Origin of the sequence: Klebsiella sp. K5-45, assembly GCF_030128605.1 — a bacterium.
Classification (GTDB): domain Bacteria; phylum Pseudomonadota; class Gammaproteobacteria; order Enterobacterales; family Enterobacteriaceae; genus Klebsiella; species Klebsiella quasipneumoniae.
This window is the reverse complement of record NZ_JAKUZW010000003.1, coordinates 229,660-287,330: the sequence shown is the minus strand read 5'-3', so window position 1 is coordinate 287,330 and position 57,671 is coordinate 229,660. Positions and strand designations below refer to the sequence as shown.

The following is a 57,671-nucleotide window of genomic DNA, read 5'->3' as shown; positions in this document are numbered from 1 at the left end:
AATCTGGTTTAAGTGCATGTAAAACAACAATTTTTATCTTTTTATGACACCCTGTTGTCATGTTTATATGTTAAGCGAAAAAGGTCAAAATATCATTTGTCTGATGTTTGTTGTTATTTCACTTTATCTTTAGGACTTATCTCGTACAAATCAGTAATCTTGTTGGTAGTTGGTCGGGTCAATTAATGGTTCTGTATCATGATCTGTACCTCCCAAATAAACTTAGGAGAAAAACAACCATGAGTTCTGCCAAGAAGATCGGGCTATTTGCCTGTACCGGTGTTGTCGCCGGTAATATGATGGGGAGCGGTATTGCATTATTACCTGCGAACCTGGCCAGCATCGGTGGTATTGCCATTTGGGGCTGGGTGATTTCAATTATTGGTGCGATGTCTCTGGCTTATGTTTATGCCCGACTGGCCACTAAAAACCCGCAGCAGGGTGGCCCAATTGCTTACGCAGGGGAAATATCTCCGGCATTCGGTTTCCAGACCGGTGTGCTTTATTATCATGCAAACTGGATTGGTAACCTGGCTATCGGGATTACCGCGGTTTCTTATCTGTCTACGTTCTTCCCCATTTTAAATAACCCGGTGCCAGCAGGGATTGCCTGTATTGCCATCGTGTGGATCTTTACTTTCGTTAATATGCTCGGCGGGACCTGGGTCAGCCGTCTGACCACCATTGGTCTGGTGCTGGTGCTTATTCCAGTGGTGATGACCGCGGTCGTCGGCTGGCACTGGTTTGATGTCGCTACCTATCAGGCGAACTGGAACACCTCCAGCTCCACCGATAGCCACGCGGTCATTAAAAGTATCCTGCTCTGCCTGTGGGCCTTCGTTGGCGTAGAATCCGCCGCCGTGAGTACCGGGATGGTGAAAAACCCGAAACGTACCGTACCGCTGGCTACCATGCTGGGTACTGCGATGGCCGGTATCGTCTATATCGCCGCGACTCAGGTTATCGCCGGTATGTATCCTGCTTCTCAGATGGCCGCGTCGGGTGCGCCGTTCGCGATTAGCGCCTCTACTATTCTCGGCGGCTGGGCTGCGCCGATGGTATCCGCTTTCACCGCCTTTGCCTGCCTGACTTCTCTGGGCTCGTGGATGATGCTGGTTGGCCAGGCCGGTGTCCGCGCCGCCAACGACGGCAACTTCCCGAAAGTGTATGGCGAAGTTGATAGCAACGGTATCCCGAAAAAAGGCCTGCTGCTGGCCGCAGTGAAAATGACCGCGCTGATGGTGCTGATTACCCTGATGAACTCCGCCGGTGGTAAAGCCTCTGACCTGTTCGGCGAACTGACCGGTATCGCGGTACTGCTGACCATGCTGCCTTACTTCTACTCCTGTGTTGACCTGATTCGTTTTGAAGGCATCAACATCCGTAACTTTGTCAGCCTGATTTGTTCGGTACTGGGTTGCGTGTTCTGCTTCATCGCGCTGATGGGCGCAAGCTCCTTCGAACTGGCCGGCACCTTTATCGTTAGCCTGATTATCCTGATGTTCTACGGTCGCAAAATGCACCAGCGCCAGAACAACACATCGGATAGCAACAGCCCCGCTAACGCGCACTAATCAGTAACCCTTTTTCCTGAGGCTCCTTCCATCACCTGTCATAGCGCGACGGGAGGGGCTTTCTACATCTGGAGATTTGACTATGAACGTTATTGCAATCATGAATCACATGGGGGTTTACTTCAAAGAAGAACCCATCCGTGAACTGCATCGTGCTCTCGAACGCCTGGACTTCCGCATTGTCTACCCGAACGACCGTGACGACTTATTAAAACTGATCGAAAACAACTCTCGTCTGTGCGGCGTGATCTTCGACTGGGATAAATACAATCTCGAGCTGTGCGAAGAAATCAGCAAAATGAACGAGTACATGCCGCTGTATGCGTTCGCTAACACCTACTCCACGCTGGACGTTAGCCTGAACGATCTGCGCATGCAGGTTCGCTTCTTCGAATATGCGCTGGGCGCTGCGGAAGATATCGCGAACAAAATCAAACAGAACACTGACGAATATATCGACACCATTCTGCCGCCGCTGACCAAAGCGCTGTTCAAATATGTGCGTGAAGGCAAATACACCTTCTGTACCCCGGGCCACATGGGCGGTACCGCCTTCCAGAAAAGCCCGGTAGGCAGCATCTTCTACGATTTCTTTGGCTCCAACACCATGAAATCCGATATCTCGATTTCGGTTTCTGAACTGGGTTCCCTGCTGGACCACAGCGGCCCGCACAAAGAAGCGGAAGAGTATATCGCTCGCGTATTCAATGCTGAACGCAGCTATATGGTGACCAACGGCACCTCTACCGCCAACAAAATCGTCGGTATGTACTCCGCGCCGGCCGGCAGCACCGTATTGATTGACCGTAACTGCCACAAATCGCTGACTCACCTGATGATGATGAGCGACATTACGCCGATCTACTTCCGTCCGACCCGTAACGCCTACGGCATCCTCGGCGGTATCCCGCAGAGCGAATTCCAGCACGCGACTATCGCCAAGCGTGTGAAAGAGACGCCGAACGCGACCTGGCCGGTACACGCGGTGATCACCAACTCGACTTACGATGGTCTGCTGTACAACACTGACTTCATCAAGAAAACCCTGGATGTGAAATCCATCCACTTTGACTCCGCGTGGGTGCCTTACACCAACTTCTCGCCGATCTATGAAGGCAAATGCGGGATGAGCGGCGGCCGCGTCGAAGGGAAAGTGATTTACGAAACCCAGTCCACGCACAAACTGCTGGCGGCGTTCTCTCAGGCGTCGATGATCCACGTGAAAGGCGACGTTAACGAAGAGACCTTTAACGAAGCCTACATGATGCACACCACCACCTCTCCGCACTACGGGATCGTGGCGTCCACCGAAACCGCGGCAGCGATGATGAAAGGCAACGCCGGTAAGCGCCTGATCGACGGCTCTATCGAACGTTCCATCAAGTTCCGTAAAGAGATCAAACGTCTGAAAGGCGAGTCTGACGGCTGGTTCTTCGACGTATGGCAGCCGGAACATATCGACGGCCCTGAATGCTGGCCGCTGCGCTCCGACAGTGCATGGCACGGTTTCAAAAACATCGATAACGAACACATGTACCTCGACCCGATCAAAGTCACGCTGCTGACTCCGGGGATGAAGAAAGACGGCACCATGGATGACTTCGGTATTCCGGCAAGCATCGTGGCGAAATATCTCGACGAACACGGCATCGTGGTGGAGAAAACCGGTCCGTACAACCTGCTGTTCCTGTTCAGCATCGGTATCGACAAAACCAAAGCGCTGAGCCTGCTGCGTGCGCTGACCGACTTCAAACGCGCGTTCGACCTGAACCTGCGGGTGAAAAACATGCTGCCGTCGCTGTACCGTGAAGATCCTGAATTCTATGAGAACATGCGTATTCAGGACCTGGCGCAGAACATTCACAAACTGATTGAGCACCACAACCTGCCGGATCTGATGTTCCGCGCCTTCGAAGTGCTGCCATCGATGGTGATGACCCCGTATGCCGCGTTCCAGAAAGAGCTGCACGGTCAGACGGAAGAAGTGTACCTCGAAGAGATGGTCGGCCGCGTCAACGCCAACATGATCCTGCCGTATCCTCCGGGAGTGCCGCTGGTGATGCCGGGTGAAATGATCACCGAAGAGAGCCGTCCGGTGCTGGAGTTCCTGCAGATGCTGTGCGAAATCGGCGCCCACTACCCGGGCTTCGAAACCGATATCCACGGCGCCTATCGTCAGGCGGATGGTCGTTACACCGTTAAAGTGCTGAAAGAAGAGAATAACAAGTAATAGACGCACACCAGGGAAGTGGCTTGCCACTTCCCTTTTTCACGCTGCAAGGAGAACACATGAAAACACCCTCACAGCCGCGCGCGATTTACTACATCGTTGCGATCCAGATCTGGGAGTACTTCAGCTTTTACGGCATGCGCGCCTTACTCATCCTCTACCTCACCCACCAGCTTGGCTTCGACGACAGCCACGCCATCAGCCTGTTCAGCGCTTACGCATCTCTGGTTTACGTTACCCCTATTCTCGGCGGCTGGCTTGCCGACCGTCTGCTCGGCAACCGCACGGCGGTGATTGCCGGGGCGCTGTTGATGACTCTCGGCCACGTGGTGCTGGGCGTTGAGTCGACCTCCGCATGGAGCCTGTACGTCGCGCTGGCGATCATTATCTGCGGCTATGGCCTGTTCAAATCCAATATCAGCTGCCTGCTTGGCGAACTCTACGCCCACGACGATCCGCGTCGCGACGGCGGCTTCTCGCTGCTGTACGCCGCCGGCAATGTCGGCTCCATCGCCGCGCCCATCGCCTGCGGGCTGGCGGCCCAGTGGTACGGCTGGCATATCGGCTTCGCCCTGGCGGGAATCGGTATGTTCATCGGACTGATGATTTTCTTAAGCGGCAGCCGCCATTTCCGGCATACCCGCGGCGTCGATAAACCGGCGCTGCGGGCGGTGAAATTCGTGCTGCCGACCTGGGGCTGGCTGCTGGTGATGCTGTGCCTGGCGCCGGTGTTCTTCACGCTGCTACTGCAAAACAACTGGTCCGGCTATCTGCTGGCGATCGTCTGCTTGTTTGCCGCCCAGATGGTGGCGCGGATCATGATCAAAGCGCCCGAGCATCGTCGCGCGCTATGGCAGATCGTCCTGCTGATGCTTGCCGGGACGCTGTTCTGGGTGCTGGCGCAGCAGGGCGGGAGCTCGATTAGCCTGTTTATCGACCACTTTGTTAACCGCCGCCTGCTGAACTGGGAGGTGCCGACGGCGCTGTTCCAGTCGGTTAATGCGGTGGCGGTGATGGCGGCCGGCGTGATCCTGGCGTGGCTGATCCGCCCGGAAGGGCGAACCCGCTCGGTGTTAAAAGTGTGGCTGAAATTCGCATTCGGCCTGCTGCTGATGGGCGGCGGATTTATGCTGCTGGCGCTGAATGCCCGCCACGGCGCGGCTGACGGTCAGGCCTCGATGGGCATGATGGTCGCCGGGCTGGCGATGATGGGCTTTGCCGAACTGTTTATCGACCCGGTGGCGATGGCGCAAATCACCCGCCTGAACATGCCCGGCGTCACCGGGGTGTTGACCGGGATCTACATGCTGGCCACCGGCGCGGTGGCCAACTGGCTGGCGGGCGTGGTCGCCCAGCAGACCACCGAATCGCAAATCAGCGATACGGCGATTGCCGCCTATCAGCATTTCTTCTCGCAGATGGGGGAATGGACCCTCGGCTGCGTGGCGGTGATGGTGATTATCGCCTTTGCCGCAGCCTGTAGCGTCGGCAAACGCCGCGCGGCGGCTGGCGAACTTCCCGGCGGCGGCGCCTGATGCGCGTCCCGGCGGGCTATCGGCCAGCGCGATTTATCGCCCCGGTAAGCGCAGCGCGACCGGGGGTATTCCATCAACAGCGGAGCGCAAAGCCGCTCCTTGCACAGCGTAGTGAACAGGAGGAGGATATTCTGGCAGGCGCGGAAGCCAACGATAAAAAATACCGTTAGTGAAGGCATAGCTGAGTGAGATCAGCTTGAAGTGAAGCCAGATTCGTTACTCTTGTTCTTCGGTGTAAAGCCGGAGACAGGCCGCGCGGAAGGGTGACCTGGTTCAATTTATCGAAGCTAGTTTGAAAGCAAGGTTATGAGGAACCCATATGTCTGAACAACAAGCACAAGGTGCCGATGAGGCCATTGACCTTAATAATGAACTGAAAACTCGTCGCGAAAAACTGGCTGCGCTGCGTGAGCAGGGCGTAGCTTTCCCCAACGATTTCCGTCGCGATCATACCTCTGACCAATTGCACGCTGAATTCGATGCGAAGGATAACGATGAACTCGCTTCCCTGAACGTTGAAGTTGCGGTGGCCGGCCGGATGATGACCCGCCGCGTGATGGGCAAAGCCTCCTTCGTCACCCTCCAGGACGTCGGCGGCCGTATCCAGCTGTACGTGGCCCGCGATGACCTGCCGGAAGGCGTCTACAACGAACAGTTTAAGAAATGGGATCTCGGCGACATCATTGCCGCCCGCGGCAAGCTGTTCAAAACGCAAACCGGCGAACTCTCCATCCACTGCACCGAGCTGCGCCTGCTGACCAAAGCCCTGCGCCCGCTGCCGGATAAATTCCACGGCCTGCAGGATCAGGAAGTCCGCTATCGCCAGCGCTATCTGGATCTGATCGCTAACGAAGAGTCGCGCCATACGTTCCGCATCCGCTCGCAGATCCTCGCGACCATGCGTCAGTTCATGGTGGCTCGCGGCTTTATGGAAGTGGAAACCCCGATGATGCAGGTGATCCCTGGCGGCGCGTCCGCCCGTCCGTTTATCACTCATCACAACGCGCTCGATCTCGATATGTACCTGCGCATCGCGCCGGAACTGTATCTGAAACGTCTGGTGGTCGGCGGTTTCGAACGCGTGTTTGAAATCAACCGTAACTTCCGCAACGAAGGGATCTCGGTACGTCATAACCCAGAGTTCACCATGATGGAACTGTACATGGCGTACGCGGACTACAAAGACCTGATCGAACTGACCGAGTCGCTGTTCCGCACCCTGGCGCAGACGGTGCTGGGCAAAACCGAAGTGCCGTATGGCGACCAGGTGTTTGACTTCGGCAAGCCGTTTGAAAAACTGACCATGCGCGAGGCGATCAAAAAACATCGTCCGGAAACCAACATGGCGGATCTGGATAACTTCGACGCGGCGAAAGCGCTGGCGGAATCTCTCGGCATTCAGGTAGAGAAAAGCTGGGGTCTGGGGCGCATCGTCACCGAAATCTTCGATGAAGTGGCGGAAGCGCACCTCATCCAGCCGACCTTCATTACCGAATACCCGGCGGAAGTCTCCCCGCTGGCGCGCCGCAACGACGTGAACCCGGAAATCACCGACCGCTTCGAGTTCTTCATCGGCGGCCGCGAAATCGGTAACGGTTTCAGCGAGCTGAACGATGCGGAAGATCAGGCGCAGCGTTTCCAGGATCAGGTCAACGCCAAAGCGGCGGGCGATGACGAAGCGATGTTCTATGACGAAGACTACGTCACCGCGCTGGAGTACGGCCTGCCGCCGACCGCCGGTCTGGGCATCGGTATCGACCGCATGGTGATGCTGTTTACCAACAGCCATACCATCCGCGACGTAATCCTCTTCCCGGCCATGCGTCCGCAGAAGTAATCTGTTGCACTCCCTCCCGGCCCGCGCCGGGAGGTCTCCCCGCATGAGTCACATCACATTGCTTGCCTGGCCGGATGAACCGGTCACCGCAGTCTATCGGCATGGTGTGCCCCCGCCGGGGAGCAGAGAGTTTACTCTATTTTTTGCAACGTGCCGCGCTGGCTGCCGTTTGTCCAGTTGCCGTTAAAGGCATCGTTGAGAGTAAAGGTTGAGTTTTTCACCCGGAAAGTCAGCTTACCCTGGCTCGCTTTCGCGTCCTCCACCAGATGACCATGAGTTTTCACCGTTTTAGCGGTGACGGTAATCTCATCAATTTTATCGCCATATTCAGTATAAACATACCAGGTGCCCAGCCAGGGGCCGAAGCCGCTGCTGGCCTGCTGCGCGGCGGCGGCATTCTCGGCTTTGGTTTTATGAATATCGCAGGTGGTCTCGTCGGTCATCTGCGTACAGCCGGAGCGTTCAAGCTGCTCCCGGTATTTCGCGCTAATGGCGTGGGCCGGCGCGGCGGCGACCAGCGCCAGGGTGAGGGTGGTGAAAAGCCAGGTCTTATTCATCTTATTGTTTCTCATTGCGATAGCGGCGCGCATTGTCATAAAGGTTGATACACATTGGTGTATTCTCCGGGGGCGTCAGAATAAATATAACCGCAGCCATTCCTGACAAATAATGAGCAGAAAGGCGAAGGGTTATTTATTTGTAAAAACATCATTACCCTGATTTTATTTATCACCGTATCTTCCCGCTGCTTGTCATATTATTGCAGAGAGAATGTTAAGTAATTGATGTTTTAAAAGCGATTATTTGTCACTTACGCAAATAACAGCAGGCCAGACCTGGGCGCAGGGCTAAAGCCCGCGCTGGTGCGGTATTGAGTTTTTTTCATATTGCTATCATCATATTTCGAATGAAAGGGATAACCTCTGAAACGGGTTATTAAGCCAGTAATTTTTATCTGCAAAATAAGCCTGCGGCAAGCATTATTTCCATTAATTTTCCAGGGCTACTGGCGACAACGGATATTCCGCCCGCGGCAATGATGGATTTCCATCATTTCTCCGTTTTCATCGCTGGTCGTCGCCTGCTTATAGTGACGGCACACCAGACGACTGGCTGAAAAGGAGATAAACATGGCGACAGAGCACCTGCAGTGGGGCATTAGCCCCCTGTGCTGGACCAACGATGTGCTGGAGGATTTAGGCGGCGATATCCCTCTCGACACCTGTCTGCGCGAGGCGCGGGAGGCGGGATTTCAGGGCATTGAGTTAGGGCGCAAGTTTCCCCGCCAGGCGGAGACGCTGGGGCCTCTGCTGGCGGCGGCTGACCTGCGGCTGGCGTCCGGCTGGTACAGCGGCTTACTGGCTGACCGCAGCGTGGAAGCGGAGCTGGAGGCGGTGCGGGGCCACGCGCAGCTCCTGCAGCAGCTCGGCGCCAGGGTCATGGTCTATGGCGAGTGCGGGCAACTGCCCGGTGAAACGCCGCTTGATGAGCCGATCTCGCTCTCACCGCCGTTAAGCCGCGTCAGTCTGACGGCGTATTGCCATAAGCTGAATACCTTTGCCGACCTGCTGCTGCGGGACTACGGTCTGCGGCTGGCCTATCACCATCACCTGATGATGCTGGTGGAGCACGACGATGAGCTGGAGCGGTTTCTGTCACAGACCCATGACAACGTCGGGCTGGCGTTTGATACCGGACACGCCTTCGTCGCCGGGGTCGATATCCCGCGCGTGCTGGAAAAATATGGTCACCGTATACGCCATCTGCATCTGAAAGACGTCCGTCCGCAGGTGCTGGGGCGCCTGTATCGCGAAAACCTGAGCTTTAACGAGGCGGTGCGCGCCGGGCTGTTTACCATCCCAGGCGACGGCTGCATCGACTATGCGCCGATCCTCGACTTTGCCCGCGACAGCGACTACCGCGGCTGGCTGATTATCGAAGCCGAGCAGGACCCGGCGATGGCGCCGCCGTTGGCCACCGCCCGCCGCGCCTTCGCCTGGCTGGCGCACCATTTCTCGTCCCCTTCATCATCAGAGGAGCACGCATCATGAGCGCGCGGTTAAATATTGGTCTCATCGGCTCCGGTTTTATGGGCCAGGCGCATGCCGACGCTTACCGTCGCGCGGCCATGTTCTATCCCGATCTGCCGAAGCGCCCCTATCTTTACGCGCTGGCGGATCAGGATCAGGCGCTGGCCGAACGTCATGCGGTGAAGCTGGGGGCGGAGAAGGCTTACGGTGACTGGCGCGAACTGGTGAACGATCCGCTGGTGGACGTGGTGGATATTACCTCGCCGAACCATCTGCACTACACGATGGCGATGGCGGCGATCGCGGCGGGTAAACATGTCTATTGCGAGAAGCCGCTGGCGGTTAACGAGCAGCAGGCGCAGGAGATGGCGCAGGCGGCCCGGCGCGCGGGGGTGAAGACCATGGTGGCCTTTAACAACATCAAAACCCCGGCGGCGCTGCTGGCAAAGCAGATTATCGCCCGGGGCGATATTGGCGAACCGGTGCGCTTTCGCGGCACCTTTGATCAGGGGTTTTATAACGACCCGAACCTGCCCTGGTCCTGGCGCTGCTCGAAAACCCTCGGCGGCAGCGGGGCGCTTGGCGACCTCGGCGCCCATACCCTGTCCGTCGCCCAGTTTTTGATGGGCGGGATCCGTGAAGTGACCGCCAGCGCGCAAACCTGTCTGCGCCAGCGTCCGGTACCGCAGACCGATGCCGGGTATGCCAGCCGGGTCGCGGCCGATGCCGAGTGGCGGGAAGTGGAAAATGACGATCAGGTTCAGTGTCTGGTCAATTTTGACAGCGGCGCCGCGGGGGTGATTGAAGCCTCGCGCATCGCCGCCGGGCGCATCTTCGGCGTCTTTTGGGAGGTCTCCGGCACCGAAGGCACGCTGTATATGGACGGGGAGCGCTTTAACGAACTGCAGGTCTATCGCTTCCGCGATGACAAACACGACCGCGGCTTTAAAACGCTGTATGCCGGGAGCCAGATCCCGGCCTATGCCGGCTTCTTCGGCTTCGATTTTGGCGGCGGTGGGTTGGGCTATTTTGACGTCAAGGTGATTGAAGTGCATGACCTGGTGCAGGGGATTTGCGGGGACGACGACTGTTATCCCAGCTTTGAATTTGGTTTACAGAATCAGCGCGTGCTGTCGGCGATTGAAGCCTCAATGGTCAGCCGTCGCTGGGTTAACGTGGTTAAGGATTAAGGAGCCGTTATGTTTCCCTCACAATTACCGACCCCGCGCCGCCCGGCGGCGCAGAGCATTCCCTCCCTGCGCTGGGGCATCATCGGTCCAGGCTGGATCGCCGAGCGCTTTGTGCACTCATTGAAAACCCAGAGCCGGCAGCAGGTGGTGGCCGTTGCCTCCCGCAGCCAGGCGAAGGCCGACCGGGTAGCCGCGGAATGGGGGATCCCCCAGGCTTACGGCCATGTGGCGGAGATGCTGGCGCGTCCGGATATTGATGCGGTGTATATTGCGACGCCGCACAACCATCACTTTCCCGACGGCATGCAGGCGCTGAAGGCGGGCAAACACGTGCTGATTGAGAAGCCCTTCGCGCTCAACCTTGGCGAAGGACGTGAACTGCAGGCCGAAGCCGCCCGCCAGGGAAAACTGGCGCTGGAGGCGATGTGGTGCGATTACGCGCCGAAGTATGATGTGATCCGCCAGCTGCTGGAGGATGGGGTACTCGGCGACCTGCATACCCTGCTGGCCGATCACGGCGAGTATTTTACTACTGACCACCGCATCTTTAATGCCGACCTTGCCGGCGGGCCGATGATGGATCTCGGCAGCTATCTGACCTCGTTTGCGCTAATGGTGGGCGGTATGCCGCAGGAGATAGTCGCCCGCGGCAGCGCGACGGCAGAGGGGCTTAACGGTCAGACGTCGATGCTGTTCAGCTGGCGGAACGGGATGCAGGGGCTGTTAAACACGACGTTGTTCAGCAACACGCCGGGTGGGGCGGTGGTGGCCGGACGCCAGGCGACCCTGACGATCGACGGTCAGTTTTACGCCCCCGGCGGGTTCACCCTCGCTGCCAGCCAGGGCGGGCAGGCGCTGCGCTGGGAAGAGCCGCGCAATCGCTACGACCAGCTGTTCTGGCAGGCGGAGCATTTTGCCTGGTGCGTCGGTCAGGGGCTGCGGGACTCGCCGCTGCGGCCGCTCAGTCGGGTGCTGCAGAATCTGCAGGTGATGGATGAGGTGCGGCGCCAGGTGGGCGCGGTGTTTAACGAAGAACGCTAAGGGGCCGGCCGGGCTTTGGTTTGCAGGCAGCGCGAGCGTGTCCGCCATTGCCCGGCAGCGGGACGCGCACGGTGCCGGCTGTCCTTGCCCGGCGGCGCTGCGCTTGCGCGGGCCTGGGATATCTATGCAACCATTTGATATTAAAGCAGATTAATGCCTGTGTTATGTAGGCCGGGCAAGGCGTTGCCGCCGCCCGGCATAAAGGCAGGTTCAGAGCCTGATAGCTGGTGCCACGCAACCCCTCATCGACAGTCGTCGACGGCGACAAACTGGCCGCGCTGCAGAGACTGAACGGCCGCTTCGGCAATCGCCTGCGCCTGCAGGCCGTCCACCAGGCCGGGCAGGTCGGCCACGGTTTCGCCATTCAGAGCGCGGATAAAGGCGTCAAGATGCTGGTAATAAGATCCTTGCACCCGGCTGAACCAGTCCGGCCACAGGCCTGGCTCAATGCGCTGATTGCCGCGCCACAGGGTAGGGCCCACCGGCGACTGGCTGCCGGACTCCAGCGCGCCCTCTGCGCCCAGCAGGGTGATCCGTTCATCATACCCGTGGCCGGTGCGGCGGGTGTTGTCCAGCTGCGCCAGCGCGCCGCCGCGCATCTGCATCATCAGGATGGAGGTGTCAACATCGCCAAATTCGGCGATTTCCGGCAGGGCCAGCGCCGCGCCCATCGCCGCCACGGTATGCACTTCATCGCCGGTGAGAAAGCGCAGAAGGTCGAAGAAGTGAATCGCCTGATCGCGCATCTGACCGCCGGAGCTGCGCAGATAGTCGAGCGGCGGCATGCTGGAGGCGCGGCAGACCATCTGCACCAGCTCCACCCGACCGATCGCGCCCTGCTCCAGCTGGCGGCGGAGCTGCTGATGGCTGCTGTCGAAGCGCCGGTTAAAGCCGACGGTGACCGGCACGTTCAGGGGAAGCACCCGCTCCACCACCTCGCGGGCGCGCGCCAGGGAGAGGTCGATCGGTTTTTCGCAATAGACCGCCTTGCCCGCCCGAGCGGCGGCTTCCAGCAGTTCGGCATGCGACGGGGTCGAGCTGGCGATCAGCACAGCGTCGATGGCGTCGCTACGGAGAGCCTCGCTCACCGTCACCGCCCGGGCGCCATAGCGGGCGGCCAGCGCCTGGGCGCGCTCCGGCGCGACATCGGCTACCATCGTCAACTCGCTCCCGTCATGACGGGCGAGGCTGGCGGCATGAACCTGACCGATAAAACCACTGCCTACCAGGGCAAAACGTTTGCAATTCATTATTTTTCTCCAGAATGGCGAAGGGACGATGCCACCATAATCGGTTTGCTAAACTCACTGACACTGCCGTTTTGATGTATTTCCATCATTGAAGAGAGGGGCGATGAAAAACATGTCACTGGCGATGCTGGCCAGACAGATTGGCGTCGGCGTGGCCACTGTGGACCGGGTGCTGAACGAACGCGGCGGCGTATCGCCGCAGACCACGCGCAAAGTGCTGCAGGCGGCGCGGGAGGCGGGGCTGAAGCGCATCCTGCCGGAGGAGCACCGCTTTCCCTGGCAGATTGAGCTCTTTCTCAGCAGCAATGACTCGTTCTTTTTTCCGCAGCTGGCGCAGGATTTCGCCGCCGTCGCGGATAGCCTCGGCTATCGCCGTCTGACCCTGCACCGCACCTTTGTCCCGGAGTCGCAGCCGGCGACCCTGGCCCGGCGCATTATGCGCAGCTGCCAGCAGCGTCAGGGGATCATCGTCTTCGGCAATGACCACCCTGTGGTGCATGACGCGCTGCGCCGCTGCCGGGAAGCGGGCGTCCCCGCCATCACCCTGGCGACGGATCTGCCCGGCGCCGACCGGCTCTGCCACGTCGGGATCAATCAGCTGCAGGCTGGCCGCACCGCGGGGTTAATGATGGGGAGAATGACGCCGCGGCCCGGGGAGGTGCTGATGGTGAGCGGCCGGGAGGATTACAGCGCGCATCGCCTGCGCATCCAGGGGTTCCGCGAGGTGCTGAGCCAGCGCTTTCCCCACCTGCAGCTTAATGAGGTACTGGCAGGCGAGGAGCGGCGGGAGCAGATCACCCGCCTGCTGGAGCAGGCCCTGTGCCGCAGCCGGCATATTGTCGGGATCTATAATACCGGGCTTGGCAATACTCAGATTGCCGAGGCGCTGGCTCGCCACCGCCGCGAAAGCGACGTCTGCTGGATCACCCATGAGCGCTACAATACCACCCGCCAGCAGCTGGCCCGGGGCAGCCTGGCGTTAACGCTCGATCAGAACACCCGCCAGCACGCCCAGCTGGCGATCGACCTGATGCTGCGCCATCTGGAGTCCGGCTATCAGCCGCAAACCTATGCCGACGGGAAAGTCGACTTTATCCTCTACAGCGCCGAGAACGTGGACTAAGGCGTGCGGCGCCTCCCTTCCTGACAACACGGATTTCCCCGGCGGGTAAATGTCAACCCCGCCGGGGGCGATCGCTTTAAAGCGTTGTCTGCCTCTCATTTTTCGCTCATTTATGCAGCAATGTTAGATGTCTGTCAAAATTCTGTTACTGCATAGTTTTAAAATTTTCATTTCAGTTATTTACTTATAAAAGTTTCAAATGTCTTGTTAATGAAATAAATAGTCTGGAATTCACGGTGTGGCATAAATGGACTGATGTTTCAAAAAAGTGATGATAAAACAGCCATTATTTGTGATTCCGATCACGACGAAATGCGGAAAACCCCGCAGCGCCGTCGCCGTTACAACAGACATTTGTCGCAACCTGACTGAAATTAATTTTTCATTTTGTTTCATTCACCGGCGTACCTACAAAATCAAGGATCAACTATGAATATTAAGAAAACGATTGTTGCCTCTTTGTTAGCCTGCATGCTGCCTGCGGTGGTTATGGCAAAAGATGTCTCCATTGGCGTCTCGATGGCGCTGTTTGACGATAACTTCCTGACGATCCTGCGTACCTCGATGCAAAAAGAGATGAAAAAAGATGGGGTGAAATCGCAGATCGAGGACGCGAAAGGGGATGTCTCCCAGCAGCTGCAGCAGGTGCAGAACTTTATCGGCCAGGGGGTGGACGCCATTATCGTTAACCCGGTGGATACCAATGCGGTGAAACCGATCATGGATCAGGCCACCAAGGCCGGGATCCCGCTGGTATTTGTGAACCGTCGCCCGCAGGCGGAGCTGACCGACAAGATGGCCTACGTGGGGTCGGACTCGATTCTCGCCGGCCGTCTGCAGATGGAAGCGCTGGCGAAAGCGATGAACGGTAAGGGCAATGTGGCGATCCTGCTCGGCGACCTGGCGAATGAATCCACTCGCGACCGCACCAAAGGGGTGGAAGAGGTTGTCGCCAAATACCCGAACATCAAAATCGTGCAGAAGCAGACCGCGAAATTCACCCGCAATGACGCCGTGGACGTGGTCAGCAACTGGATGACCAGCGGCGAGGATATCCAGGCCATCGCCTCCAACAACGATGAAATGGCGATCGGCGCCCTGCAGGCGCTGGGTAAAAACCCGAACCATATTCTTATCGCCGGCGTGGATGGCACCCCGGATGCGCTGCAGATGCTGAAGAGCGGCAAGATGATCGCCACCATCTTCCAGGATGCGAAAGGCCAGGGCGAGGGCGCCGTAGACGCGGCCATCAAGCTGGCGAACGGTGAGAAAGTGGAGAAAATCATCGACGTGCCGTATCAGCTGATCACCAAAGAGAACATGGCTGAATTTACCAATCGTAATCAGAAATAATCCTGGCCAACCTGTGGTACGGAGGTGGATGTATGAACGCTTTTGCCCTTGAAGCCGAAGGTATCAGTAAGTTCTTCCCCGGCGTGAAGGCGCTCGATAATGTCTCATTACGCGTGCGCCCGGGAACGGTGCACGCCCTGATGGGTGAGAACGGCGCCGGTAAATCCACGCTGATGAAGTGCCTGATCGGTATCTATCGCCCGGATAAAGGATCGATTCGCGTGAAAGGAGAGCCGGTGGAGTTTACCGACACCATGGATGCGCTGCGCTCGGGGATATCGATGATCCACCAGGAGCTGAATCTGGTGCCGCATATGACGGTGGCGGAGAATATCTGGCTGGGGCGCGAGCCGATGAAGTACGGCTTTGTCGACCACGGCCAGCTGACCCGCCAGACCCAGGCGCTGCTGGATAAGCTGAATATTCGCTTAACCGCCGACCGGCTGGTGGGCGACCTGAGCATCGCCGCCCAACAGATGGTGGAGATTGCCAAAGCGGTCTCATGGAACGCGGATATTGTGATCATGGATGAGCCCACTTCGGCGCTGACCGAAGGCGAGGTAGCTCACCTGTTCACCATCATCCGCGACCTGCGGGCCCAGGGCAAAGCGATCATCTATATCAGCCATAAAATGGATGAGATCTTCGCTATCACCGATGAGATCAGCGTCTTTCGCGATGGGACCTGGGTGGGGAGCAAAAACACCACCGAATTTACCCGCCAGTCGCTGATCACCCAGATGGTGGGCCGCGAATTAACCCAGCTGTTCCCGAAATTTAATAACACCATCGGCGAAGAGGTGCTGACCGTGCGCAATCTGACGCGCCAGGGCGTGTTCCATGATGTCAGCTTTACCGTGCGTCGCGGCGAGATCCTCGGCGTGGCCGGGCTGGTGGGCGCCGGGCGCAGCGAGGTGATGGAAAGCCTGTTTGGCATGGAACGCTTCGACAGCGGCGAAGTGCTGATCGACGGGGCGCCGGTGACCATTGATTCCCCCTCCGTGGCGATTGAAAAGGGAATGGCGTTATTAACCGAAGACCGTAAAAAGTCGGGCCTGTTTCTGGTGCTGTCGGTGCTGGAAAATATGAGTATCGTCAAAATGCCGGAATATATCGGCAAGAGCGGTTTTGTCCAGCACGTGAAAATGGCCGAAGACTGCATGGAGCAAATCCGTCGGCTCAATATTAAAACGCCGACGATGGATCAAATTATTAATAACCTGAGCGGGGGGAATCAGCAAAAAGTTCTGATTGCGCGCTGGCTGTTAGCGCAACCGAAAATCTTAATTCTCGATGAGCCGACCCGCGGCATCGACGTCGGGGCGAAGGCGGAAATTTATCATCTTATCAGTGAACTGGCGAACCGGGGGGTGGCGGTCATTATGGTCTCCTCTGAGCTGCCGGAAATCCTTGGCATGAGTGACCGGGTCATGGTGATGCATGAAGGCCGTATCACCGGCATCCTGGAAAAAGACGAAGCCGACCAGGAAACCATTTTGTCGTTGGCATCCCATTGAGGCACAGAGAATGAGTAATATGAAATTAACGGCGGCTCCGGCCAGCGAGGGTTCCTCCTTCTTCGCTAATTTGCGGCATAAAATGCCGAAAGATACCGGCATCTTTGTGGTGATGCTGGTGATTGCCCTGACCTTTGAAATCGCCGGCTGGTATGTTCGCGACCAGTCGTTCCTGCTCAATACCAACCGCCTGGTGCTGATTGTGCTACAGGTGGCGATCATCGGCATCATCGCCGTCGGCGTCACCCAGGTGATCATCACCACCGGGATTGACCTCTCCTCCGGCTCGGTTATCGCCCTCGCGGCGGTGGTGGCGGCGAGCCTGGCGCAAACCTCCGACAGCCTGTCGCCAATGTTCCCGGCGCTGGTCAACCTGCCGGCGGTGATCCCGATTTGCGCGGGGATCGGCGTCGGCCTGCTGTGTGGGCTGACCAACGGTTTCCTGGTGACGCGAACCGGCATCCCGCCATTTATCGCCACCCTCGGGATGATGGTCTCGGCGCGCGGTCTGGCGCAGTATTACACCCAGGGCAATCCGATAAGCTTCCTCTCCGACAGTTTTACGGCGATAGGCCAGGGGGCGATGCCGGTGATCATCTTCTTCGTGATTGCCGCAGTGTTTCACATTGCGCTGAAGCATACCCGGTATGGCAAATATGTGTATGCCATCGGCGGCAACATGACCTCGGCCAAAGTGTCCGGCATCAACGTGAATAAATACCTGGTGATCGTCTACACCATCGCCGGGGCGCTCTCCGGGCTGGCTGGGGTAGTGCTGGCGGCGCGCGTCAGCAGTGGCCAGTCGAGCATGGGGATGTCCTACGAGCTGGACGCGATTGCCGCGGCGGTGATCGGCGGCAGCAGCTTAATGGGTGGGGTGGGGCGCATTACTGGCACCCTGATTGGCGCGATGATCCTTGGCCTGATCAAGAGCGGCTTTACCTTTGTCGGCGTCGATGCCTACGTGCAGGATATTATTAAAGGGATCATTATCGTCGCGGCGGTGACCATCGACATGCGCCGCAACCGGAAAAAACGCTAATCTTATCAACTGGCGGCAACGGCGAAGCGCGTCGTTGCCGCCAGCCCTGTCCAGAAATAAACAAAATACGTCCCGCCAGGCGCCGGCTGTCTGTTTTTCCCGCGCTGCGCATCCTGTACAGTTTCGCGACTTTTGTTGTCCATTCGCCAGGGGGCCACGCCTTGCCCCCTGTTTCTGGAGTCGTATGAATACACCATCCTTAATCAAATCCTCGCCGCTCTCGCGACCGGGGAGAAGGGGCATTATCGTCAGCCTGCTGGCGGGACTGGCGATCCTGATCCTCAGTCGGGGCGTGAACCTGCCGGCCAGAGAGGTTTACCGTGAGATGCATACCCGGCAGCTGGAGGAGGATGCGCGGTGGGTGGCGGAACGCCTTGAACAGCGGATGAACACCCCCGCTCCGCAGCGGGAAGCGACCTGGCCGCTGGCGGTGATGCGCGCCGCTCTGCATACCCTGGCCCGGCAGCGGCATTATCGGCTACTGCTGGTGAATGGCGACGGGCATCTGCTGGCGGCATCGCATGCGCTGCCGGCCAGCGTGCTGGCCCAGGTGCAGGCACAGTTCCCGCGGGAGATGCAGCCGCCGCTGTTCGGCAGCCATTACCAGACCATTCAGCCCTTCGCCCCGCATCAGCGGATGTTAAGCCGGGCGCTGAACGGCAATGCCGGCCTGGCGGGCTGGAATCTCGTGATGCTGGCGCCGGACGGCGGATTGCCCTCGCTGCTGATGGCTTACCGCTGGCAGGTAACAATTGGCCTCGGCGTGGTGCTCGCCAGCATGCTGCTGACGCTGAGGCAGGCGGCGCGCGCCCGGCGAAAACGCTAATCGCCGCCGGCGCCGTCAGGCATGGCGAAACTGCAGGGTAGCGGGCAGATAGCGCTGGAGCGGCTCCGGCGCCTGGCCGTCGATCAGCTGGCTGAGCAGATCGTAGCAGTGCCAGGCCAGCTGGCGATTATCCTGCTGCACGGTATCAATGCGCAGGGAAAGTGAATCGTACAGATAGTGATCGTCGAAGCTGGCGAGATGAATATTGGAGTCCAGCAGATGGTGCTGGCTCATATAGCGCAGGACCCCTTCCAGCAGGCCGCAGGCCGCGGTGAACAGCGCCTTCGGCGGCCGTCCCAGCCGCGCGCAGAGCGCGGCGAACATCTCGTAGCCGGAGCTGGGGTGATAGTTGCCGTTGATCACCCATTCGGGACGCAGCGTAACCCCCGCCTGAGCCAGGCCCTGGGTGAATCCCGCCAGCCGGTCGCGCGAAGGCGATAGCCGCGGCTGGCCGCCGAGAAACCAGAACTCGTCCGCATGCTGAGGGGCGATGCGGGAGATCAGTTCGGCCGTTGGGGTGACCGAGTCAGTCATCACCAGCGGCAGGGCGCTGTCGCTGGGGGAGCGGTCAAACAGCACCACCGGCAGCTGTTCGCTGAGCTTCAGGTAGTCGGCATCGCTGTGCATGCACGAGGCGACGATCAGGCCGTCGACCTGGCGGGCAATCATGTTATTGACCACCACGCTCTCCTGGCCGGGGTTTTCGTCGGTGCAGGAGATAAGCAGCTGCACGCCGGCTTCCCGGCAGAGCGTCTCAAGCTCATGGGAGAAATGGCAAACCCGTAGTTGGTGATTTCCGGCACCACCAGGCCAATGGTATGGCTGCGGTTATCACGCAGCGAGCGCGCGTGAATGCTCGGCTGATAGTGCTGCTCGCGGGCGATCGCCAGCACGCGCTCGCGCGTCTCCTGCGCCACGCGCAGCTCTTTGCCACGACCGTTGAGTACCAGGCTGGCGGTCGCTTTGGAGACGCCCGCCAGTTCGGCGATATCTTTGATAGTTACGCGTTTGGTTTTCATCAGCACCCGGGAGCCTGAAAGCAAAACGCTTATTCTACCATGCATGGCCGCAGCAGCCAGCGGCAGAATGCCACCGGCGTCGCACCGCTGAAGATGAGCTGCCCCGGATAGCCCGGGAAGAAGCGGCTGCTCATTACCCCTTCGCCATCGTTGATGAAAATTTCCACACTGGAGCGGTCGATAAAGATCTGCAGCCGCCGCGCCTCGCCGCGCCAGTAGCGATGATGCATCTCCGCCGTCTGCAGGCCGCGGCGCGACAGGCGCAGGCCGTCGCGGTTGACGGTGAGCTGCAGGGCGCCGGCAAAATCCAGCCCCAGCGTGCTGTTGGGGGCGATGTCAAAGGCCAGCTCCATCGGGGCGAGGGGCAGGGTCTGCCCGCGCCAGCCCTGGGCTTCCCCGCGCAGGGCGGTCAGTTCGCGCAGCGGACGCTGATACAGGGCACCCGACCGCCACGCCAGTTCGCGCACGCAGGTCATCTGGTGGATCCATCCCTGCGCGCGGGTGGGCTGATGCATCTCTTCCCCGTCCGGGACGCCCATCCAGCCGACCAGCAGGCGGCGGCCATCTTCGGCCAGCATGGTCTGCGGCGCGTAGAACTCAAATCCGCTGTCCAGCTCGTGCAGCGGGCCATGGTCGAAGGCGCCGCGTTCGGCGTCGAAACGGCCTGCCATCCACACCGCAGGATAGGTATTGAGAAAACGCTGTGCTTCGCGGGCCAGCCCCTGCGGGCAGCAGATCAGCAGGTGGGTGTCCGCCAGCGGAAACAGGTCCGGGCACTCCCACATGTAGCCACCGTTCGCCAGGCCGTTAACGTCATGCCCGGCTATCTCGCCCACCAGGCGCCAATCCCGCAGGTCGCTGGCGGTAAACAGCAGCACTTTGCCGCGCTGTTGCACATCCTGCGCCCCGAGGACCATGTACCAGCGCCCGTCCTGGCGCCACACCTTAGGGTCACGTACATGGCCGGTGTAACCGTCAGGGAGCGGCAGCACCGGCCCCAGCTTGCGGAAGGTGCCATCGGCATTCTCTGTCGCCAGGCACTGCCAGGCGGTGCGCCCGCCGTCGGGGAATTTCACGTTGCCGGTGTAGCACAGGGTCAGGGTACCCTCGAACTCGACTGCGCTGCCGGAGTAGCAGCCGTTGCGGTCATACTCTTCATCCGGCATCAGGGCGATAGGTTCATGCCACCAGTGCAGCAGGTCGGCTGAGCTCCAGTGTCCCCAGCACTTATAGGTGTGGTCGCAGGCGAGCGGGTTCCACTGATAAAACAGGTGATAACGCCCGGCGACCTGGCAAAAGCCGTTGGGATCGTTCAGCAGTCCGCTGACCGGCGCCAGATGCCATTGCGGGTAATGGTCGTCGGCCAGCGCCTGCGGCTGGCCCTGCATAACGGCCTGCAGGATCGCAGGCAGGCGTGACGGTAATGACATTATTCAGCGTCCGTTTTGTATTTCAGCGTCAGAGAGAGCGCGAAGGCCACGGCGAAGGCGATCGCCATCCCGATAATGTAGTTCAGCAGCGAGCTGGCCTGCACGATGGCCATTCCCGGGATCGCCGTCAGGCCCACCGCGGTCATGTAGACGTGCATCGACACCACCCAGGCGCCGCCGGCGGCACCGCCCACCAGTGCGGCGATGAACGGTTTCACAAAGCGCAGGTTAATCCCGAAGATCGCCGCCTCGGTGATCCCCAGCATCGCCGAAAACGCCGACGGCAAGGTAATGGCTTTGATTTTGGCATCTTTGGTTTTAAACCACACGGCAAAGCAGGCGCCGCCCTGAGCGACGTTGGCCATCGCCCAGATAGGCAGCAGGAAGTTGACGCCGATCGACGGATTGCCGAGCAGACCCGCCTCAATGGCATGGAAGCTGTGATGGATACCGGTAATGACGATCACCGAATAGAGGCCGCCGAACAGCAGGCCAGCCAGCCAGCCGGCATGGCTGATAAGCGTGCTGAGGATAAACGAAATGCCGTCGCCGAGCGCGCGCCCGGCCGGGCCGATCAGCAGCAGGGCGATAAAGCCAGAGATAATCACCGTCAGGAACGGCGTGAGGATCAGATCCAGCGCGTCAGGAATAACGCGGCGCAGCCGTTTTTCGACAAGGCTCATAAACCACACCGCCAGAAGCACCGGGAAGACCGTGCCCTGATAGCCGATCATCGCCACTTCGATGCCGAAGAAATTCATGGTGTGGAAGCCGGCGGCGACGCCCCAGGCGTTGGTCAACGCCGGGTGGGTGAGGATCCCGCCGAGGGTCGCGCCCAGATAAGGGTTGCCGCCAAATTCGCGGGCGGCGGTAAAGCCGATCAGGATCGGCAGAATAATAAACGCCGCCGAGCTGCACATATCCAGCATGATATAGATAGCGTTGCCCGGGTCGACCCAGCCGTAGGTTTTCACCATCCCCAGCAGGCCCATCAGCAGGCCGGAGGCGACGATGGCGGGAATAATCGGCACAAAGATGTTGGACAGCAGGCGGGCAATGCGCTGGAACGGGTTCAGCTTTTTCGCCGCCAGGTCGGCGGCTTCGGATTTGCTCGATTCGCTGATGCCCGCCGCCTGGATAAAGGCAGCATAGACTTTATTGACCACCCCGGTGCCGAAGATGATCTGCATCTGTCCGGCATTACGAAAGCAGCCTTTCACGCCGTCGATTTTGCCAATCGCCTGCTGGTCGGCGAGCGCGTCGTCGACCAGCACCAGCCGCAGCCGGGTGGCGCAGTGCGCGGCGCTGGCGATATTTTCCTTGCCGCCCAGCAGGGGAAGCAGTGAGCGGGAAATCTGTTCAAAATCCATAGTACCCTCTGAATGCATGATGATATGGCGTGGGCGGCGCCGGCCATGGCTGGCACCGCGAACCTTATATTTATGTTTTACTTACCCTGTCGCCCGGGTTCACGTCAGAACCAGGTCTCCATTTGCATACCGAACGACCATTCGCCGCCCGATTTGAACCCGTTGCTGCCTAACGCGTCGTCGTTGGCGTAGTTATCCAGCTTTTTGCTCCAGTCCATCCACGATGTATAGAAGCGGATCTCCGGGCGCGAGAAGAAGTCGCCGATGCTGCCGACCTTGAAGGTCGGGGCGAAGGTCAGCTTGTAGAAGCTGCCATTGACCGCATGGCGATCGTTGTAGCCTTCAGGCTGCAGATCCATGTACTGATAGCTGCCCTCCCAGGCGAGGGCGAAGTTCTGCGTCACTTCCTGAATCAGACGCAGGTTGAGAGTGGCCCACTGATAGCTGTCGCCATCGACATAGCGATCTTTACTGCTCTGCGCCAGCACGGCCGGGGCAATAAACCAGCGATCGCTCAGCGGGGTGGTGCCGTAGCTGGCGAAACGCCAGGTGTTGGCCCCCGGACGCAGCGCGCCGTCGGAGCCGATGCCTTTGACCTCGGCGCCCAGGCCGTGACCGTACAGCAGGGCCGTTTTGCTGGTCCCGTCGCGCAGGCCATAGAAGCTCTCATTGTGCAGACCCAGCAGGGCATGAACCCCGGTGTTAGCGGCATCGCCTTTCACCAGATTGCCGTTTGCGTCCTGGCGGTCGTCATTATCTTTCGCCCGCATCCCGCTGACCATCATCTGCACCGGGCCGGCAAAGTTATTCATGCTGACGATATAGTTCTGCACGCTGTTGCTGCTGTCGGCGATATCGCCAAAGTTGCGGCCGTATAACGAGAAGTTGCTGCGCAGGCTGTCGTTCCACTTCACGTCGTAGATCCCGCCGCCGGTCCCGGCGAGGAACACCACATCCGAGTCAATCCAGTGGATATCGAAGTTGTCGCGGTCAAAGCGCTTCCCGGCCCACAGGGTCGAGCCTTTGAACGGACCCTCGAAGGTCGGCAGATTGCCCAGCTCGACGAACGCCTGGCGCACGTTCAGGTCGCTGCTGCTCGCCGTCCAGTCGTTATAGGTGGTTTGCCCGTCGGCCACCATCACTTTGAACCGGGTGGTCGCCCCGTTGTCCAGGGTCTGCTTATGTTCGAGGTTCATTTCCACATAGGTGTCGGCCTGGTTACCCAGACGACCAATGGCGCCGCCGGTTTCCCCGGCGGGGGTCATATAGGCCCCGGATTTCGTGCTGGCGGCGGAGTCGTTCATGATCACCCCGGAGCGGGCGTAGCCGTGGAACTCAAAGCCGCCGGGCCGTTCGGCTTTTTCTTCCAGTTGGGTGGTGCGCTTGGCCACCTGCTGGGTGGTGGCCTGGGTTTGTTGCTGCTGCTGGGTTAGCTGCTGAACTTTCTGCTCCGCCGAGGCGGCGCGGCTTTCGGCAGTGCTGGCGCGAGTCTCGGCATCCTGCAGACGTTTTTCCAGGGCGGCGAGACGCGCTTCAATGCTGTTCAGGTCTGTCTGCCCATGGGCGGCGGCGGCGCCGGTTAGCAAAGCAATAAGAATGGCTAACTTCCGTTTTTTATACATGTTGGTGACATCCAAAGGTAAATCAGTGAGTGTGCTAACGTTTGCTAAACCGGTTTAGTTAATATGGTAAACATGTCGGTAATGCGGTGAAAATAAAAATTGCTAAACCGGTTTAAGAATTGTGATGTCGCCAGCAAAGTGGGCCGTTAGCCGGCCCAACGGGATCACAGCGAGCGCTGAAGATCGTCCCTGTAGGGCAGGGCGGTCATGGCGCCTTTGGCGGTGGTGGCCAGCGCGCCGCAGGTTTGCGCCAGCGTGAGGTCGGGAGCCAGGGCGGCGAGGTTGTCAGGGATACCATGGGCGGCGAGTCCGGCGAGCAGCCCGGCGACAAAGGCATCGCCGGCGCCGGTAGTATCGACGGCGACCACCGGGCGGGCAGGGAAGTGGCTAACCTGCCCGCGCAGCGCGGCCTGCACCCCCGCTTTGCCCTGGGTCACCAGCAACAGCGTCGGCTGGTAGCGGGCGTTCAGCCGGGCGATGCCGCTGACGATGTCGTCGCTGCCGCTGATAAAAGCCAGCTCCTCTTCCGAGAGTTTTATGGCGTCGGCGAGGGCCAGCGCCCGGTCGAGACAGTCGCGCAGTTCCTGCGGATCCTGCCACAGGTCGCTGCGGATATTGGGGTCGAAGCTGACATAGCCCCCGGCGCGCTTTATCGCCTCCATCGCCGCGAATGCCGTGCTGCGGCTCGGCTCCGCGCTGAGAGCGATAGAGCAAACGTGCAGCCACTGACCGGCGGCAAACGGCGGAAGATCCTCAGGCGCAAGAAACAGGTCGGCGCTCGGGCGGACCATAAAGGTAAAGGTGCGCTCCCCGTGGCGATCGAGATCGACCACCACCGTGGAGGTGCGCTGCGCCGCATCGAGGCGCATATAGTTCACATCCACCTTCTCCTGCGCCAGGGTGTGACGCATAAAGCGGCCGAAGGGATCGTCGCCGACGCGGCCGATAAACCCGCTATCGCCGCCGAGCCGCGCCACGCCGACCGCGACGTTGGCCGGCGCGCCGCCGGGGCATTGCAGCAGGCGGCCCTCTCCGTCGGGCAGGAGATCGACGACCGCATCGCCGAGTACCCAGATTTTACCATTCATAGGACTAGTTCCTCTTAGCTAAACTTTGTTAAACCGTTTTAGCTAATTAAAGCACAGCCTGGCGGCAAGCGGAACGATTGGCGGACGAAAGGGCGGGGCGAGGGTGAAAAATGTGAGCCAGGCGGAATATTTCGCCACTCCAGATCTGGACTTTTCCTTCCTGACCCGCTTAGGTATAGTTCCACAGGCCGCGGTTAGCCCCGCCGCGGTGATAAAAGGTGAAGGAGTGCGTAGCGCGATGAACCCCAGTTTTGCCGATATTTACGATCGGTACCAGAAGCTGACGCTGACCACGCACCTGCCGGCGGTGATCGCCTGCAGTGAAACCCTGAGCCTGAGTAAAGACCAGCCGTTTCTGCCGCAGCCGGGCTATCTCTATTTTTTGCTGCAGGGGCAAATGACGCTGGCCTTTGGTGACGAGCAGAACCTTATTGGGATTGTTATCGCGCATATGCCGTTAGGGTTGCTGGAACATTATTGTCCGTCGGTGGCGCTCTATTATCAGTGTCTGGGCGAATGCCAGCTGGCGAAAATATCCGCCAGCGATTTTGAACGGATATTCTTTCATTTGTCGCCGGGCTATATGCAAGAGCTGACCACGATCCTGGCCTATATGGGTATATTTGCCCTTGATGCCCACTATGAACGCGGCAGCCAGACTAGCTTTCAGACTATTAAGTCGATGCTGTCGCGCTATTTATATCGCGCTGAAATCGATGGTGGGCAACATGAAAGTCTGTCGGCATTTATTATTAAACGGACCAATCTCTCGCGCAGCTATGTTTATCAGGTGCTGGCCGCCCTGCGCGAGGGGGGATATATCACGGTGAAAAAAGGCAAACTGATTTCCATCGACCGCCCTATTCCTGAGAAATTCTGATTCAGATTCGTCGGTTCCCCGACATAACGTCGCTAAAACCCGCCCGGGGAAAGCGCTAAGCGCGCGTTTTCTCCCGGCCCTGCTACGCCTGAATCTGGCCGTTTTATTTATTTAACCTTGCACTCTGGAGTTATTTTATGACCCTGGACTATGTGGCGCTGGCGATTCTGATCGCCGTGGCCTTAATACTTTTTTATGGCGTGATTGTTATTCACGATATTCCTTATGAAATCGCCAAAGAGCGGCGCCATCCTCATCAGGATGCGATTCATTATGCCGGCTGGGTCAGCTTATTTACCCTGCATGGCCTGTGGCCCTTGTTGTGGATCTGGGCGACGCTGTGGCGCGAAGACCGCGGATGGGGGATGCGCCGCATCGCCGACGACCAGCAGGTGCTGCATCAGCGTCTGGAAACGGTGGTCCAGCGGCTGGAGCAGGTGCAGCGCGAAGTGGACCTTCTGAAAGCGAAGGAGGCAAAATAATGGAAACGTTAATGTTGCTGACCTACGCCGCGCTATGCATCGTGGTGTTTAAAGTCTTCCGCATCCCGCTCAATAAGTGGACCGTGCCGACGGCGGTGCTCGGCGGTATCGCCCTGATTGGCGCGGTGATCTTCGGGATGAATTACAACTTCCCCTATACCGACGTCGGCAATCAGGTGTTTCGCACCGTACCGATTGTGTCGCAGGTGCGCGGTCGGGTGCAGAGCGTACCGGTGAGGCCTAACCAGAGGCTGCATAAGGGCGATGTGCTGTTTACTCTCGACCCGACGCCGTTCCAGGCAAAGGTGGACGATCTGCAGGCGCAGATTAAAGCGGCCAGCCAGGATGCGCTCTCCCTCAACGCCGCGTTAAGCCAGGCGGAGGCCGAGCTGAGCAGAGCGGTGGCTCAGCGCGACCAGTCGCGGCGGGAGTATGCCCGCTTTCGGGAGGGGCATGCCCAGGGCGCCTTCTCCGATCAAATGGTCGATACCCGTCTGCAGACGTGGAAAGCCGATGAAGCCAGCGTCAGCGCGGCTCAGGCGAAAGTGGTTCAGGCGCGTAACGCGCTGGACTCGGTGGTGAAGGGCAAAAATACCACCGTGGCCTCCCTGCTGGCGCAGCTGCAGAAGGCGCAGTTTCAGCTGGATAACACCGTCGTCCGCGCCCCGGAAGACGGCTATGTCAGCACCGTCGGCTTACGCCCTGGCACCATGTCCACCGCGCTGGGAATGCTGCCGCTGATGACCTTTGTGCCGGTGGAGGGCGACGCCTCGCGGGAGTATGTCGCGGCATTTCGCCAGAACGCCCTGCAGCGTCTGTACAAAGGCGAGCCCGCGGAGCTGATGTTTCCGGCCATCCCGGGCACCGTCTTCCGCGGGGAAGTGGCCGATGTGCTGCCGGCGATTGGCGAGAGTCAGTTTCAGGGCCAGGGCAAACTGCTGACCACGGACGCGCTCAATACCCATGGCCGGGCGCTGGTGGTACTAAAGGTGACCGATCCACGTTTTGCCGAATACGCTCTGCCGCAGGGTGCTACCCTCGAGGCGGCGGTCTACTCAGATCACCTGAAAGAGCTGTCGCTGATCAGGAAGATCCTGATCCGCATGAAGAGCTGGGAAAACTACATCTATCTCGATCACTAAGCTGGCGGGCGCGGGGAGGACCAACCATCCCCGCGCCGCGGTCAGGCCTCGCGGTCCACCAGCCCGTCAATAATCACCTGCCGCACCCCCTGCGAACAGGGTTCAATACGGCCGCGCACGCCATAGACGGCCGCCAGGGTCTCAGGGGTGATGACCGTGGCCGGGGTGCCGTCGCCGAGCAGCTGGCCCGCTTTGAGCATCAGCACGTGGTCGGCGTGACGCAGGGCAATATTGATGTCGTGCACCACCACCAGAGTCACGATGTTGCGCCGCCGGGTCTCCCGGCGCACCAGATCCATCACGTGAAACTGGTAGTTGAGGTCAAGCGCGCTGAGCGGTTCATCGAGTAGTAGCAGGCGCGGCTGGCGAATCAGCGACTGGGCGAGACCCACCAACTGTTTTTGCCCGCCGGAGAGCTGATCGAGGTAGCTCATCGCCAGGTGGGCAATTCCCAGCTGTCGCAGCAACGCCATTACCTCTTCCTGCTGCTGGGCGCTGTGGCGTCCCCCGGCGGCGCGCTGGGCCACGATAATCGACTCCAGCACATGCAGATGCACGCCGGCGGGCAGCGTCTGCGGAAGATAGACCACCTGTTCTGCGCGACGTGAGAACGGCTGCATCAGCAGATTTTCTCCCTCCAGGCGCAGCTCGCCGCGGCAGGGGCCCAGCCCCGCCATCGCTCGCATTAACGTCGATTTACCGCTGCCGTTTGGCCCCAGCAGCGCAGTGATTTTCCCCCGCGGCAGATGGGGAACCGTCAGGTTCTCGATCACCTTGCGTCTGGGGTAGCCAGCGCTGAAGTGAGACAGCGACAGCCCGGATAACGTCTGGTCGCTCATACTTGCCCCCGGTGACGTAAAATAATGCTCAAAAAGAACGGGACCCCTACCAGGGAAGTGACGATCCCCACCGGAATAATGGCCCCCGGTATCAGGTTCTTCGAGGCGATGGAGGCCAGGGAGAGCACCAGGGCGCCGATCAGCGCGCTGGCGGGCAGGTAAAAGCGATGATCTTCGCCGAAGAGCATCCGCGCAATATGCGGCGCCACCAGGCCGATAAAGCCGATTGGCCCGACAAAGGCCACCGAAAGCGCCGACAGAATGCTGATCCGCAGCAGCGTGCTCAGGCGCAGACGGCGAACGTTAATGCCAAAGCTGATGGCCCGGTCCTCGCCCAGCCTTAGGGCGGTCAGCGCCCACGCGCTGCGCAGCGACAGGGGCATCACCAGCGCCAGGGCGACCAGCAGGATGGCGACTTTGCTCCAGGAGGCGCGGTCGATGCTGCCCATGGTCCAGAACACCAGCCCCTGCAGAGTGTCTTCATTGGCGATGAACTGCAGCATCGAGACCAGGGCGTTAAAGGTAAAGACCAGCGCGATGCCGAACAGAATGACGCCGGAGGTAGCCACCTGGGTCCAGCGGGTAATGCCATCCAGCAGCAGGGCCGCCAGCAGGGCGAAGATAAAGGCGTTGGCCGAGATAAACCACTGGCCGGGAATACCGGGCAGACCAATACCCAGCACAATCGCCAGCGCGGCGCCAAACGCCGCAGCCGAGGAGACGCCCAGGGTAAACGGGCTGGCCAGCGGGTTATTGAGGATGGTCTGCATTTCGGCACCAGCCAGTCCCAGCGCCAGACCGACGATAATCGCCATCACCGCATAGGGTAGGCGGATATCCCAGACGATGGCGCGAATGCCCGGATCGGCGCTGGCCGGATCGGTTAACGTCTGCCACAGGCTCTGCAGCGGCAGTCCGGAAGGGCCGAGCATAAAATCGAACAGCAGTGAAGCGACAATCAACAGCGCCAGCAGCAGCAACAGCAGCAGGCGGCGACGCACGATATGGCGATAATGATCCATCACGCCAGAAGTCCCGGCGGGCAGCTCGTCGAGCACGGAGTCGGAGGTTAAACGCATGCCGGATTACTCGCTCTGCTGCCAGGAAAAGACGAACGGCTGGTCCGGCAGGTCGGTGAAGTGACGCACGATATAATGGTAAGTCTCATCGGGGTTGAGATCGCGGAAGGCCTGCGGATAGATATCTTTCGCCAGATATTCCATGCCGACAATATTCCACGGATGGTTATAGAAGTGGTGATAGACGCCATAGGCCCGCTTTTCCTGCACCGCCGGGATCTGGCTGACCCCCGGTCGCGCCAGCAGCGTCTGCGCCTGGGCTTTCACCGCCTCCGGCTTAACCTCATAGCCGAGGGGCAGCACCTGGCTGTTTCCGCGCTTCGAGCCGGTCATTATCCAGGCGTCGGGCTTCATGCTGATGATTTTCTCCAGCGAGACGAACCCGGAGGCGCCCGGCAGCAGCTGCGAACCGATATTGTTCGCCCCGACCGCCTCCACCAGCCCCCCCCAGCCGCTGTGGCCGTGAGTAAAGCAGCAGGCGTCGCTGTTGCCGGCCAGCGCTTCCACGAAGACGTTGGCCTTCGGCGTGATGGTCGCGGTTTTCTGGCGAATCGACTGCAGCTGCTGACGATAGTAATCGGTAAAGGCTTTGGCCTGGCTCTCGCGGTTGAGGACTTTGCCCAGCAGGTCGATGCTGGGAGCGGTATCTTTCGCCGGGTCGATCTCATAGTCGACAAACAGCACCGGAACGTGCAGGGCGCTGAGCTTGTCGATGACGCCGCTCTCCATCAGCGCTGGCCTGGCGCGCAGCTGGGCGATCATCAGATCCGGCTGGCGGGCGATGACGCTTTCAAGATCGACATTCCCCTTGTCGCTGAAGCCCATGTCAAGGATCGTGGCCGACTGCGGCCACGTCGTTTTCAGCATCTGCCAGGTGGCAACGTCCTGCTTTTTCGCCAGATTATTCCATGCCACCAGCCGCTTAAACGGATTGTCCCGGTCCAGCAGGGCGAGGGTCATAATGTCGCGGCCATCCTGCAAAATAATACGCTGCGGCTCTTTAGCCAGGGTGACCTGCCGGCCGTCAAGGTCGGTAACCGTCAGAGGATATTGGGTCGCATAGCTGAGGAAGGGAGTCGCGATCAGCGCAGTAAGCAACAGCGATCTTACTGATTTTCTTGCCATAAAATGAGTTCCGTTTGCCAATTTATAAATATAATGATTCTGAGAATTATTCTCGAGTAAACGTCAACGGCAAGTATATCAAGCGCAAATTTCACGAAATGTAACAAACATGATGGAAATTATGCCAACGCCGACAGGGTGCGCAGCGGCAGCATTTTCTGCCATGGTTGCAGGTCGAAGACGTTTTTCAGGCTAATTCCTAATGTCATCCCCGGTTCGTTGTGCCATCCTGAATACGACTCATAACACGACACGTGAGAGAGGATATTATGAAAAAAGCAATGATTGCGTTATCGGCTATTCTGGTTGCGGCTCCGGTTTTTGCTGCGACAACACATGCAACAGATGATACCGTCGCGGCGGCCAATGCCAACGCCAACACCGCCAAAGAGAAGCTGCATCAGGCCCAGCACGAAGGTGAAGAGCAGCAGCTGAAGGCGAAACATGCGGCCGAAGGCAAACAGAATAGCGTCGGCAGCCAGGTGAGCGAAGGCGCGCAGAAGACCTGGAACAAGACCAAAGAAGGGACTGAGAAAGGTTGGGATAAGACCAAAGAGGTCAGCGAAAAAGGCTGGAACGCCACCAAATCCGGCGCAGAAAAGGGCTGGGATAAAACCAAAACCGGCGCTGAAGAGTTAAAAAATAAAGTGACTGAGTAAGTCCTGATATCAGTCTGAATAAAGGTCGCGAGAGCGGCCTTTTTTATTGCTCGTACTCCCCCATAATGCCTTCCCCGACAGCAGAAACCGCAGATGCCAGGAATCGTCCTGGTTAAGCGGATACTCACTCTTTCTTCACATTTTCCCGTTACAAAGAACTTCAATCAGGAGGTGTACGATGAAAAAGATGATTTCTCTGGCGGTAATATTATCCACTGTGCTGAGCGTCCAGGCCTTTGCCGATGGCCCAAACGACGGCCATCGTCCGGGGCAGCCAACGGTGTGGCAGAACGGTTCGGATCATCATGGGCATGCGCCGCAGGGCGGACCTGACGCGCATCGTCAGGGTGACCATGACCAGCGTGGCCCGGATCGTGACGGGCATGACAAGCGCGATCAGGCACGGCATGAGCAGGACCATTTCGCCTGGCGCGGTAACGATTTCCGCAAAGGCCACCCGGCTCCGGCGCCGTTCCGTGGCGATGAGTATCGCGTCCGTGACTGGAGCGACCGCGGCCTGCCGCCCCCGCCGGAGGGCCATCACTGGTCCTATATCGACGGTAACTATGTGCTGATCGCCGCGGCGACCGGGATCATCACCTCGATTCTGGTGAGCGGCGCCCTCGGCCACTAAATGCACGTCTCCCAACGCCGGGCAGGGAACACCTGACTCGGCGATGGATCACCGCCGGGGCTACGGGTTCAGTTCTTCATCCGGCCAGTATTTATAGCCATTGACCATCGCCTGGGCGGCCAGCCCCTTGTCGGTGATTTCATAGACGTTCACTTTTGACGGCAGCGAGGAGGTGTCCTTCGCTACGCCGTTCGCGGAGGCGGCGATCGGCGCGATGCCTTTGTCATCATATTTCGCCGCGGCGTTCGCATCGGCGCCGACCATATATCCCTGGCGGATAAAGGTCTCCAGGGCCGCTTTATCATGGAAAACCAGCACCGTGCGTTGCTGTTTAATCCCCATCCCCAGGCCGGCGCCGCCCTGGGCCATTTTCATATAGGTGTCCTTCCCGGTGGCCTTATCCCGCACCACGCCGTAGCCGCTGCCAAATCCGAACAGCAGGATCTTGCTGCTGTTGTTGGCGAAGACCGCATAACCCTTCGCATGCTGAATATCGCTGCGGGCCTCGGGCTGCACGGTGTAAAGTTTATTGAGGGTTTCGTTGCGCATCTTCTGAATACTGGCCCGCTGCTGGCTGGCGGTATCCCCCTGCGCGCTGCAGCCCGCCAGCGCGGTCATGGCGACGAGGAAAAGCGTCTGTAATCTCATAGAAGTCTTTTTATTTAAATCTGAATACGGCCGGAAATAGTAGGGTAAATAACGGTTAATCCTCCATAAAATAAACATTTATTTTTAAATTTCACCGTTTCGAATGCTTTTTACACTGCCGCGAACGCATTATTAAATAAGATGCCGTCATTTCCGATATTAGAAATCCTGCTTGCATAAAGTTTTCACCACGATACCGTGTTAAGTCCTTACGATATTTCCCGGAGAGCGGCATGAGTGATTATGTAATTCCAGAAATTAAAGCGACGGAAGCGGAAATGATTTCTCTGCGTCATTATTTACATGCCAATCCGGAATTAAGTCTGGAAGAGTTTAATACCAGCGAACTGGTCGCCAGCAAGCTGACCGAGTGGGGCTATCAGGTGACGCGCGGCCTTGGCAAGACCGGGGTGGTCGGCAGCCTGAGCAAAGGCGATTCGCCGCGCACCATCGGCCTGCGCGCCGATATGGACGCACTGCCGATCGAGGAAACCACCGGTTTACCCTGGGCCAGTACGGTATCGGGGAAAATGCATGCCTGCGGTCATGACGGCCATACCACCATTCTGCTGGCGGCGGCGAAATACATCGCCTCGCCGGCCTGTCAGTTCAATGGCACGGTGCATCTGATTTTTCAGCCGGCGGAAGAGGCTATCGGCGGCGCCGATTTAATGATTAAAGACGGCCTGTTTGAGCAGTTCCCCTGCGAACGCATTTTCGGTCTGCACAACATGCCGGGGTTGCCGGTGGGTAAGCTGGGCTTCTATGCCGGCAACTTTATGGCCTCGGCGGACACCGTCAAAATCACCCTTACCGGCTACGGCGGCCACGGCGCCCATCCGGAGCGCACCGTCGACCCGATCGTCGCCGGCGCGGCGCTGGTGATGGCCCTGCAGAGCATCGTGGCGCGCAACGTGCCGCCGGGCGAAACGGCGGTGGTCAGCGTCGGCACCTTCCAGGCCGGTATCGCCTCCAACGTCATTCCGGAGAGCGCGGTGATGGAGCTCAGCGTGCGGGCGATGAAGCCGGAAATCCGCGACCTGCTGATCAAACGTATTCACGAGCTCAGCGAATTTACCGCTAAAAGCTATGGTGCCAGCAGCGCGGTGGAGGTTTACGACTCCTACCCGGTATTAACCAACAGCCCTGAAGAGACTGACTTCGCCCGAGCGCTGGCTCTGGAGGTGTTTGGCCACGAAGGGGTGCTGGAGTCGGTCTCGCCGATGAACGCCAGTGAGGATTTCGCTTTTATGCTGCGCGAACGTCCGGGCTGCTACTTCCTGCTGGGCAACGGCGAGAAGGGGGAGAAAGGCGGCTGCATGGTGCATAACCCCGGCTACGACTTCAACGATGACATTATCACCACCGGCGCGACGCTGTTCGCCCGTCTGGTGGAAAAGCACTGCCGTTAACCTCTGGAGAAGAACTGGAATGAAAAAATCACTACTGCTATGGCTGGCGTTAATGGCGTCGACGTCGGCGCTGGCCGAAGGGGGAAAGGCGATCCGCTTTGGCGTCGACCCGACCTTCGCGCCGTTTGAATGGAAGGATCCGCAGGGCAAGCTGGCGGGGTTTGATATCGATTTAGGCAACGCCATTTGCCAGCAGCTGCAGGCGAAATGCGTGTGGGTGGAAAGCAATTTCGACGGCATTATCCCGGCGCTGAAGGCGCGGAAATTCGACGCCATCCTTTCCGGGATGTACATGACCGAGAAGCGTAAAGCGCAGATTGCCTTTAGCGACAAGCTGTATAACGGGCCGGTGTTCCTCGTGGCGCGTAAAAATACCCTGAAAGGCAATACGCCGGAGCAGCTGAAGGGCAAAACCATTGGCGTCGAGCAGGGCTCGGCGCAGGAGACTTACGTTAATCAGCACTGGCGTCCGCAGGGGATCAACATTGTGGCCTACCAGGGGGCCGATAGCGTGGTGCGCGATCTGGAGTCCGGGCGTATCGACGGCGCGGTACTCTCCGGCATGATGGCCGACTACAGCTTCCTGCAGCAGCCGCAGGGTAAGGAATTCGCCTTTGTCGGCGGCCATCTGCAGGATGATACGCTGTTTGGCGCCGGGGCGGCTATCGGCTTACGTAAAGACGATGAGGCGCTGCGTCAGGAAATAAACGGCGCGATTGCTAAGATCCTTGCCGACGGCACCTATAAAAAATTAGCCAGCAAATATTTTAGCTTTGATGTTTATTCCGGGACATAATGTCTGAGTGTACCCGCGGGCATGGATCGCCCGCCGTAAGATTCCTTTTCTGATTATCCAATCGACCTCCTCTCCTGACCCCTGTGGTTACCTGAGGGAAGCAGAATATAAGCTAAGGAGTACTCGGCATGATGACACGTCCCTTGGGCAAAACCGGATTTTCCATCGCCCCGTTAGTGTTTGGCGGTAACGTCTTTGGCTGGACCATTGATGAAAAAACCAGTTTTGCCCTTCTTGATGCTTTTGTTGACCACGGCTTTGACGCTATCGATACGGCGGATGTTTATTCCCGCTGGGCAGAGGGCAACCAGGGCGGCGAATCCGAAACCATTATTGGCCGCTGGCTGCAGGCGCGTCCCGGCATGCGCGATAAGGTCAAAATTTTCACCAAAGTCGGCTCCGATCTCGGCCTTCCCGGCCATAAGGGACTCAGCAAAGCCTGGATCCAGCAGGCGGTAGACGACTCCCTGCGCCGCCTCAATACCGACTATATCGACCTCTATTTTTCCCACTGGCCGGATCCGCAAACCCCGGTAGCGGAAACGCTGGAGGCTTTCCACAGCCTGCAACAGGCGGGGAAAATTCGCGCGATGGGGGCCTCTAACCTCGATGCAATGCAGCTGGCGGGGGCGCTGGAGGTAGCGCGCAAGGGCGGCTTGCCTGCCTGGCAGGTGCTGCAGCCGGAATATAACCTCTATCACCGCTCCGCGTTTGAAGGCGCGCTGTGCGATCTCTGCGTCAGCCGCGATATCGGGGTGGTGACCTACTACAGCCTGGCCTCGGGATTCTTAACCGGTAAGTACCGTCAGCCGTCGGACCTGGCGCAGAGCCAGCGCGGAGGGGGGATTGGTAAGTACCTGAATCCGCGCGGGATGCGGATTATCGATACCCTGGTGGCGGTCGCGGATGAGCAGGGGGCGAAGCTGGCGGAAGTGGCCCTCGCGTGGCTGATCGGCCGCGAAGGGGTGACCGCGCCGATCGCCAGCGCCACCAGCGTGGCCCAGGTGGAAAGTTTTGCCCGCGCGGCGGCGCTGAGCCTGAGCGCGGAGCAGGTGGCGCGACTGGACAGCGCCAGCGCCTGAGTCACGCCCTCTTCCCGGCGGGGAGAGGGTGGACAAATGGCGCGGACCGCAGGTCGGGTAAGGCGCCAGCCGCCACCCGGCATAAAAGCGGCTCCGTACCCGCTATCATCGCCCGGTGGCGCAGCGCTTACCGGGCCTACGATGTGTCAGCCTGTGACAGGGACCTGTAGGCCAGGTAAGGCGCAGCCGCCACCCGGCATAAAGCGGCTCCGTACCCGCTGCCATCGCCCGGCGGCGCTGCGCTTGCCGGGCCTACGATGTATCAGCCTGTGATAGGGACCTGTAGGCCGGGTAAGGCGCAGCCGCCACCCGGCGAAATAACGGCACAATCGTCAATTTCCCTGTTTGCAATGCGCCTGGCAGGACTACAACTTCTATGTCATTTCCGGACAGATTGCGCTCCCGATATGTCTTCTGCGTTATGTCATTCATGGCGCAGGGAGCGTACAGGGGGCGGCCAGTCGCCGCCGCCCCCTGTACCCCCGGGCTCCGGCCAGCAAAATCGCCGCTGCGCGGTCCCTTCGACTTATCCCTGCAGGCTTCGGGTCGGGCCGAGGCAGCGTCCGTGCAAAACACGGCCCTCAGCCCGCATCCATGCGGGCTGCCCCGGCCTTCCGGGAACGTCTCAGCGATTTTGAGGCCGTCAGCACTGGCAGTTTCAGTCGTGCAAGTGGGTAAATCAAGGACAGGTCGCACGAACCCTGTAGGCCGGGTAAGGCGTAGCCGCCACCCGGCAACATGACGGGCAGGGGGCCTGAAAGCGTGCCCGGCGGCGGCCCTTTATTCCTGATGGCGGGTGAGGTTGAGGATCTTCGCGCTGGCGCCGACCGGGAAATTGCTGAGGGCGCCGAAGTCGCTGCCCTGATAGCCCATGATCTTGCCGTCGGTGCGCATCTGCTGAAGATCGATGAGGATCACCCCCAGCGTGGGAATGATTTTCTCGCGCCAGACGAACAGATAGAGATCCTCCGCCACCTGCACGTAGTGGCAGCGGTCGACATCCGCCAGCCCCTTTTCCACGCCGTCCAGACACTGCCAGGCGTAAAAATTATCGTTGAGATAGATGTGCTCATAGCGCTCAGTCGGGCTGTAGGTGTACTGATTGCGCATGCCGACCAGCGCATCGGTAAAGCCCGGCAGCGGCCCCGGCTGCGCATCCAGGCGGGCGAAGACAAAGCGCGCTTCTACCGCGGTCAGCGGCAGGCCTCGCTCTACCCGGCTGAAAGCGTCCAGCCGCGCGGCGGCTTCGTCCGGCAGCTGGCCGTAGACCAGGGTGGCGTTGCGCTGCGTCAGGTTGCATACCGCGCTGACGCTGGCGTTATCCCGCTCCGGGTCAAGGAAGTCGATAAACAGAATATCCGGGCGCAGGGCGGTCGCCCGCCAGGGGGCGCGCTTGCCGTTCCAGCTTAGCGTCTGCTCATCTTCGATGATCAGCTGCTGCGGCTCACTTCCGGCGACATAAAAGGTAAAGCGCTCGCCTGCGGGCAGGCTGGCGGTGGCGAGTAAATTACCGTGTGGCGCAAAACCATCGGCCAGCGCGCCGACCTGGATAAATACGGCTTCTGAAGTCATAGGGGCTCCTGAACAGAGTAGGGCGTTAGGCAAACGCCAGAGTGGGAACATCGACGATACTGGCGCCGCCGTCGGCGACCAGCGTGGCGCCGCTGATGATGGCGGCCTGCGGCGAACAGAGAAACTGACAAGCCTCGGCTATCTCCTCGGGGCTGGCGGGGCGGCGCAGCGGAACGTCGCGACAGACCCGCTGATAAGCCTCAGTCAACGATAGCCCTTCCGCCTGCATCAGCGGGAGCATCTCTTCATCCGCCATCGGCGTGGTGACCCAGCCGGGGCAGACGGCGTTGGCGCGCACCCCCTGGGGACCGTAATCGCGGGCGACGGAGCGCATCAGGCCGATTAAGGCGTGTTTGGCGGTGACGTAGCCGCAGGCCTGCGGACCGGCGGCCAGCGAGGCGATGGAGGCGACAAACAGCACGTTGCCACGGCGGGTAATCAGCGAGGGCAGGCAGGCGCGAACGCTGGCGAAGGCGCTGGTGAGATTGCCGTCCAGCGCCTCGCGCCACTGGCGGTCGCTGGTCTCGGCGGCGGGGCTGTTGCCCATCCCGCCGGCGCTGCAGATGAGGACATCAACACCGCCGCTCTGGTCGAGAATGGCCGGCAACAGCCGCTGGCGCCACACCTCGCCGTCGGCGGCATCGCCCATCAGCGCCGTGGCGCCGGTCTCATCGGCGACAGCCTGCAGCGGCGCCTCGCGCCGTCCGGTAATAAACACGCGGTCGCCCGCGGCGCGCATCAGCCGCGCGCAGGCGGCGCCAATTCCGGTTCCGCCGCCGGTGATCACCACGACTCTCGCCATTCGCTCTCTCCTGTAATGGGGTTTCCGATTACCTTAAAAAGCGCGTCAGCTCCCGGCTATCGCCCGGAAGAACGATAGCCGCGGGGTTAATGGATCTCGCTCACCGGGATCGCCTGCGGCGCCGGAACCGGCTTCATGGTGGCGGGATCGACCGCCAGATAGCGTCCAGTTTTGCTGTCAATACCGACGTAATCGATCATCTTGCCCTGCGCCCTGGTGACCATGGTGCGTCTGGCGAACGCCTCGTAGGCCTCGCTCATCGCTTTGACCCGATCGGGATGTTGGGCCGCGACGTCATGGGTCTCCAGCGGGTCGTCGTGCAGATTAAACAGCTGCCACGGCGCGTCACCGGCGGTGAGGCCCCGCGGCACCAGCCGCCGCAGCTTCCATTCACCATCGACCCACGCCGCCTGATGGTGCAGCTCAACGCCGTATTTCCCGCGCGGCGGCGCCTGTACTTCGCCGGTGAGATAGCGCTTAAAGCTGACGCCGATCATCGGCAACACCGGCTTCTTCGCCAGCGATTTGTTCGGATCGATACCGGCGAATTCATACAGGGTCGGCGCTACGTCGTACACCGCCATCGTCGAGGCGTCGATGTGACCGTGGCGCGTGATCCCGGGACCGGCGATCATAAAGTCGGTGTTAATCCCGCCCTGGGCGCTGGTGGTCTTATGGTAGTTGGCGTAGGGAGCGTTGCTGACGTTGGCCCAGTGCGGGCCGTAGGAGACAAACGAGCCTTTGCGGCCGATGTTGTCATAGCGGTTATCGAACTGCTTCCAGAATTCCGGGGTAGATTCGTAATAAAAACCCTGCGCCGGGTTGGCGCCGTTATCGGTTAAAAAGACCAGCAGGGTATTTTTATCGCGCCCGGTTTGTTTCAGCGTCTCCATCAGGGTGCCGATTTGCGCGTCCATATTGGCGATCATCGCCGCATACACCTGCATCACTTTCGCCGTATATTTCTGCTGCTCTAGCGTTAGCGCCTCCCACTCTTTATCCAGCTCCAGATGCGGCAGCGGGGTATCGTCATGGATAATTCCCAGCGCTTTCAGGCGGGCGATGCGCTGGCGATAGACCTCGGCGTAACCCTGCTCATACTGGCCTTTGAAGCGCTTAATCCACTCGTCGGGGGCCTGCAGCGGGTCGTGCGGGGCGGTGAAGGCCAGCCAGGCGAAGACCGGTTGTTCCGGCGGCGTATCTTTAATCCAGCTATTCATCTGCCGGGCGTAGGCCTCGCTGGAGTAGAAATCGTCCGGCAGGGAGACGCGCTCGCCGTCGCGGGTGTAGTAGGTGTGGAAGGCTTCAACGGTCCCGAGCGGGACGGCGTCGTTAAAATGGCTGGTGCCGCCGCCCATAAAGGCGAAGGAGTGGTTAAAGCCGCGGTCCTTCGGCGTGGCGCCGGGAACAAAACCGAGGTGCCACTTGCCGGCCATCAGGGTGTTATAGCCCGCGTCTTTAAAACGCTCGGCCATGGTGGTGACGCGGTCGGTCAGCCGCAGCTCGTAGCCCTCCTTGCCAATGGTGCTGTCGTACCACCACATACCGCCCATCCCGGCCTGCTGGTTGCTGTTACCGGTGAGCAGCATCGAACGCGCCGGGGCCGACATCGGCGAGGTGTAATACTGGCTCATGCGCATCCCCTGCTCGGCCATCGCCTGCAGGTTGGGGGTGGGGATTTCGCCGCCGAAGGGGCTGATGTCAGAGTAGCCCATATCATCGGCGATAATCACGATGACGTTCGGACGCTCTTGCTGGGCGGCGTGCGCGCCACCGGCGAGGATCACACTGACCGCCGCGGCCATGGCTGTTTTATTCACAACGGATTCTCCTGTTTCTGCGGGTATCACTTTCAGAGCAATGGGCTACGCCGGATGCGCGGCCCCGACAAACGCGGCCCGCCAGGCTTGTAGCCCTTGAAGGTCGCGGGAAAAGGGGCGCACGGGCGCCAGAATTTCGCTAAAGAAGCGGTAGTAGCCGCCGCAGAGGCGGTTGTTGCCCGCGGCGTTCAGATGCGCCGGGCAGCCGCCCTGGCAGACCATTTTGACCGCGCAGGTCTGGCATTCGCGGCGCAGGCTTTTCTGCTGACCGAAAGGCAGCTGCACCGAGGCGTCAACCGCGTGCGCCAGCGTCATGTCGTCAAGGCGGCCCAGCCGATGTTCGGCGTTGATCAGATGGTCGCAGGCGTAGAGCTCTCCGTCGGGCTCCATCACCAGATTGCTGCCGCAGCGGGCGCTGTGCACGCAGCTGCCGCTGGTGTGAGTGAAGTACTGCGCCCACGCCTGCTCGATATTGATGACGAACACCCGCCCCTTGTCGCAGCGCTTCTGCCACTGCCGCCAGATGCCGACCATAAAACGCCCCCAGTTATCGGCACTCAGCTGATAGCCCTCGCGCAACGCTGCGCCTTCGCTCATCAGCGGCTGAAACTGTAGATAGCGCGCGCCGAGGCTGACCAGCCGGTCATAAATCGCCGCCGCGTGGGCCGCCATCTCGTTATGCACCACCACCAGCAGGTTAAAATCCACCTGATGCTGGTGGAGAAAGCCGATGCCGCGCAGTGCCGCCGGCCAGCTGGCCCGGCCGCGTTTATCCGGACGATGCTGGTCCTGTAGCGCTTCGCTGCCTTCGAGGCTCAAGCCGATAATAAAGCGATGCTCGCGGAACAGCCGGCACCAGGCGTCGTTGATCAGCGTGCCATTGGTCTGCAGACTGTTGCTGATGGTGACGCCGTCGGGGGCATAACGCGCCTGCAGGGCGAGCGCTTTTTTGTAAAAGCTCAGGCCGGCCAGCAGCGGCTCACCGCCCTGCCAGACAAAGTTGATTTCCCGCGCGCCGACGGGCTGGGCCGCGATGTAGCGGCGGATAAACTGCTCCAGCCGCGCCTCGTCCAACTTGTTGACCGGCGTTTCATCCTGGGGGTAATAGCAGTAGCGGCAGGCGAGATTGCAGGCGGGGCCAATCGGCTTCATCAGAATATGAAACGGCACCGGCGAGCGCGGCTCAGCGGCCAGCGGAATTTGCTGCTGGCGCAGGGCGGCGATATTCAGCATCGGCTTATCCTCGGTTAATGACCGGCGCTGTTGCTATTATTTTGGCAACAGCGGGTCAGGCGTAATCACATGATTAAGCCGCGGCGAAAATTAATGGCATCCTGTTAAGGGTATAAGTGAAAAAAAACAGAAATCCATCGTTCTTAAGGATGAGAGAGACGCGTCCGGGATAGGGTTTTTTTATCACCAGAGGCAGGTACGCCGGGTATTAATCTTTTTTGTTTATGTTTTAACGCCGCTATCGTAAGGCATGGCGAGTGTGTTTTTTAAATGCTTTATATAACAATGCATTGCTGAAAATTTTGTAACGGCTATCACATTGTTAATATGTTAATGATTGTGTTACTTAAATGTGAAATGTATGCTTCAATTATCGGTAGTCATCCATGTGTCATGCACCATCATCTCGACGGGGAGGCCCTATCATGTCTGCTTTGTTAAAAGCCAGCCGTAATGATGCGATAATAGCCCGTTGTTTACAGACTATTTCTCAGTTAATTCCACTGACTTCAGCGGTGTTTTATCGAGTAAATAACCGGTTAAAACCCGAAAACTATATATTGCATAATATTTCCGATAATACGCACCAACAATATCTGGAAAACTTCCAGCCGCTGGATCCGCATTTACCGGCGCACTTTAGCCACCAGAACACCACCGTGGCGGCGATGACGCCGCGGCTCTGCGATCGCAACCGGCATTATTATCATGAATTTATGTTGCCGAATAACGTGCGTGACATGACCGAGATCTTTATCCGCCGCGAGCGGCGGATCATCGCCGGTATCTCGCTGATGCGCGACGTGCCTTTCTCCAGCGAAGAGCGTCATCGGGCCCAGGCGGTGCTGCCGCTGGTGGAGCTGGCGATCCGCGACTGCCTGCAGGAAGAAGATGACCTGCCCGCTATCCTGACCGCCAAAGAGCGGGAAATCGTCGGCATGGTGCGCGAAGGGGCCAGTAATAAGCTGATTGCCCGCCAGCTGGATATCTCGCTCTCGACGGTGAAAACGCACCTGCGCAATATCTTCGCCAAGACCGAAGTGGTCAATCGTACCGAACTGGTTTCCCGAACCTGGATGCCGGCTGCTCAGCGTTCGCTGAATCTGTGATCTGACTTTCACATCCCGCGCGCGCCGTGGCAACACGGCGTTTTCCTGATGCCTGTGGGTATCACTCCCTGGAGGATCCTCCGGGGGGAGGCTTTTTTGACCGGAGCACGCCCTACGATGTCGAGTACACCTGTCACTGATAATGCGCTTTCCCGGCCCGCCGGGCTGGTGGTGTCCCTGCGTTTGCTGGCGGCGATTGTGATTTTTGCCGCTATTGCGCCGGGTATTCTGATGACCGCGCCGGCGGTGGCGGCGCAGCTGGCCAGCGAATGGCAGCTAAAACCCAGGCAGGTAGGCTGGCTGTTCTCAGCGGAGCTGGGGGCGATGAGCCTGGCGACGCTCCCGGCGTGGTGGTGGATGAGTCGCCTCGACTGGCGGCGGGTCGCCCTGATGGCCGGGGCGGTGTTTCTGACCGCCAACCTCGCCTCGGCGGTGGTCACCCAGTATGAGACGCTGCTGGCGGCGCGCTTTATCGCCTCACTGGCGGGCGGCACGCTGATGATTCTGTGCATCAGCTGCGCGGCGGGAACGCCGAACCCGTCGCGGGTCTACGCCTTTTGGGTGCTCGGGCAACTGCTGTTGGGGATGCTTGGCCTGCTGGCGCTGCCCGGCCTGTTCGCGACCTTTGGCCTGAAGGTGGTGTATCTGATCCTCGCCGCCATCATGCTCTGCTGCCTGCCGCTGGTGTCCGCTTTCCCGCCGCGCTTTCAACCGCTCTCTGCCTCCCGCCAGCAGCCGTCGACGGCGCTGTGGCGTCAGGCGCTGGCGGTGCTGGCGGTGCTCACTTTCTATATCAGCCTCAGCGCAGTGTGGACCTTTATCGGCACCATCGGCAGCACGGCGGGGCTGAGCCCGACGCAGGTGGGGCTGGTGCTGGCGGCGGCGACGGTTTGCGGCATTATCGGCGCCGGCGGCGCGGCCCTGCGCGGCACCCGGCGCGCCGATCGCTTACCGGTGTGGCTGGGCTATGGGCTGCTGATAGTCAGCGTCGGGCTGCTGGTTGGCCAGCCGCTGCTGGCGCGCTACGCCATCGCGGCGCTGCTGTTTAAGTTCACCTGGACCTTCGTGCTGCCCTTTATTCTCGCCCGCGTCGCCGGGCTCGATAACAGCGGTCGGCTGATGAACAGCATCAATCTGGTGATCGGCGGCGGCATGGCGGCCGGCCCGGCGCTCGCGGGGGCCTTACTGCAACACTTCGCCAGCGCCGACCCGCTGCTGGCGGCGGCAGGCGTCTGCGCGCTGCTGTCACTGATTTTAATTGTGGCGGCTTCCGCCGCCGGGAAGGGTTAGCCCACGGGAGGATAGAGTGAAAAGAAAAACCGGTTTCTTCTTTGATGAACGTTGTTTCTGGCACAGTACCGGGCTGCACGCAGTGACGCTGCCGGTGGGCGGGTGGGTACAGCCACCCGCCGGCGGCGGTCATGCCGAATCGCCGGAGACCAAACGGCGGATGAAAAACCTGATGGATGTCTCCGGGCTGACGCCGCAGCTGGCGCTGCGCAGCGCGGCGCCGGCGAGCCTTGCGGACCTGCGGCGGATCCATCCCGACAGTTATCTGGAGCGCTTCAAGGCGATAAGCGATAACGGCGGCGGCATGCTCGGCAAAGAGGCGCCGCTGGGGCCGGGCAGTTATGAAATCGCCTGTCTTTCCGCCGGGCTGGCCTGCGCGGCGGTGGAAGCGGTGCTGAAGGGGGAACTGGATAACGCCTATTCGCTGTCGCGTCCGCCCGGACACCACTGCCTGCCGGACCAGTCGATGGGCTTCTGTTTTCTTGCCAATATCCCCATTGCCGTGGAGCGAGCGAAAGCGCTGCTCGGGCTCGGCAAGGTGGCGATCATTGACTGGGACGTTCACCACGGCAACGGCACCCAGCACATCTACCTGCAGCGCGACGACGTGCTGACTATCTCCTTGCATCAGGACGGCTGCTTCCCGCCGGGCTACTCTGGCGAGGAGGATCGCGGCGTGGGGGCGGGGGAGGGTTACAACATCAATATTCCGCTGCTGGCCGGCGCGGGGGATGACAGCTGGCGCTATGCGCTGGAAACCATCGTTATTCCGGCGCTGGCGCGCTTTGAGCCGGAGCTGATTATCATCGCCTGCGGCTATGATGCCAACGCCATGGATCCGCTGGCGCGCATGCAGCTGCACAGCGACAGCTTCCGGGCGATGACTGAACAGGTCCAGCAGGCGGCGGATCGCCTGTGCGGCGGGAAACTGGTGATGGTGCACGAAGGCGGCTACGCCGAATCCTACGTGCCGTTCTGCGGCCTGGCGGTGATGGAGGCTCTGAGCGGCATCCGCACCGAGGTCCAGGATCCGCTGCGGGAATTTATTCAACAACAACAGCCGCGGGCGGAGTTTGCGCAGTTCCAGAGGCAGGCTCTCGATCGGCTGGCGCAGCAGTTTGGCCTGCAGTAGTCGCTCCCGCTCACGTTGATCCCTAAAGTCCCAATATGGGACTTTTACTTTGCTTAGTCCCGAAATGGGACTAGTCTCTGCACATGAAGATAATCTCAGTGAAAACCTTAAGGGACTTCTGGGCGGAGAATCCCGACGCTGAACAACCGCTAAAGGCCTGGGTAGACGAAGCGACAAAAGCCGACTGGAAAACCTCGGCGGAGATAAAGGACCAATACCGCAGCGCAAGTATTCTGAAAAATAAGCGGGTGGTATTCAACATTAAAGGAAATGATTACCGGTTAATCGTAGCCGTTGCTTATCTGCGGGGGTGGGTGTTCGTTAAGTTTATCGGTTCGCATAAGGAATTTGACGAGATAAACGCTGAGACGATAGAGAGGAAGTAAATGATGAATGTGAAGCCTATCCGCACTGAACAAGATTACGAAGCCGCGTTAAGCGCGGTCGAACCTTTTTTTGATAATGAACCTGCGCCGGACACGCCGGAAGGGGATTTTTTTGAGGTGATGTGCCTGCTGATTGCTGAGTATGAAAAAAAGCACTATCCCATCGAGCCGCCGACGCCGATAGAGGCGATCAAGTTTCGCATGGAGCAGCAGGGGCTGACCGTCAAAGATCTGGAGCCGGCGATTGGTAAATCTAATCGCGTGTATGAAATTCTCAATGGTACGCGTAACCTGACGCTCCCGATGATTCGCCGACTTCACGCACAGTTCGGCATTCCTCTGGAGAGCCTGATCGGCGCGTGATGGCGCGGGCATCCGGCTCATTCATGCATCCACTGACTTACCGCCTGATTAATCATCGCCAGCACGCTGAGCAGCAGCATCCGCTGCTGCGCTTCCAGCCGCAGATAACGGCGCAGCGGCGGCATTTTACAGACCACTTCGCTGGCGGCCAAGGGTTCAATGCTGCAGCGCCAGCCGCGACCGTTAAAGGTCAGCGAAAAGCGGCGGTAGTCCAGCTCGCTTAAGGTCTGCTGGAGATTAGGGAAACCATTGAGATAGCCGGCGAGTGCCTCGCTGCCTTTGCCGCCGATAAAGCGGATCGGCTGGCGTTTCCACCAGCCGGATTGATGGGCGCGAATTTTACCGCGTACGGGCCGGGTCACCGGCCCCTCGACGACAAACTCGCAGCTGTGAATGCTGGCCATAAACAGCCGCTTCTGACGCACGCTGAAGGTCACGGCGGTGGCGTTGTTCAAGCGCAGCAGCGCGCTGCGCTCGCTCAGCTTTTCGCAGGGCCAGCCGGCCAGATCGCGCTGCACCGCGTTCATTAACGGCGTTTCAAACCAGGGGACGGAGGACATCTGGCGTCATCTCCCCGCGGGTCTGTTTTTCGTAGTTGTTGATGGCGCGCTCCACTACCTCTTCCACCACCAGCGGCTTGAACGGATTGACGCGCTGCACGCACACCGTCCAGAACAGGGCGTAGGCGGCGGTCAGGCCGAGCATAATGCCGAACGGCACCAGCACCTGGCGACTGTCCATCCCCGGCGGGGTGATATTGACGATAGCGATGATAATGCCGACGCTGGAGATAATCTGCGGCAGTGGGAACCACGGCGAGCGGTAGGCGCGCGGCAGGTCCGGGCGGCGAATGCGCAGCATCACCACCGACAGCGTCACCAGCAGATAGGCGACGCCCCAGGCGCAGACCGCGGCGAGGATCAGCGGCACGATGCGGTCCAGATCGCCGTTCAGATACTAGGCGTGCAGGCAGGGGATCGCCACCCCGATGGCGATGGCGATTACCGGCGTTTTAAAGCGCGGATGCAGCCAGGTCAGGAAGCGGGGCAGCGCGCCGTCCAGCGCCATACCGTAGATAATGCGCGGCACGGCGGCCATCAGCGTATTGATGGTGGCGCAGCCCGCCAGCAGCAGCCCGACCCCCAGCCAGTACTGGCCGGCGTGGCCCATCACCCGCTCGGCGAAGGCCGGGATCGCCATCGGCGTATCCAGCAGATGGACGTTGTTGGCCGCGTCGAGCACGGTATTCTCCACCTGGCGGTTGATCGCCGCACCGTAGATAAACATGCAGCTGGCGACCCCCAGCAGGCCCAGCGCCATCGCCCGCGGTATGGTGCGGTGGGCCTGTTTGATCTCCGGCGCCATCGGCGTCACCAGTTCGCAACCGACGAACATAAACATCGCCATGCCGATATAGCCGAACAGGCCGTTGATATCGCTAACGTTCAGCGGCGTGCCGAACCAGCCGGAAAGATGAGTCACCGGCGCCATAAAAATGCCGCACAGGCCGAAAATGGTCAGCGTGGTCCACATGCCGAAGGTCAGCACCACTTCGACCTTGCCGAAGATTTCCACGCCGATGGCGTTCAGCAGGCCGAAAATCACCACCATGCCGACGCCCACCATCCAGGTGTTTTGGTGAGCGGCCATTTGGGCGTTGATCGATTCGAAGTTCACCAGCGCCATAATGCCCGCCAGGATCGTCTCCGCCGTCCCGGCGAAAATATGGACGATCAGATAGGCGCACAGCGCGCCGGTGATAGCGAAAAAGCGGCCCATGCCGCAGGAGATATAGTCGTACACCGAACCGGTGGTGGGAATGAGCGTCGCCGCCTCGGCAAAGGTGGTGACCTGCGCCTGCATCATAATAAAGGCCAGCAGCACCGCCAGCGCGAAGGTATCGCCGCCCATGCCGAAGCCGCTGGTCACCGTCAGGATCACCGGGCTGGCCATAATCAGCCCGACGGAGCTGGCGAGGGTGGTCGGGAAGCCGACGACGCCGCGCTCAAGATGGCTGGCAAGTCTGTTACTAAACATAGTCAACCTCTGCACAATAATGGGGTAGGGCAGGGAATAGCCAGCGCCACTCCCGGATAGTCATAATTTAGGCGGGCATCCTGCTCAACGAATATCGTCCGGAAGGTGGAGGGTGGCGCATGATTCTGTGACGCAGTCCATGAATGTGAGGGTGGATAAACAAGATGACCCCGAGAACCGGGGCCATCCGTCTTGCCACGTTGCGCCTGTTTCTGCCGGGTGGCGGCTAGCGCCTTAGCCGGCCTACGGTCCGCGCGGCCTGCCTTTAATGTATTCACCATGCTGACTGAAACTGCCGGTGTTGGCGGCCTCAAAACCCCCGGTGACGCTGCCGCTTACCGGGGCTACAGCGCTGTGCGATTTGGTAGCCCGGAGAAGGCGCAATGCGCCGCCTCCGGGGCCCCCCCCTGCGCCGCCGGGCAGTATCAGCGCGTTAGCGCGTCTCGACGTTCGCCAGGTAGTGCTTCACAAAGCGCGGCGTCAGGATTTTCCACTCCACTTCGGTGCCCTGTTTAACAAACCAGCTATCGCCCGGCGCAAAGCGCTGCGGTTCACCGCCGGCGACGGTCAGCTCCACTTCGCCTTCCAGCACGGTGGCGTGTTCGGTAAACGGATAGGTCATGGTAAAGCTCCCCTCAGTGGACGAAAACAGTCCGCAGGTAAAGGCATCCTGAGGCTCGCCGTAGATCATCGCCCCGGCCACCTGCGGGTCGCCGGCGGTCGGCGTCGCGCCGAGCAGGCTGACGCTGCCGATTGGCTGCAGGTCGGGCACCGGGTGTTTAAGTTTAAAAGCGTGCATAGCGTTCTCCTGGTTAACTCCGGCCTTTCCAGAAACCGGCGGTTTGATGCATCAATTTTCCGGCGGTGACCAGCAGCAGGCGCAGGCTGTCACGGCCGTGGATGGTCGCGTGGGGGATGCTGCTCAGCAGACGATAGCGGTCTGAACCGCCGTTGATCCCTTCGGCGAGGATTTTGCACACGATGTGCGATGGGGTGACGCCGAAGCCGGAGTACCCCTGGACGTAAAAGACGTTGTTGTGATCGCGTAGCGTGCCGATCTGCGGGAACAGGTTGGCGCTACAGGCCATTGGCCCTCCCCAGGCGAAATCGATCTTCACATCCTTCAAATAGGGGAAGACCTCCGCCAGCAGGGTGCGGTTCCAGGCGGCGAAATCGTTCGGCGTATACTCCACAAAGCGGGTGGCGCTGCCGAACAGCAGGCGGTTTTCCCGGGTGACGCGGTAGTAGTTAATCACCGGGCGAATATCGCTGAAGGCGCCGCGCAGCGGGCTGATGCGCTCGATCAATTCATCGGAGAGCGGCTCGGTCGATACCTGATAGGAGTAGGTGACCAGCGTTTTGTTGTAGATCTCCGGCTCCATATTGTTGAGGAAGCTGTCGCAGGCCCACAGCAGTTTGGCGGCTTTGACGCTGCCCATCGCGGTACGTACCCGCACCTGTTTGCCGTAATTCACCTCCACCACCGGCGAGGATTCGAAGATCTTCACTCCCAGCGAATGGGCGGCCTGCGCCGAGCCGAGGAGCATATTGAGCGAATGGATCTGGCCGCCGCCCATATGTTTCAGCGCGCCGCAGTAGACCTCGGAGCCCACCACCTGCTGCACCTCTTTCCCGGTATACAGCTCGATCTCTTCATCCGGGGTGGCAGCCTTAAACTCCTTCTCCCACTGGCGCAGCGTTTTCAGTTGCCGCTGGTTATAAGCGAGATAGCCATAGCCGGGGACGAAATCGGCGTCGATATTATATTTGCGGATGCGTTCGCGAATGATGCCCGCGCCAAGGTTGGCGATTTTAAACAGCGTTTCCAGCCCTTCTTTGCCGACGTGCTTTTTCACCGCTTCGATGTCGTGACCGATACCGGCCATCACCTGGCCGCCATTGCGCCCGGTGCCGCCATAGCCGAGATGGCGCGCTTCCAGCACCACCACGTTGGTGATGCCCTGTTCCGCCAGCTCAAGGGCGGTGTTAATACCGGAGAAGCCGCCGCCGATAATCACCACGTCGGCTTCAATATCTTCCCGCAGCGCCGGAAAATGGAGGTGGTATTTCTTCGTCGCGCCGTAGTAGTTCAGCGCATCGATTTTGATGTTCATCGCGTTACCCTGTGGTCTTGCCTCGCTCAAGTGCCTCATCACAGCACGCCGCGCGGGCGTTGAATATCGTCCGGAAGAATGACGTTCTTTAGAACGATAGGCGGCGGCGGGAAGCCGTGCTGTGATGGGCCAACGTTGCTGAAAAAACGGGTACTGACGATGAGCGAGATAACCTTACTGGCGGAAGTGACCGCCTTTTTACGCCAGCCGCACGGGCAGTTTATCGCCGGTGAGCGAGAGGCGGGCCGCGGCGCGCCGTTTGCGGTGATCAACCCGGCCACCGGGCGGGCGATCGCCGAGGTCACCGCGGCGGATAGCGACCAGGCGGATCGCGCGGTAGAGAGTGCCCGCCAGGCGTTTAATCAGTGGCGCGAAATGCCGACGCTGGCGCGCGGAACCTTGCTGCTGAAGCTGGCGGATGCCCTGGCTGAGCATCGCGAAGCGCTGGCGCAGCTGGAAAGTCTCTGCTCCGGCAAGACCATCACGCTGGCGCGCATGCTCGAGCTGGATCAATCGGTCGCTTTCCTTCGCTACTTCGCCGGCTGGGCGGGGAAAGTCACCGGCGAAACCCTGAATGTGTCGCTGCCGTCGATGGCCGGGGAGAAATATACCGCCTTCACTCGCCGTCAGCCGCTGGGGGTAGTGGTGGGCATCGTGCCGTGGAACTTCTCCATCATGATTGCCGTCTGGAAGCTGGCGGCGGCCCTGGTCTGCGGCTGCACCATTGTTCTCAAGCCGAGCGAGTATACGCCGCTGACGCTGCTGCGCGTGGCGGAGCTGGCGAAAGCGGTGGGTATTCCGGACGGGGTGATTAACGTGGTCAACGGCGCCGGCGGCGAGATTGCTCAGCGGCTGATTACCCACCCGGCCTGCGCCAAGGTGAGCTTCACCGGCTCGGTGGCCACTGGCGAGAAAGTCCAGCGGTCGGCCAGTGCGTCAGGTAAACGGGTGACCCTTGAGCTGGGGGGCAAAAACGCCGCGCTGTTCCTGGATGATCTGACGCCGGAGGCGATGGTCAACGGCATTCTGGAAGCCGGCTACCTGAACCAGGGGCAGATTTGCGCCGCCGCGGAGCGCTTTTATCTGCCGCAGGGTAAACTGGATGCGGTGCTGGCGCTGCTGAAAGATAAGCTCAGCGCCTTCGCGCCGGGATCGCCGCTGGATGAGCGCACGCTGATGGGGCCGCTGGCCAACCGCCAGCAGTATGACAAAGTTTTGCGGCTCATTCAGACCGCCCGCGACGAGGGCGATACCATCGTCTGCGGCGGCGAAGCGCTGCCGGGGGAGGGCTATTTCCTGCAGCCGACCGCGGTCAAAGTGCGCAGCGAAGAGAGCACCCTGATGCGGGAGGAGACCTTCGGTCCGGTGTGCAGTTTTATCGGCTATCGCAGTGAAGAAGAGGCGCTGGCGCGGATGAATGCCTCACCGTATGGCCTGGCGGCCAGCGTCTGGTCGGATAATATTCGTCAGGCGCTACGCTACTCGGAGGCGATTGAGGCCGGCATCGTATGGGTCAATATGCATACCTTCCTCGACCCGGCGGTACCGTTCGGCGGCATGAAGGGCTCGGGCATCGGGCGCGAATTCGGCAGCGCGTTTATCGATGACTACACGGAGCTGAAGTCGGTGATGGTGCGCTATTAAGTTTTGTCGGTGGAGGTAGCCTTAACCGGGCTTCAGGCGTCTGCGTAGGCCCGGTAAGCGCAGCGCCTCCGGGCAAGGACAGCGGATGGACAGCCGCGAATGTGCCAGGCGACGACGGCGCCTTGCACGGCCTGAGTCCGTGCAAGCGAAGGTTAATGTCCCCGCCGCCATAACCCCTCGCAACTTGCGACAATCCCCCCTTAGTGATAAAAGGTGCCCCTTCGCAAAAACACACAGGGGAACGACGTGAAAGACGCGTCAACGTCGTCGGATGCCGTAGAAGAGAGCGGCCCGACGCTTCATCGCGGTTTACAGAACCGACACATTCAACTTATCGCCCTTGGCGGCGCGATTGGCACCGGCCTGTTTCTCGGCATTGGTCCCGCTATCCAGATGGCCGGTCCGGCGGTATTACTGGGCTACGCCGTCGCCGGGATTGTCGCTTTTCTGATCATGCGCCAGCTGGGCGAAATGGTGGTGGAAGAGCCGGTATCCGGCTCCTTTGCCCACTTTGCCTACAAATACTGGGGCCCGTTTGCCGGCTTCCTTTCCGGCTGGAACTACTGGGTGATGTTCGTGCTGGTGGGAATGGCGGAGCTGACCGCCGCCGGGATCTACATGCAGTACTGGCTGCCCGACGTCCCGACCTGGATCTGGGCGGCGGCCTTCTTCCTTATTATTAACGCCGTCAATCTCGTCAACGTGCGCCTGTATGGCGAAGCGGAGTTCTGGTTTGCGCTGATAAAAGTGCTGGCGATTATCGGCATGATTGCCTTTGGCCTGTGGATGCTGTTTGGCGGCCACGGCGGCAGCAAAGCCGGGTTCGACAACCTGTGGAAACACGGCGGCTTCCTCGCCACCGGCTGGCACGGTCTTATCCTGTCGCTGGCGGTGATCATGTTCTCCTTCGGCGGGCTGGAGCTTATCGGCATCACCGCCGCTGAAGCGCAAAACCCGGAAAAGAGCATTCCAAAAGCGGTCAACCAGGTGGTTTATCGTATCCTGCTGTTCTATATCGGTTCGCTGGTGGTGGTGCTGGCGCTCTACCCGTGGGTGGAGATCAAATCCGACAGTAGCCCGTTCGTGATGATTTTCCATCATCTCGACAGCAACCTGGTGGCCTCCGCGCTGAACTTCGTCATTCTGGTGGCTTCGCTGTCGGTGTATAACAGCGGCGTGTACTCCAACAGCCGGATGTTGTTTGGCCTGTCGGTGCAGGGCAATGCGCCGACGTTCCTCGCCCGCGTCAGCAAGCGCGGCGTGCCGGTGAACTCTCTGCTGCTCTCGGGGATTATCACCTCGCTGGTGGTGGTGCTGAACTACTTACTGCCGCATGAAGCGCTGGGACTGCTGATGGCCCTGGTGGTGGCGACGCTGCTGCTGAACTGGATCATGATCTGTATGGCGCACCTGAAGTTCCGCGCCGCCCAGCGCCGCAAAGGGCGTGAATCGAAGTTTAAAGCGCTGCTGGCGCCCGCCAGCAACTACTTCTGCATTGCTTTCCTTGGGCTGATTCTGGCGCTGATGTGCACTATCGACGGGATGCGCCTGTCGGCGATCCTGCTGCCGGTGTGGATCCTGTTCCTGTTTATCGCCTTCAAACTGCTGCGCCGCCCGGCGTAAGCGAGATGCCCCGCCGTCCGGCGGGGCTGCCTGGCTTTTTATTGTGATCCTCTTCGCAGGTGGGGCATTTGCCTGGCGATCTTCTTTTTGTAATCGATTACTTTTGTTTGGAGCGATTTTGTAATCGATTACTTTTCTGAGGGCGAGAAACATGGTCACAACAACAGAAGGTCGGGAAAGTGTCCGCGTGAGCCACCGTTTTCTGGTGCCGCGGCTGTCGTTAATGATGTTTATGCAGTTCTTTATCTGGGGCAGCTGGTCGGTGACCCTGGGGCTGGTGATGACCCGCTATGAGATGTCATTGCTGATCGGCGATGCGTTCTCCGCCGGGCCGATCGCCTCCATCCTGTCCCCCTTTGTGCTAGGGATGCTGGTGGATCGCTTTTTCGCCTCGCAGAAGGTGATGGCGGTGATGCACCTGGCCGGGGCGGCGATCCTGTGGTTTGTCCCCCAGGCGCTGGTGGCGCAGAATGGCGCGCTGCTGATTGGCCTGCTGTTCGGCTATACGCTGTGCTATATGCCGACCCTGGCGCTGACCAACAATATCGCCTTCCACAGCCTGGCTAACGTCGATAAAACCTTTCCGGTGGTCCGCGTGTTCGGCACCATCGGCTGGATTATCGCCGGGATCTGCATCGGGGTGACCGGCATCTCTGACACCACCGGCATCTTCACCGTGGCGGCGCTCTGTTCGGTGGCGCTGGCGATCTACAGCCTGACGCTGCCCCACACCCCGGCGCCGGCCAAAGGCATGCCGGTTCAGTTTCGCGATCTGCTGTGCGCGGACGCCTTCGCGCTGCTGAAAACCCGCCATTTCCTGATTTTCTCCCTCTGCGCCACCTTAATTTCCGTGCCGTTAGGCACCTATTACGCCTATACCGCGTCGTATCTGGCGGATGCCGGCGTTAAGGATGTCAGCACCGCGATGTCCTTCGGCCAGATGTCAGAGATCGTCTTTATGCTGGTGATCCCGCTGCTGTTCCGTCGCCTCGGGGTGAAATACATGCTGCTTATCGGCATGGCGGCGTGGTTTGTTCGCTATGCCTTTTTCGCCCTCGGGGTCAGCGAAGAGGGGCGCTTCCTGCTCTATCTGGGTATTTTGCTGCACGGCGTGTGCTATGACTTTTTCTTTGTCGTCGGCTTTATCTACACCGACCGCGTGGCGGGCGAGAAGGTCAAAGGCCAGGCGCAGAGCATGATTGTGATGTTCACCTACGGGATCGGCATGCTGCTGGGCTCGCAGATCTCCGGCGCGCTGTATAACCATCTGGTGGCCGGCCAGAGCGTGCCGCAGGCCTGGGTGACCTTCTGGTGGATCCCGGCGGTGGCCGCCGCGGTTATCGCGCTGATTTTCCTTTTCTCTTTCCAGTACAACGAGAAAGAGCCGCACTAATTTTACAGGAGGGGGTATGAAAACGATCAAGGGACCGGGCATTTTTCTGGCGCAGTTTATCGGCCCGCAGGCGCCGTTCAACACCCTGGCGGGGATGGCGCAGTGGGCCGCCGGCCTGGGGTACAAGGCATTGCAGATCCCCTGCAACCACCCGGCGATTTTCGATGTCGAGCGGGCGGCGGCGAGCCAGACCTACTGCGACGAGGTCCGCGGCACCCTGGCGGAGCATGGGCTGGTCATCAGCGAGCTGTCCACTCATCTTGAAGGGCAGCTGGTGGCGGTGCATCCGGCGTATGACGCGGCGTTTGACGCCTTCGCCCCGGCGGCGCTGCACGGCGATCCGCAGGCGCGCCAGCGCTGGGCGGTGGAGAAAGTGCGCCAGGCGGCGGTGGCCTCCGGCCGCCTGGGGCTGCAGGCGCATGCAACCTTTTCCGGGGCGCTGGCATGGCCCTTTTTTTATCCGTGGCCGCCGCATAATCAGTCGCTTCTGGATGAGGCCTTTGCCGAGCTGGCCCGGCGCTGGCGGCCGCTGCTGGACCTCTTCGACGAGCAGGGGGTCGATGTCTGCTACGAGATCCACCCCGGCGAAGACCTGCACGATGGCGTGACCTTTGAGCGTTTTCTCGCGCGGGTGGATAACCATCCGCGCTGCAATATGCTCTATGACCCGAGCCACCTGCATCTGCAGCAAATGGATTACCTGACCTATATCGATATCTATCATGCGCGTATTAAGGCGTTTCACGTCAAGGACGCCGAATTTCGCCGCAACGGGCGCAATGGCGTCTACGGCGGCTATCAGCCCTGGCAGCAGCGGGCTGGCCGTTTCCGCTCTCCCGGCGACGGGCAGATCGACTTCAAAGGGGTGTTCAGTAAGCTGACCGAATATGATTTTGACGGCTGGGCGGTGCTGGAGTGGGAGTGCTGCCTGAAGGATGCCGAGACCGGCGCGCGCGAGGGCAGCGAGTTTATTCGTCGCCATATCATTCCCGTTGCCGGACGGGCCTTCGATGACTTTGCTGCCGGTGGGAGGGAATAACATGATTCAGGTTGCGATTATTGGGGCTGGGTTTATTGGCCCGGCGCATCTGGAGGCGCTGCGGCGGCTGGGGGATATCGAGGTGGTGGCGCTGTGCGACAGCAGCCTTGAGGCGGCGCAGCGCAAGGCGCAAGCGTTGAATATTGCCCATGTCTACGACAGCGTGGCAGCGCTGCTGACCCATCCGGGGCTGCAGGTGGTCCATAACTGTACGCCGAACCATCTGCATGCCCAGATTAACCGGCAGATCCTCGCCGCCGGGCTGCACGTCTTCTCCGAAAAACCGCTGTGTATGACGGCGGAGGAGGCGCGGGAGCTGGTGGCGCTTGCCGCCCGGGCCGGCGTGGTGCATGGCGTCAGTTTCGTCTATCGACAGTTCGCCATGGTCCAGCAGGCGGCGGCGATGATCCGCCATGGCGAGGTCGGCAGGATCTTCGCGGCGCACGGCAGCTATTTACAGGACTGGATGCTGCTGGAGACCGATTACAACTGGCGGGTTGATTCGGCGCAGGGCGGCGCATCGCGGACGGTGGCTGACATCGGCTCCCACTGGTGCGATACCGTGCAGTTTATGACCGGTCGGCGGATTGTCGAGGTGATGGCGGATCTGTCTATCGTCTGGCCGACGCGTAAAGCGCCGGTCAATGGCCAAGCGACCTTCAGCGCCGTTCACGAGGCGCAGGGATATGAAACCCGGCCTGTCGATACTGAGGACTTTGGCACGGTGCTGTTGCGTTTTGACGATGGTAGCAAAGGCAGCTTTATGGTCTCTCAGGTGAGCGCCGGGCGGAAAAACCGTCTGGCGGTGGAGGTTAACGGCAGCCGCTGTTCTCTGGCCTGGGATCAGGAAGTGCCCCAGCGGCTGTGGATCGGCCACCGCGAGCAGCCGGATCGGCGGCTCAGCGACGACCCCAGCCTGCTGCGGCCGGAGATCGCTGACAGCGCCCATTACCCCGGCGGCCATATTGAGGGCTGGCCGGACGCCTTTAAGAATATGATGGGGCATTTTTATCAGGCGGTGCGCGCCGGGAAGATGCCGGAGGCCGGGGCCCGGCGCTTCGCCGCTTTCGACGACGGCGCCGATGTGATGTACATCATCGAGGCGATCGTCAAAAGCCATCAGCAGCAGCGCTGGGTGAGCGTCGAACGCTGAGGGCGGGGGAGCGAAGGATTATTTCACCCCAAGATAGCCGTCGAGATAGGCACCGGAGAGTTCGTTGCCGAACAGGACGGCATCTTTATTTTCCATTGCATTATCCCATTTGTCGCTGGCGTTGCCGGTAAAGGCGTGCTCGGTGCGGGTGCCCTGCGCCGCCTGCTGTTTGATGGCCTCCGCGGTGCGGCGGGCGTCGCTTTCGCTCATGCCAGCGGCTTTATCCTGCTGGCCGCGGGCGTACATCGCCGTGAAGGTCGGCAGGTTTAAACGATAATTTTCCTGACGGTTGACGGTGAAGTTGCCGCCGACAAAATCGGAGCGGTGGGCGACGAACGCGTAGGCGTGGCGTTCCGGTGACGATTTTGACGAGGTGCAGCCGGTGATCGTTGCCAGGGCACAGCTGAGGGCGAGAATCGCGGTGGAGAGCCTCATGGGGATATCATCCTTAATCATAAAAGAACAAATGGGGCGCAGGCGGTCTGTTGCGCCTCCTGCGCTAATGAGAATATGAAACGGCAAAAGGATGCGCGTTATCGGGGCGGGAGAGAAGCCCTGATTATTAATAGTGTCCCGAGACGCCGTCTCACTGAGCCACGCTTTCGCGCCAGGCTGGCAGGCCAACCAGAGCTCATTTATGATAGCCTGCAGGATCCACCTCTATCGCAGGAAGTGCAGGGTTTATGTCTATTCAGAAAATTGCTCGTCTGGCCGGCGTTTCGGTGGCCACGGTGTCGCGGGTGCTGAACAACAGCGATACGGTAAAAGCCAAAAACCGTGAGCGCGTGCTGCAGGCGATCAAAGAGAGCAACTATCAGCCGAACCTGCTGGCGCGTCAGCTGCGAACCGCCCGCAGCAATATGATCCTGGTGATGGTGTCTAATATCGCTAATCCTTTTTGCGCCGAGGTGGTGAAAGGGATAGAAGAAGAGGCGGAGAAGAACGGCTACCGCATTTTGCTGTGTAATTCCGGGTCGGATCTGGCCCGCTCGACCTCGGGCCTGCAGCTGCTCTCCGGCAAAATGGTCGACGGCATTATTACCATGAACGCGCTCTCCAGCCTGCCGGAACTGACCACCATGATTGGCGATGCACCCTGGGTGCAG

48 protein-coding genes and 3 pseudogenes (1 of these 51 running past the window's edge) are annotated in these 57,671 nt (G+C 59.9%); 31 read left to right on the top strand and 20 right to left on the bottom strand.

Going from position 1 to position 57,671, the window contains the following annotated elements; translation table 11 throughout:
- Positions 1-239: 239 nt before the first annotated feature.
- The 4 genes from cadB to lysS all read left to right on the top strand — a co-directional run bounded on the left by cadB (position 240) and on the right by lysS (position 7,176).
- The gene (gene cadB, locus MKS11_RS08030) at positions 240-1,574 is read left to right on the top strand and encodes a cadaverine/lysine antiporter (RefSeq protein ID WP_017898811.1); all 1,335 of its coding nucleotides are present in this window, start codon (positions 240-242) and stop codon (positions 1,572-1,574) included.
- Between the two features lie 82 nt (positions 1,575-1,656).
- Entirely contained in the window at positions 1,657-3,804 is a 2,148-nt protein-coding gene (cadA, locus tag MKS11_RS08025; protein WP_002892486.1) for a lysine decarboxylase CadA, read from the top strand.
- Positions 3,805-3,863: 59 nt separating this feature from the next.
- Positions 3,864-5,339, top strand: coding sequence for a dipeptide permease DtpD (gene dtpD, locus MKS11_RS08020; RefSeq protein ID WP_087771452.1), 1,476 nt, complete (start codon positions 3,864-3,866; stop codon positions 5,337-5,339).
- A 319-nt stretch (positions 5,340-5,658) separates the two neighbouring features.
- Positions 5,659-7,176, top strand: a complete 1,518-nt coding sequence (gene lysS, locus MKS11_RS08015; RefSeq protein WP_004202393.1) for a lysine--tRNA ligase — start codon at positions 5,659-5,661, stop codon at positions 7,174-7,176.
- A 131-nt stretch (positions 7,177-7,307) separates the two neighbouring features.
- Here the strand turns inward: lysS and MKS11_RS08010 are convergent, their stop codons facing one another.
- Positions 7,308-7,733 carry a hypothetical protein gene (locus MKS11_RS08010; RefSeq protein ID WP_087771451.1) on the bottom strand — a complete coding sequence of 142 codons (426 nt, stop codon included), beginning with the start codon at positions 7,731-7,733 and terminating at the stop codon, positions 7,308-7,310.
- A 573-nt stretch (positions 7,734-8,306) separates the two neighbouring features.
- Here MKS11_RS08010 and iolE point away from each other — a divergent pair.
- Genes iolE through MKS11_RS07995 form a run of 3 tightly spaced genes read left to right on the top strand, consistent with a single transcriptional unit; the run spans position 8,307 to position 11,437 of the window.
- Positions 8,307-9,227 (top strand): myo-inosose-2 dehydratase, encoded by a 921-nt coding sequence (gene iolE / locus MKS11_RS08005; RefSeq protein WP_023319878.1) that lies wholly within the window; start codon positions 8,307-8,309, stop codon positions 9,225-9,227.
- Positions 9,224-10,396 (top strand): Gfo/Idh/MocA family protein, encoded by a 1,173-nt coding sequence (locus tag MKS11_RS08000; RefSeq protein WP_004202397.1) that lies wholly within the window; start codon positions 9,224-9,226, stop codon positions 10,394-10,396. Before iolE ends, MKS11_RS08000 begins: the two co-directional genes overlap by 4 nt.
- A 9-nt stretch (positions 10,397-10,405) precedes the next feature.
- Positions 10,406-11,437: a Gfo/Idh/MocA family protein gene (locus tag MKS11_RS07995; protein ID WP_043521401.1), complete on the top strand. Its 1,032-nt coding sequence runs from the start codon at positions 10,406-10,408 to the stop codon at positions 11,435-11,437.
- Positions 11,438-11,679: 242 nt separating this feature from the next.
- Here the strand turns inward: MKS11_RS07995 and MKS11_RS07990 are convergent, their stop codons facing one another.
- Positions 11,680-12,687, bottom strand: coding sequence for a Gfo/Idh/MocA family oxidoreductase (locus tag MKS11_RS07990; protein WP_004202399.1), 1,008 nt, complete (start codon positions 12,685-12,687; stop codon positions 11,680-11,682).
- Between the two features lie 103 nt (positions 12,688-12,790).
- Between MKS11_RS07990 and MKS11_RS07985 the strand changes: the two genes are divergently transcribed.
- From MKS11_RS07985 to MKS11_RS07965, 5 genes and pseudogenes are all read left to right on the top strand, one after another.
- The gene (locus MKS11_RS07985) at positions 12,791-13,810 is read left to right on the top strand and encodes a LacI family DNA-binding transcriptional regulator (RefSeq protein ID WP_048294337.1); all 1,020 of its coding nucleotides are present in this window, start codon (positions 12,791-12,793) and stop codon (positions 13,808-13,810) included.
- A gap of 429 nt (positions 13,811-14,239) precedes the next feature.
- Complete coding sequence (locus tag MKS11_RS07980; RefSeq protein WP_002892597.1) at positions 14,240-15,163, top strand: sugar ABC transporter substrate-binding protein; 924 nt, start codon at positions 14,240-14,242, stop codon at positions 15,161-15,163.
- Positions 15,164-15,195: 32 nt separating this feature from the next.
- Positions 15,196-16,680 carry a sugar ABC transporter ATP-binding protein gene (locus MKS11_RS07975; RefSeq protein ID WP_004202401.1) on the top strand — a complete coding sequence of 495 codons (1,485 nt, stop codon included), beginning with the start codon at positions 15,196-15,198 and terminating at the stop codon, positions 16,678-16,680.
- Positions 16,681-16,699: 19 nt separating this feature from the next.
- Positions 16,700-17,722, top strand: a complete 1,023-nt coding sequence (locus MKS11_RS07970; RefSeq protein ID WP_025999105.1) for an ABC transporter permease — start codon at positions 16,700-16,702, stop codon at positions 17,720-17,722.
- Positions 17,723-17,906: 184 nt separating this feature from the next.
- Positions 17,907-18,510, top strand: a pseudogene (locus MKS11_RS07965) (hypothetical protein).
- Between the two features lie 53 nt (positions 18,511-18,563).
- Here the strand turns inward: MKS11_RS07965 and MKS11_RS07960 are convergent.
- From MKS11_RS07960 to MKS11_RS07940, 5 genes and pseudogenes are all read right to left on the bottom strand, one after another.
- Positions 18,564-19,573, bottom strand: a pseudogene (locus MKS11_RS07960) (LacI family DNA-binding transcriptional regulator).
- A 23-nt stretch (positions 19,574-19,596) separates the two neighbouring features.
- Entirely contained in the window at positions 19,597-20,997 is a 1,401-nt protein-coding gene (locus MKS11_RS07955; RefSeq protein ID WP_284109469.1) for a sucrose-6-phosphate hydrolase, read from the bottom strand.
- A complete protein-coding gene (locus MKS11_RS07950; protein WP_017898801.1) occupies positions 20,997-22,367 on the bottom strand; it encodes a sucrose-specific PTS transporter subunit IIBC in 1,371 nt (456 codons plus the stop codon). The genes MKS11_RS07955 and MKS11_RS07950 overlap by 1 nt, the downstream gene beginning before the upstream one ends.
- 104 nt (positions 22,368-22,471) lie before the next feature.
- Positions 22,472-23,989, bottom strand: a complete 1,518-nt coding sequence (locus MKS11_RS07945) for a carbohydrate porin (RefSeq protein WP_004202408.1) — start codon at positions 23,987-23,989, stop codon at positions 22,472-22,474.
- A gap of 164 nt (positions 23,990-24,153) precedes the next feature.
- Positions 24,154-25,077: an aminoimidazole riboside kinase gene (locus MKS11_RS07940; RefSeq protein ID WP_017898799.1), complete on the bottom strand. Its 924-nt coding sequence runs from the start codon at positions 25,075-25,077 to the stop codon at positions 24,154-24,156.
- Positions 25,078-25,315: 238 nt separating this feature from the next.
- Between MKS11_RS07940 and MKS11_RS07935 the strand changes: the two genes are divergently transcribed.
- From MKS11_RS07935 to MKS11_RS07925, 3 genes are all read left to right on the top strand, one after another.
- Positions 25,316-25,957: a Crp/Fnr family transcriptional regulator gene (locus MKS11_RS07935; protein WP_074194107.1), complete on the top strand. Its 642-nt coding sequence runs from the start codon at positions 25,316-25,318 to the stop codon at positions 25,955-25,957.
- 137 nt (positions 25,958-26,094) lie between these two features.
- Entirely contained in the window at positions 26,095-26,439 is a 345-nt protein-coding gene (locus tag MKS11_RS07930) for a DUF3302 domain-containing protein (protein WP_087771447.1), read from the top strand.
- Positions 26,439-27,581 (top strand): HlyD family secretion protein, encoded by a 1,143-nt coding sequence (locus tag MKS11_RS07925; RefSeq protein ID WP_017898797.1) that lies wholly within the window; start codon positions 26,439-26,441, stop codon positions 27,579-27,581. Before MKS11_RS07930 ends, MKS11_RS07925 begins: the two co-directional genes overlap by 1 nt.
- 41 nt (positions 27,582-27,622) lie before the next feature.
- Here MKS11_RS07925 and MKS11_RS07920 read toward each other — a convergent pair whose 3' ends face one another.
- Genes MKS11_RS07920 through MKS11_RS07910 form a run of 3 tightly spaced genes read right to left on the bottom strand, consistent with a single transcriptional unit; the run spans position 27,623 to position 30,624 of the window.
- Positions 27,623-28,420 carry an ABC transporter ATP-binding protein gene (locus MKS11_RS07920; RefSeq protein WP_053810691.1) on the bottom strand — a complete coding sequence of 266 codons (798 nt, stop codon included), beginning with the start codon at positions 28,418-28,420 and terminating at the stop codon, positions 27,623-27,625.
- A complete protein-coding gene (locus tag MKS11_RS07915) occupies positions 28,417-29,445 on the bottom strand; it encodes an iron ABC transporter permease (RefSeq protein ID WP_074194124.1) in 1,029 nt (342 codons plus the stop codon). The genes MKS11_RS07920 and MKS11_RS07915 overlap by 4 nt, the downstream gene beginning before the upstream one ends.
- A gap of 60 nt (positions 29,446-29,505) precedes the next feature.
- On the bottom strand, positions 29,506-30,624 hold the full coding sequence (locus tag MKS11_RS07910) for an ABC transporter substrate-binding protein (RefSeq protein ID WP_032455661.1): 1,119 nt from the start codon (positions 30,622-30,624) through the stop codon (positions 29,506-29,508).
- Positions 30,625-30,893: 269 nt separating this feature from the next.
- Here MKS11_RS07910 and MKS11_RS07905 point away from each other — a divergent pair, with 269 nt between their 5' ends.
- A complete protein-coding gene (locus MKS11_RS07905) occupies positions 30,894-31,283 on the top strand; it encodes a hypothetical protein (RefSeq protein ID WP_065696684.1) in 390 nt (129 codons plus the stop codon).
- Between the two features lie 178 nt (positions 31,284-31,461).
- Entirely contained in the window at positions 31,462-31,917 is a 456-nt protein-coding gene (locus MKS11_RS07900) for an RcnB family protein (RefSeq protein WP_048294342.1), read from the top strand.
- 60 nt (positions 31,918-31,977) lie between these two features.
- On the opposite strand, the gene MKS11_RS07895 is transcribed toward MKS11_RS07900, so the two are convergent.
- Positions 31,978-32,565, bottom strand: a complete 588-nt coding sequence (locus MKS11_RS07895; RefSeq protein WP_087771446.1) for a YSC84-related protein — start codon at positions 32,563-32,565, stop codon at positions 31,978-31,980.
- A 233-nt stretch (positions 32,566-32,798) separates the two neighbouring features.
- On the opposite strand from MKS11_RS07895, the gene MKS11_RS07890 reads away from it, so the two are divergent.
- The 3 genes from MKS11_RS07890 to MKS11_RS07880 all read left to right on the top strand — a co-directional run bounded on the left by MKS11_RS07890 (position 32,799) and on the right by MKS11_RS07880 (position 35,855).
- The gene (locus tag MKS11_RS07890) at positions 32,799-33,977 is read left to right on the top strand and encodes a M20 aminoacylase family protein (protein ID WP_043519414.1); all 1,179 of its coding nucleotides are present in this window, start codon (positions 32,799-32,801) and stop codon (positions 33,975-33,977) included.
- A gap of 19 nt (positions 33,978-33,996) precedes the next feature.
- Positions 33,997-34,773, top strand: a complete 777-nt coding sequence (locus MKS11_RS07885) for an ABC transporter substrate-binding protein (protein ID WP_004202434.1) — start codon at positions 33,997-33,999, stop codon at positions 34,771-34,773.
- A 128-nt stretch (positions 34,774-34,901) separates the two neighbouring features.
- Complete coding sequence (locus MKS11_RS07880; RefSeq protein ID WP_087771445.1) at positions 34,902-35,855, top strand: aldo/keto reductase; 954 nt, start codon at positions 34,902-34,904, stop codon at positions 35,853-35,855.
- A gap of 780 nt (positions 35,856-36,635) precedes the next feature.
- On the opposite strand, the gene MKS11_RS07875 is transcribed toward MKS11_RS07880, so the two are convergent.
- The 4 genes from MKS11_RS07875 to MKS11_RS07860 all read right to left on the bottom strand — a co-directional run bounded on the left by MKS11_RS07875 (position 36,636) and on the right by MKS11_RS07860 (position 41,282).
- Positions 36,636-37,427 (bottom strand): MoaF C-terminal domain-containing protein, encoded by a 792-nt coding sequence (locus MKS11_RS07875; RefSeq protein ID WP_004202437.1) that lies wholly within the window; start codon positions 37,425-37,427, stop codon positions 36,636-36,638.
- Between the two features lie 25 nt (positions 37,428-37,452).
- Positions 37,453-38,229, bottom strand: a complete 777-nt coding sequence (locus tag MKS11_RS07870; protein ID WP_004202438.1) for an SDR family NAD(P)-dependent oxidoreductase — start codon at positions 38,227-38,229, stop codon at positions 37,453-37,455.
- An 86-nt stretch (positions 38,230-38,315) separates the two neighbouring features.
- Positions 38,316-40,049, bottom strand: coding sequence for an arylsulfatase (locus tag MKS11_RS07865; RefSeq protein WP_087771443.1), 1,734 nt, complete (start codon positions 40,047-40,049; stop codon positions 38,316-38,318).
- A gap of 45 nt (positions 40,050-40,094) precedes the next feature.
- Complete coding sequence (locus tag MKS11_RS07860; RefSeq protein ID WP_087771442.1) at positions 40,095-41,282, bottom strand: anaerobic sulfatase maturase; 1,188 nt, start codon at positions 41,280-41,282, stop codon at positions 40,095-40,097.
- A 425-nt stretch (positions 41,283-41,707) separates the two neighbouring features.
- Here MKS11_RS07860 and MKS11_RS07855 point away from each other — a divergent pair, with 425 nt between their 5' ends.
- From MKS11_RS07855 to MKS11_RS07835, 5 genes are all read left to right on the top strand, one after another.
- Positions 41,708-42,391: a response regulator transcription factor gene (locus tag MKS11_RS07855; protein WP_043519408.1), complete on the top strand. Its 684-nt coding sequence runs from the start codon at positions 41,708-41,710 to the stop codon at positions 42,389-42,391.
- 117 nt (positions 42,392-42,508) lie between these two features.
- Entirely contained in the window at positions 42,509-43,681 is a 1,173-nt protein-coding gene (locus MKS11_RS07850) for an MFS transporter (protein WP_064150547.1), read from the top strand.
- A gap of 16 nt (positions 43,682-43,697) precedes the next feature.
- Positions 43,698-44,813 carry a class II histone deacetylase gene (locus MKS11_RS07845; RefSeq protein ID WP_057213812.1) on the top strand — a complete coding sequence of 372 codons (1,116 nt, stop codon included), beginning with the start codon at positions 43,698-43,700 and terminating at the stop codon, positions 44,811-44,813.
- A gap of 83 nt (positions 44,814-44,896) precedes the next feature.
- The gene (locus MKS11_RS07840) at positions 44,897-45,199 is read left to right on the top strand and encodes a type II toxin-antitoxin system HigB family toxin (protein ID WP_087771441.1); all 303 of its coding nucleotides are present in this window, start codon (positions 44,897-44,899) and stop codon (positions 45,197-45,199) included.
- Entirely contained in the window at positions 45,200-45,562 is a 363-nt protein-coding gene (locus tag MKS11_RS07835) for a type II toxin-antitoxin system HigA family antitoxin (RefSeq protein WP_023341146.1), read from the top strand.
- 17 nt (positions 45,563-45,579) lie between these two features.
- Here the strand turns inward: MKS11_RS07835 and MKS11_RS07830 are convergent, their stop codons facing one another.
- The 4 genes and pseudogenes from MKS11_RS07830 to MKS11_RS07815 all read right to left on the bottom strand — a co-directional run bounded on the left by MKS11_RS07830 (position 45,580) and on the right by MKS11_RS07815 (position 49,713).
- Positions 45,580-46,122 carry a DUF3156 family protein gene (locus MKS11_RS07830; protein ID WP_087771440.1) on the bottom strand — a complete coding sequence of 181 codons (543 nt, stop codon included), beginning with the start codon at positions 46,120-46,122 and terminating at the stop codon, positions 45,580-45,582.
- Positions 46,100-47,599: pseudogene (locus MKS11_RS07825) on the bottom strand (APC family permease). The gene MKS11_RS07830 and the pseudogene MKS11_RS07825 overlap by 23 nt, the downstream one beginning before the upstream one ends.
- Before the next feature lie 433 nt (positions 47,600-48,032).
- The gene (locus MKS11_RS07820; protein ID WP_002892824.1) at positions 48,033-48,398 is read right to left on the bottom strand and encodes a cupin domain-containing protein; all 366 of its coding nucleotides are present in this window, start codon (positions 48,396-48,398) and stop codon (positions 48,033-48,035) included.
- Positions 48,399-48,411: 13 nt separating this feature from the next.
- The gene (locus MKS11_RS07815) at positions 48,412-49,713 is read right to left on the bottom strand and encodes an FAD-binding oxidoreductase (protein WP_017900836.1); all 1,302 of its coding nucleotides are present in this window, start codon (positions 49,711-49,713) and stop codon (positions 48,412-48,414) included.
- 159 nt (positions 49,714-49,872) lie between these two features.
- On the opposite strand from MKS11_RS07815, the gene MKS11_RS07810 reads away from it, so the two are divergent.
- From MKS11_RS07810 to MKS11_RS07790, 5 genes are all read left to right on the top strand, one after another.
- Positions 49,873-51,357 carry an aldehyde dehydrogenase family protein gene (locus tag MKS11_RS07810; protein ID WP_048294350.1) on the top strand — a complete coding sequence of 495 codons (1,485 nt, stop codon included), beginning with the start codon at positions 49,873-49,875 and terminating at the stop codon, positions 51,355-51,357.
- 246 nt (positions 51,358-51,603) lie between these two features.
- Positions 51,604-52,980: a phenylalanine transporter gene (pheP, locus tag MKS11_RS07805; protein ID WP_087771439.1), complete on the top strand. Its 1,377-nt coding sequence runs from the start codon at positions 51,604-51,606 to the stop codon at positions 52,978-52,980.
- A 187-nt stretch (positions 52,981-53,167) separates the two neighbouring features.
- Positions 53,168-54,373, top strand: a complete 1,206-nt coding sequence (locus tag MKS11_RS07800) for an MFS transporter (RefSeq protein ID WP_025999301.1) — start codon at positions 53,168-53,170, stop codon at positions 54,371-54,373.
- 16 nt (positions 54,374-54,389) lie between these two features.
- Positions 54,390-55,412 (top strand): sugar phosphate isomerase/epimerase, encoded by a 1,023-nt coding sequence (locus tag MKS11_RS07795; protein ID WP_004202459.1) that lies wholly within the window; start codon positions 54,390-54,392, stop codon positions 55,410-55,412.
- 1 nt (position 55,413) lies between these two features.
- Entirely contained in the window at positions 55,414-56,565 is a 1,152-nt protein-coding gene (locus tag MKS11_RS07790) for a Gfo/Idh/MocA family protein (protein WP_087771438.1), read from the top strand.
- 18 nt (positions 56,566-56,583) lie between these two features.
- Here MKS11_RS07790 and MKS11_RS07785 read toward each other — a convergent pair whose 3' ends face one another.
- Positions 56,584-57,000: an Exc2 family lipoprotein gene (locus MKS11_RS07785; protein WP_004202462.1), complete on the bottom strand. Its 417-nt coding sequence runs from the start codon at positions 56,998-57,000 to the stop codon at positions 56,584-56,586.
- A 248-nt stretch (positions 57,001-57,248) separates the two neighbouring features.
- Here MKS11_RS07785 and MKS11_RS07780 point away from each other — a divergent pair, with 248 nt between their 5' ends.
- Positions 57,249-57,671: the beginning of a LacI family DNA-binding transcriptional regulator gene (locus MKS11_RS07780; protein WP_004202470.1), read on the top strand. 558 nt of this gene lie beyond the right edge of the window; only the first 423 of its 981 coding nucleotides appear in the window; its start codon is at positions 57,249-57,251; its stop codon lies beyond the right edge, outside the window.

Bases quoted from the DNA above. Each gene is read 5' to 3' on its own strand.
- MKS11_RS07955 (WP_284109469.1), bottom strand. From the start codon at position 20,997: ATGTCATTACCGTCACGCCTGCCTGCGATCCTGCAGGCCGTTATGCAG.
- MKS11_RS07935 (WP_074194107.1), top strand. From the start codon at position 25,316: ATGAACCCCAGTTTTGCCGATATTTACGATCGGTACCAGAAGCTGACG.
- dtpD (WP_087771452.1), top strand. From the start codon at position 3,864: ATGAAAACACCCTCACAGCCGCGCGCGATTTACTACATCGTTGCGATC.
- MKS11_RS07855 (WP_043519408.1), top strand. From the start codon at position 41,708: ATGTCTGCTTTGTTAAAAGCCAGCCGTAATGATGCGATAATAGCCCGT.
- MKS11_RS07840 (WP_087771441.1), top strand. From the start codon at position 44,897: ATGAAGATAATCTCAGTGAAAACCTTAAGGGACTTCTGGGCGGAGAAT.
- MKS11_RS07835 (WP_023341146.1), top strand. From the start codon at position 45,200: ATGATGAATGTGAAGCCTATCCGCACTGAACAAGATTACGAAGCCGCG.
- lysS (WP_004202393.1), top strand. From the start codon at position 5,659: ATGTCTGAACAACAAGCACAAGGTGCCGATGAGGCCATTGACCTTAAT.
- MKS11_RS07920 (WP_053810691.1), bottom strand. From the start codon at position 28,420: ATGAGCGACCAGACGTTATCCGGGCTGTCGCTGTCTCACTTCAGCGCT.
- cadB (WP_017898811.1), top strand. From the start codon at position 240: ATGAGTTCTGCCAAGAAGATCGGGCTATTTGCCTGTACCGGTGTTGTC.
- MKS11_RS07830 (WP_087771440.1), bottom strand. From the start codon at position 46,122: ATGTCCTCCGTCCCCTGGTTTGAAACGCCGTTAATGAACGCGGTGCAG.
- iolE (WP_023319878.1), top strand. From the start codon at position 8,307: ATGGCGACAGAGCACCTGCAGTGGGGCATTAGCCCCCTGTGCTGGACC.
- MKS11_RS07945 (WP_004202408.1), bottom strand. From the start codon at position 23,989: ATGTATAAAAAACGGAAGTTAGCCATTCTTATTGCTTTGCTAACCGGC.
- MKS11_RS07995 (WP_043521401.1), top strand. From the start codon at position 10,406: ATGTTTCCCTCACAATTACCGACCCCGCGCCGCCCGGCGGCGCAGAGC.
- MKS11_RS07790 (WP_087771438.1), top strand. From the start codon at position 55,414: ATGATTCAGGTTGCGATTATTGGGGCTGGGTTTATTGGCCCGGCGCAT.
- MKS11_RS07910 (WP_032455661.1), bottom strand. From the start codon at position 30,624: ATGGCAAGAAAATCAGTAAGATCGCTGTTGCTTACTGCGCTGATCGCG.
- MKS11_RS07950 (WP_017898801.1), bottom strand. From the start codon at position 22,367: ATGGATTTTGAACAGATTTCCCGCTCACTGCTTCCCCTGCTGGGCGGC.
- MKS11_RS07940 (WP_017898799.1), bottom strand. From the start codon at position 25,077: ATGAATGGTAAAATCTGGGTACTCGGCGATGCGGTCGTCGATCTCCTG.
- MKS11_RS07930 (WP_087771447.1), top strand. From the start codon at position 26,095: ATGACCCTGGACTATGTGGCGCTGGCGATTCTGATCGCCGTGGCCTTA.
- MKS11_RS07860 (WP_087771442.1), bottom strand. From the start codon at position 41,282: ATGCTGAATATCGCCGCCCTGCGCCAGCAGCAAATTCCGCTGGCCGCT.
- MKS11_RS07875 (WP_004202437.1), bottom strand. From the start codon at position 37,427: ATGACTTCAGAAGCCGTATTTATCCAGGTCGGCGCGCTGGCCGATGGT.
- MKS11_RS07880 (WP_087771445.1), top strand. From the start codon at position 34,902: ATGATGACACGTCCCTTGGGCAAAACCGGATTTTCCATCGCCCCGTTA.
- MKS11_RS07795 (WP_004202459.1), top strand. From the start codon at position 54,390: ATGAAAACGATCAAGGGACCGGGCATTTTTCTGGCGCAGTTTATCGGC.
- MKS11_RS08010 (WP_087771451.1), bottom strand. From the start codon at position 7,733: ATGAATAAGACCTGGCTTTTCACCACCCTCACCCTGGCGCTGGTCGCC.
- MKS11_RS07890 (WP_043519414.1), top strand. From the start codon at position 32,799: ATGAGTGATTATGTAATTCCAGAAATTAAAGCGACGGAAGCGGAAATG.
- MKS11_RS07900 (WP_048294342.1), top strand. From the start codon at position 31,462: ATGAAAAAGATGATTTCTCTGGCGGTAATATTATCCACTGTGCTGAGC.
- MKS11_RS07870 (WP_004202438.1), bottom strand. From the start codon at position 38,229: ATGGCGAGAGTCGTGGTGATCACCGGCGGCGGAACCGGAATTGGCGCC.
- MKS11_RS07895 (WP_087771446.1), bottom strand. From the start codon at position 32,565: ATGAGATTACAGACGCTTTTCCTCGTCGCCATGACCGCGCTGGCGGGC.
- cadA (WP_002892486.1), top strand. From the start codon at position 1,657: ATGAACGTTATTGCAATCATGAATCACATGGGGGTTTACTTCAAAGAA.
- MKS11_RS07850 (WP_064150547.1), top strand. From the start codon at position 42,509: ATGTCGAGTACACCTGTCACTGATAATGCGCTTTCCCGGCCCGCCGGG.
- MKS11_RS07885 (WP_004202434.1), top strand. From the start codon at position 33,997: ATGAAAAAATCACTACTGCTATGGCTGGCGTTAATGGCGTCGACGTCG.
- MKS11_RS07980 (WP_002892597.1), top strand. From the start codon at position 14,240: ATGAATATTAAGAAAACGATTGTTGCCTCTTTGTTAGCCTGCATGCTG.
- MKS11_RS07925 (WP_017898797.1), top strand. From the start codon at position 26,439: ATGGAAACGTTAATGTTGCTGACCTACGCCGCGCTATGCATCGTGGTG.
- MKS11_RS07810 (WP_048294350.1), top strand. From the start codon at position 49,873: ATGAGCGAGATAACCTTACTGGCGGAAGTGACCGCCTTTTTACGCCAG.
- MKS11_RS07970 (WP_025999105.1), top strand. From the start codon at position 16,700: ATGAAATTAACGGCGGCTCCGGCCAGCGAGGGTTCCTCCTTCTTCGCT.
- MKS11_RS07990 (WP_004202399.1), bottom strand. From the start codon at position 12,687: ATGAATTGCAAACGTTTTGCCCTGGTAGGCAGTGGTTTTATCGGTCAG.
- MKS11_RS08000 (WP_004202397.1), top strand. From the start codon at position 9,224: ATGAGCGCGCGGTTAAATATTGGTCTCATCGGCTCCGGTTTTATGGGC.
- MKS11_RS07820 (WP_002892824.1), bottom strand. From the start codon at position 48,398: ATGCACGCTTTTAAACTTAAACACCCGGTGCCCGACCTGCAGCCAATC.
- MKS11_RS07785 (WP_004202462.1), bottom strand. From the start codon at position 57,000: ATGAGGCTCTCCACCGCGATTCTCGCCCTCAGCTGTGCCCTGGCAACG.
- MKS11_RS07815 (WP_017900836.1), bottom strand. From the start codon at position 49,713: ATGAACATCAAAATCGATGCGCTGAACTACTACGGCGCGACGAAGAAA.
- MKS11_RS07985 (WP_048294337.1), top strand. From the start codon at position 12,791: ATGAAAAACATGTCACTGGCGATGCTGGCCAGACAGATTGGCGTCGGC.
- MKS11_RS07975 (WP_004202401.1), top strand. From the start codon at position 15,196: ATGAACGCTTTTGCCCTTGAAGCCGAAGGTATCAGTAAGTTCTTCCCC.
- MKS11_RS07905 (WP_065696684.1), top strand. From the start codon at position 30,894: ATGAAAAAAGCAATGATTGCGTTATCGGCTATTCTGGTTGCGGCTCCG.